This is a genomic window from archaeon (assembly GCA_016432545.1).
Taxonomy (GTDB): domain Archaea; phylum Thermoproteota; class Nitrososphaeria; order Nitrososphaerales; family Gagatemarchaeaceae; genus UBA183.
Map to the genome: position 1 here is coordinate 1412233 of CP066694.1, position 54399 is coordinate 1466631.

Here is a 54399-nt window from a genome sequence, read left to right on the forward strand (position 1 = left end):
GAGAGCCTCGTCCACTACATGGTCGGCGTCTTCGCCTTCACGGGCTCCGGGAAGAGCAACCTGACCGCGATGGTGGTCAGGAAGGCCCTCCGCGTCATGCCCGACCTCAAGGTGGTGATCTTCGACGTCTCCGCAGAGTACGGAGTCCACATCCTCGACGTCCTGAACGAAGTCCCAAGCAAGGTGATCTTCACCGACCCCTTCAAGGGGACGAAGGACCTACCCCTCGAGTACCTCAAGAGGCACGCGAGCCCGGAGTCCTTCACCGGGAAGGAGGCCGTTCTCGTCAAGAAGATCTCAGAGCTCTTCCGCGACGGCAAGGTCGAGTTCGTCCAGAGCAGCCTCGCCGGTGAAGAGGAAGTCGCCAGGTTCAGCACCTACGAAGGCCTCATCGAAGTGCTCTCGAATACTCTCAACGATAAATACGGGACGGTACAGCAGAAGATTCTCGTACCTCAGGTCGTCGAGACCATCAAGCAGTTCCTGAGGAAGAACGAACTCGAAGTCGAGACGAGGTTCGACTCCAGGACGAGGGACCTGATCGCCAAGATCCAGCCGCTCCTCGCGGACCTCGACAACCGCTCGTCGCTCAAGAAGACCTTCGACAGCCTCGGGACCGTCGTGGACGCTATGCCGGAGGCGGAAGAGGAGCCGGAGGGCTACACCTGGAACAAACTAGTGGACGATGTCCTCTCGGTGGAGAAGGGTTCACCCAGGGTCTTCGTCATCAACCTCCCCGAAGCGGAGGACGCGCGCCTCGAGACTGCGAACGTCATCACCCAGGTCTTCAGGAGGAGGAAGAGGAGCTTCACCCTGTCCCCGAGGGTCCTCTTCATCGTGGACGAGGCCCAGGAGTTCATCCCTCAGAACGCGCGGAAGGAGGACGGGACAGACCAGTCCAGCAGGGCCTTGGAGAGGCTATTGAGGCACGGGAGGAAGTACCACCTGAACTGCTGGATCAGCACTCAAAGGGTCGCCCACCTCAACACCAACGCCCTCCAGCAGCTGCACAGCTACTTCGTTTCGACGATGCCCAGGCCCTACGACAGGCAGCTGATCTCCGACACCTTCGCCATCGACGACGCCTTCATGGACAGGACGCTTGCCTTCCAGAACGGGGACTGGCTCCTTACCAGTTTCAAAGCGACGGCCACCCAGAACATCCCCGTCTTCTTCCACGCCCAGAACAACGAAGACGTGCTCGACGAGTACCTCGGCGAAAAGAAGGAACCTCAGTAGACGACAGCCAGGACTAAGGCCGCGACGATGAGGGCTCCGCCGGCAAAGTCTCTCGGGGAGGGCGACTCCTTCCCCATCACCTTGGAGAGGGCCTGGGTCAGCGCAGGAGAGAGGCTTGTCAGGATCACGGTCAGGGCTACTCCAAGTGCCGCGATCGAGTAGACGAAGATCAACGAGCCCACCACCAGGTCGCTGATGATTATCAGGCCCATCAAGCCAATTTCACGGGGAACAAGGCCCCTCGGCCACTTGCGGGCCCTCCCAGTCGCAATCACTGCGAGAGCCAGCGCGGCAGCGGCTGCCGCGTTCCTGCTGAAAGCCACCACGACCGGGTCCCCGCCCGATGTGGTCGCAACGCGCACCAGGTCCTGTCCGGCCGTCCATGCGAGCGCTGCCCCCAGGGCGAAGGCGATGCCCTTGGCCCTCGGCTTGCCCTCCCCTCCCCTCGAGAGGAAAAAGACGCCCACTATCACCATGCCCGCTGCCAAGAAGTTGGAACCAGGGACTGCCTCCCCGACGAGGCCTGCGGTGAGCTGGACCAGGAGGACGTACGTGTAGACGACGGGAGCCGCGACCGAGGCCCCCGTCTCCCGAATCGAGAGCAGGAAGAGGCTGTCCCCGCAGCCCAGAGTGATTACCCCCCCGAGGAGAGCCGGGAGAAGGCCCGGTCCGAACCCGACCAGAAGTGCGGGTACGAACAGAACGGCGGCTGCGGTCGAGGTTCGGACGAGGTTCAGGTTAAGGAAGCCGAACTTCTCGAGGAAGGTCCGATAATAGATCGGGCTGAAGGCCCAGATGACCGCAGCCACAAGCGCGTAGACAGGGCTGAACAAGCGACTCGGGCCTTCTCTATTCAGGGCGCAAGGTTCCAGACCTCACACGGCGGCAGTCCTATCGCGCTCCTTTGCGCTGGTGCTCGGTCCTCATGCAACTGTCCATCACATAGTCTATCCCGGCTACTGAGAGGATTCCCTTTGCTTCTTCGTTCTCGAGCCCGAGCTGGCCCCAGAATACGAGGGGCTTACCGGCCCTGGCTTTCATCGCGACGACCTGCCTCGCAACCTCGGGGAACTCCTCTGACGGCCTGAAGACGTCCACAACTTCTACGGTTCGCGCGACTTCTTCGGGGATGTCCTTGAGCGAAGGGTACACCCTGACCCCGTGGATGGCGTCCGCGGTCGGATTGATGGGAATGACCGTGAAACCGTGGGCCAGAAGGTATTCCGGAACGGTGTAGGCGTCCTTCTCCGGGTTCTTGGAGGCTCCGACCACGGCGACGACGCGGGGCTTTCCGATTATCTCCTGAGGGTCCACCGTGGACTTCACTGTTCAGGAGCGGGAGACCCACGTTATTATCGCTTGCAAGTACCTTCGGAAGAGCCCGGGCCATCCGTGGCGAAACGCTCTATAACCTCCGCCCCGGCGAGCACAGCGAGATGTTCCCGCATCTTGCCACCAACGTCCCGCCCGCGACTGCCGACGTCCTCTCCTGGACGATGCTAGTGGTAGTAGCAGTCTTCCTCCTGTCTGGACCCTCGATCGTCTACTACTACTGGAAGCGGCTCAAGAAGGAAGGCGCCAGATCCCAACCCGCCCAAGCCTAGCACTCCTCATCCGGCAAAGCCCTTATCTCGACACTTCCTCACAAGAGCAGCCTTGGCCCGGGAGGACAGGGAGAGGGTCGACTTCGGCCTTAGGGGCAAGACCCTCAAGGTCTACCTATACCTCCTAAGGTACGGAAAGGCGGTCGGGGTCCGCGAGATCCAGAAGGAGCTCGGCTTCTCCAGCCCGTCCGTCGCCTTCCACCACCTCAGCAAGCTCCTAGAGCTGGGGGTAGTCGAGAAGGACCAGTACGACAGGTACGTCCTCGCCCGGAAGGTGGACTCGGGCATCCTCCACTCCTTCGTAAGCATCGCAGGGCTGACCCTTCCCAGGCTCGGGTTCTACGCCGCCTTCTTTACCACCATCGCCGTGGCCTACTTCATCCTCAACAAGGCCTCTCTTGACCTCTATGCCCTGGTAGGCACAGTAGGAGGCGCCGGCGTCTTCTGGTACGAAGCCTGGAGAGTCTGGCGCAGGAAGCCGTTCTGAAAGCTAGAACTATCTACGCGCGCCCTAGAGATGAATGCCATGGAAGGAAAGAGGTTCGGGGCAGGACTTGTCGGGGGGCTCTTACTGGGTGCCCTGGTCGTCTATTCCGCCTCCTTTGGACCCACGGCGCCCGCATTCAGCGCCCTCAATCAGCAGGTGGCGGACAAGGGGAGCCAGTCCTACACCACCACCTCGGAGACCTCCACCACCTACTCCAACGGCACCTCTGGGAGCGTCCCAGTTTCCAGCGGGACCACGACTACAACGACAGCCTCCCAAGCGAACCCGGGCGGCACCTTCGGGCCTGTTTCCGGTGCAGTCCCTGCGCTGGCCTCGAGGGTCGACAACATCCCCAAGCAGTCGCCTCTCACTGACGCTCTTGTGCTTCTGCCTCTCCTCCTGGCAGTCACTATCGGGGCCGTGCTATACAGGGCATCGAAGTCTAATGACGAGCCTGAAGAGACCGAAGCGAAATAGGAACCTACTTCGGGACCACGAACTCTCTGCTGTTGGGCTCCTTGCCTGCCCACCTCTCCGACCAAGTCGCAAGGTCGCAGAGGATGTTGTAGACTTCGTGCCCCTTGACAGTGAGTGAGTACTCGACTTTGGGCGGGGTCTCCGGGTGGACCTTCCGCTGGACTACTCCGAACTTCTCCAGCTGAGAGAGCCTCTCCGCGAGCGAAGTGGCGCTGATCCCCTGTATCCTTCTCTTCAGCTCGTTGAACCTTGCAGGCTCCCCGAGCCCCAGTGCGTGAACCGTCGGCAAGGTCCATGTCCTCGTGATCTCGTTCCACGTTGCGTGGACCACCTTGCAAGAGTCAAGTGTCTGCTGGTCAATCTGGACTGACTTGCTCAGGTCTGGTTCACCTACTTAGTAGGGTATTACTACCAGTATTATAAAGATGCCTCGCAGGCGGATTGACATGTATTCCAGAAGGGAGAACGCCTCTCCTCGGCCTTCGCAGTTCTCCGAAGAGGAGGCCGATTTCCTTGCAGAGAATTTCATCGGCAGGCTCGCGACCGCCTCAAGCTCCGGGCAGCCGCACGTCGTCCCGGTGACCTACACCTTCGACGGGGAGTCGATCCACTTCGGGGGATGGGACCTTGCGTCGACCCTGAAGTACAGGAACTTGGCGTCGAACCCGGCCGTCGCCTTCGTCGTCGACGAAGTCACATCGGTCAAGCCCTGGAGGGTAAAGGGCGTCGAGGTGCGGGGCGTGGCCCAGGCCTACGTCGCCGAAGGAGGCCGGACGATGGTGAAGATAAGTCCAAAAGCAGTCAGGAGTTGGGGAGTCTATCGAAGATGACGACCCCCGAAGGATTCGAGGACCGCGTTACGAAGGCAGTGGAGAAGGTGGGAGAGAGCATAGTGGTCGTGAGCGGCGTTCACCTCGAGCGGAGATTCTACGGCGTCGTTCCCACTGAGGGGCAGGGCTCGGGCATAGTCATCGACGGAAAGGGCCTCATCGTCACGAACAACCATGTCATAGCGGGCGCGAGCCAGGTCCACGTCGGGCTCAAGGACGGGCGCTCCTTCGTCGGCCAGGTGGTCGGGTCCGACGAGGCCACAGACGTCGCAGTGATCAGGCTGGAGAGTGAGGACCTGCCCGCTGCCGAGCTGGCCGACTCCGAGTCCCTCAAAGTTGGGCAGTTCGTCCTCGCGATCGGAAACGCGCTCGCTCTCCCGGGTGGGCCCACCGTCTCCCTGGGCGTCCTAAGCGCAAAGGGCCGCCCGTTGCCAGGCTCGGACTTCATCTTCGAAGGGCTCCTCCAGACCGACGCGGCCGTCAACCCGGGGAACAGCGGAGGGCCTCTTGCGGACTTGGACGGCAGGGTCATCGGGATGACCACGATGATGATCCCCTTCGCGCAGGGCATGGGCTTCGCCATTCCGATCAACACGGTGAAGAAGGTGGCGCAGGAGATAATGGAGAAAGGGCGCGTAACGAGGAGGTGGATCGGCATCTCCGGGGTCGACCTCACCCCACCGATTGCGAGGAGGTACGGCATCAGGGACGACACAGGCTTCCTCGTCGCTGACGTCACGCCGGGCGGGCCGGCGAGCCTGGCGGGGGTAAGGTCGGGAGACGTAATCACGGGCGCGGGGGGCTCAGAAGTGAACCACACGAAGGACCTTCTGTTCGCCCTTTCCAAGGTCCCTGACGGAGGCGCAATCAACCTGCAGGTCTTCAGGGCAGGGACGGCAGGAAGTCTGACGGTCCGACCCGTCGAGGGCCAGAAGATCAGACGCCCAGACGACCGACAGGCCTACCGATAGGCGCCAAGAATTAAGTAATCAACTCGCCCGGCCCGGACTGTGCGCCCCAGTACTCAGGCCGCGGTGCTCTGCGGGGGGCGGGGCGAGAGACTGAGGCCCCTGACCGACTACTTCCAGAAGGTGATGATCCCGATAGGCCCGAAGAAGCTCCCCCTCCTGACCTACATCATCCGCCTGATCTCGCACCACGGAATCGACCGCGTGGCCCTGCTGACGGGCTATCGCTCGCATGACATCCGGGACTACTTCGGCGGCGGCTCCCAGTACAAGGTCCGCCTGACCTATTCAGAAGACCGCAAAGGCGAGAAGGGCAGCCTGAACGCTCTTGCCAACGCGCTCAAGGGAGGCGCGATAACCGGATGCGACGAGCTCCTTGTCTACTACGGGGACGTCCTCACTGACCTCGACATCGGCGCCCTCCTCAAGACTCACAGGACGAAAGCCGCGGACGCGACACTGGTGCTCGCAAGGGGGTACAGCCTCCCCGTCGGGACCGCCGACGTCGGCAAGGGAGGCGTCGTCTCCGCAGTCAGGGAGAAGCCGAAGCTAGACCTCAGCGTGACGATGGGCTCGATGGTACTGGGCCGCAAGGCGATGACGATCGCGAGGAAAGTTGCAGGGAATGACAGGACGGACCTGATGACCCACTTCATGCCCGCACTGCTCGAAAGGGACTGCAAGGTCGCGGCCTACTACACTAAGCGGGAGTGGTACGATGTCGGAACCGTATCAAATTTCGAGAAACTCAACGCCGAACTCGGGCGCCACCCTCTGAGCTACTTGGTCTGACCAGCGACCCTTTCCTCGATATCCCTCTCCTTCGCACGGGCTCCACCAATCTCCTTCCTCATCCTCGACGAGAACCTGTAGTCGCGAAGCCCCACGTAAAGCCAGAGGAGCGCCAGCACGAGAACGAAGACCTCCGTGACCCGCAGGACCGGGTTGGTCAGGTCTACCAACACCGCCGTGGTCCCTTCTATCGGAGCCAGCAGCTGCGAACTGTAGGCAAGGGCGAGGAGTATCGACACCGCGATGGTCAGCGCGGAGAGGGTCCGCATCCTGTTCGCCCCACTTTCGATGTGGGCGACGAGCTCCTGGTGGGCCTCGAGTATGGCTGCTTCTCTGACCTTCTCCGCTTCCATGCCTTCAATGACTCAGCCGCAGATAAAAGACGTGCTGACCTAAGGTCAGTTACAGCGGCAGCCGACGCCAGACCTCCAGCCAGGCGCCGTAAACCTTGTACCCTTCTTCTGTTATGGACAGGACCTCCTGTCCCTCGACTAGTCGGGACCTGATGAGGCCCCTCTCTAGCAGGGGCTTCGTGAAAGTCGCGAGCCTCCCGTAGTTGAGGTTGCACGCCTGAGCCAGCCTCGTCGGTCCGCGTTCCCCCTCGTGCAGGGTCGCGAGCAGTTCCATGTAGATCAGAATCGGCTCGCGCCTCCTCATCCGCTTCAGGTGTGACGAAGTTCGAGATATAAGATGAGCCGAAGTTCAGCGTGCGCTAGGTGCCGGACATCGGAGGGGTCCATCCCCACCTCGGTCCCCTCATCCGCCCCTTGCCCGAAAGCAGCGCGACCCCGACGACTATCAGGACGATTCCGATCAGGAGCGCGATGGCCTCCAAGACGAAGATGATGATGCTGATCAGGACGCTCACCAGGAGTATGATGATCGCAGCTCCGACCACCACCATCGCCGCCCCCAGGATCCGCCCTTTCATGCCACCATGACTTCGGGTTTGATATTTATCCTTGAGAGGATGGCGTCCTCACAAGGCGCGCCCCTCTAATACCCGCGAGTCTCTGCTCAGGGGCGACAGATGCTCTCCATCAAGAACTGCGGGATAATGCTCGAGCCGCAGATGGGCATGACGATGCTGGAAGTCGTCTCGACAGCGAGGCTCGTCGAGAGGCTGGGCTTCGGCTACCTTTTCAGGTCCGACCACCTTCTACCCACTGACAACCGCAGAGGGGTCGACTCCCCTGAATGCTGGACGAGCCTGGGGGCCCTCGCGGCCTCGACGACCGACCTTCGCTTCGGCCCGATGGTGACTCCCATTGGCTTCAGGAACCCCGCCCTGCTTGCGAGAATGGCATGCACCCTCCACTCCTTCTCCGGCGGGAGGCTCCAACTCGCGGTCGGGGCCGGCTGGTACGAATCTGAGTACAGGGCGCACGGCTACCCGTTCCCGCCGTTCAAGGAGAGGATGAGCCAGTTCGACGAGGCCTTTTCGGTCATATCCTCGCTTGTGCGCGAAGGGAGGGCCGACTTCGACGGTTCCTATTTCTCAGCCCACACCGACTGCCTCCCGCGGCCAGACGGCAAGGTGAACGTCATCATCGGGGGCAGGTCCAAACCCCTTGCAGCCATGGCGGCCCGGAGGGCGGACGAGTGGAACGTGTTCCTATCTCCCCCTGAGACATATTCGCTGCTCAAGGCGACCTTCGACTCGGCCCTCGACGGCAGAAGTGTCGTAGTGTCCGAAACTGGTCCGTTCATGTTGGGAAGGGACCCTGGTCAGCTCGAGTCGTTCGCGAGGATGCAGGCATCCTGGCTGAAGTCCGAGGCATCCCCTCAGGAGACCCTCAGCCGGCTGAAAGCAAGGGATGCCCCGGTCGGAAGCCCTGAGGAATTCCTGGAAAAGGTCGGGAGGAAGGTCGACGCGGGAATCGAGCGGTTCTACTTCCAACTGCTCGCGCCGGAGAACACCGCCATGCTCGAACTGCTCGCGGAGACTCTCAAGGGAGGCGTCTAGGGAGTGGGGGAGCGGAAGAGGCCGCCCGCCAAAGCCAGGTACATCGGGAGGAGACCCTCCGACCGCGGCATGAAGATTGGAGTCATAGGGGCGCCTGTCGACCTCGGGCAGGAGAGGAGAGGAGTGGACATGGGCCCCAGCGTAATCCGCATCGCAAGGCTCCAAGAGCGCCTCGAGGACCTCGGGCACAAGGTGGAGGACTTTGGCAACATCCCTGCGGCAGACATGTCGATCGCGAGGCTGGGGGACAAGAAGGCGAGGTACCTGGACGACGTCGTCAGGGAGTGCAAGCTCATCGCCGTCAAGGTGGCCGAAAGCCTCAGGCAGGGATACTTCCCGCTCGTCCTGGGGGGCGACCAGAGCACCTCCATCGGGACCGCTGCGGGGCTCGCTTCCCAGGGGACGAAGAGGGGGGTGATCTGGCTCGACGCCCACGGCGACTTCAACACTCCTGCCACGACCCCCAGCGGGAACATACACGGGATGGCACTCGCGGCCGTCCTCGGATACGGGCACCCGAAGCTCGCCAGGCTGGGAGGCGTCTTCCCCAAGGCTCTCGAAGCGAACACCGTACTCATCGGTGGCCGCAGCTTCGACCCCGAAGAGGCGAAGGCGATCTCCGCGTCCAAGATGACAGTCTTCACGATGCGCGAGATCGACGAGCTGGGGATGAAGCGAGTGATCGAGGAGGCGATCAAGGTCGCGGGGAGAGGTGTAGACCAGGTGCACGTCAGCTTCGACGTCGACGCCATCGATCCACGAGAGGCACCAGGGACCGGAACGCCGGTGCGGGGTGGCCTGACCTACAGAGAGGCTCACCTCGCGATGGAGATGCTCTACGACTGGGGGAAGGTCACTTCAGCCGAGTTCGTGGAGGTCAATCCGGTCCTCGACACGTCGAACCACACCGCAGAGGTCGCCGTAGAGCTGATCCTCTCACTATTCGGAAAGAAGATCATAGCGTAGCGGACTGACCCCAGGTCCGGACCGAAGGTGCGCAACCGCCTTAATTCCTCGCTCCTCCCTCTGCGGCATGTCATCTCCTCCGGGCCTCTGGCTCGGCCACTCCCCTTCAGGTGGCCGCGCCGGCCTAGAGTGTCCTCCGGGCACTAGGCTCGCCCTCCTCGGCCCTCGCTCCGGAGACATGGCCGGGCTCCTCGCCATGGCGGCCAAGGAGGCCGGGAAGGAAGTAGTCGTTCTCGACCTCGGAGGCTCCCTCGCCAACACGATGTCGGGGTATTTCGACACCTACGACTACCGGACCTTCCTCTACGACTCCGTGCGCCTGGCCGAGCCCGGCCCTTGGCACGCCCAGCTCATAGCCGCAGCGTACGCAGCGGCACTGGACCTCTCAGTCGAGGAGGAGGCGATAATAGAATCGACTCTTCAAGCGGTCGCTTCGCAGGGCGACCTGGCAAGTCCGGTCTCCATCTACGACATCATGGGCAAGGTAGAGGGGTTCAGGGGCTTTTATGTCGACAAGCTCAAGGGGCGCATAGGGTCCCTTCGCCTCTTCGATGCCGTTGACGACAGGGTCATCGGAAGCCTCCTGCACTCCTCGGCCCTCATTGACTTTCAGAGGGCCCCCTACCCGCTCGCCGCAGAGCTGGGCGCTGCCCTCTTCCTCGCGAAGCTCCTCGCTGTTTCCAGGGAGGAAGGCGGACGTGGCCTCCTGATCCTGGTCACCGAGGCCCATCGGCTCTTCCGAGCCAATCCTCGCCCCTCCGTCAGGCAGAGGCTCATGCTGGAGCTCCTCTCAAGCGGCGTAGGCCTAGCTGTATCGAGCGAACTCCCCCTAACGCTTGACAGGCAGCTCTTGGACGCTTGCTACATTCGCGTACACTCGAGCGAGTCCTGGCACTCGAAGTCGGCGACCGCTACTGTCCTCGTGGGCTCAGTCGTCATCGAAGACCTCAGGTCTAGGAAGGCGAGCGTCTTCTATCCGAGGCGCCTGGTCACCAAGACTTCCGAGTACGTGTCAGGCCGGGCCTCGAGGAGCGCGGACACCGGACTCACCCAGACGGTGTTGGAAGAGGTGGGCAGGTACCCCCTCTCCACCAGGGACTCTGTCGTACAGTTCCTTGCGCCCGAGTTCCTGCCCGCGGACGTAGGTTCCGAAATCGACCGCCTCGAGGCCCGCGGATGCCTGCTCCTTGAGCCCAAGGAGTCGGGCTCTGGCCCGAAGGTCTTTGCCTTCACCCTGACGGAGAAGGGGAATGGACTCCTAGAGGAGCTGAGGAAATAATGGAGAAGATTCCCACTCTCTGCAAGGCTGTCGACGACCTCCTCGAGGGAGGCCTGCCGACCGGGACCATCACCCAAGTCTTCGGAGAGAAGGCTTTGGGCAAGAGCATCTTTTCCTACCAGGTCGCTTGCTCCACTGTCGGCTCGGGCCGCAGCGCGGTCATCCTCGACACCGAGAAGTCATACTTGAGCTACCTCCTGCCATATCGCAAGGAGGGAATGGCCAAGCGCTTCGGGAAGGAGCTGGGAACCTTCGACCTGAAGCTGGAGAGAGTCGCGAAGCAGACTGGGAAGAGAAAAGGCGCTTCGAGAGGCGAGCTGATCACCGCAGTCTCATCCGCCCTCGACCGCATGGGCATCGCCTATTCCGACTCCCACCTCGGCTCCATAGCCGACATCCTGTCGCCATCCTTCGCGGTCGATGTCCCCAATCAAGGCCCGGCTGTCTTCCTCCTCCAGACACCTGAGGTTGTAGACCTGCTGAACCTGCACGGCGTCGACGCGGTCAAGGAGGTGTCACCGGGCGGCAGGGTCGAGCTCAGGCTGAGGCAGACCCCAACGTACGAGTCGGTCCTGCACTCCCTCATCCAGCAGACGGGGGCCAAGCTGCTGGTCTACGACTCGATCTCCGCTCCCTTCAAGTCCTCCTTCCCCAGCACGCAGGACCTTCCAGCGAGGAGCGCGGGCATGGCCATGCTCCTCTCGCACGCCCAGCGTCTCTGCGTCGAGTTTGACATTGCCGTCCTCGTGGTAAGCCACGTCTCCATAGACCCGATCAAGGCATGGAACAGGAGGCCCTACGGCGGGGTAATACTGGGGCACGAAGCGAAGTTCTCTCTCGAGCTCACGAAGAGCGGGGCGAAGAGGAACGGGGAGGCTGAGTCGGAGAACGAGGACGAAAAGACCGAGCACGGTCGTGCCTTCTGGGTGGCCCGCCACCCTGCGATGCAGGAGTACTCGAAGTTCGGCTATGCGAACATAGACGAGGAAGGGTTTCACTGATGGGGTGGGGGAAGAGGGCCCTTCTCCTTGTCCTGGGGCTAGCGTCCTTCGGGTTCGGCCTCTGGCCCGTCGGCGCGATTTGCTTCCTTCTTGGGTTCCTGCCGGCGGTCAATCGGGGGAGCAACCCGACAGGTCGTGGACGAGCGGTCGTCCCTTTGTCGAGAGGGACGCTAGGAATCGCATTCGGTCTCCTTGGTCTCGCGTCGCTCGCCTCCGGAGGGGCCTTCTCGGTCCTGGTCTTCTTCTCCCTTGCCGCTCTTTTGCTCCTGGGGCCTCTCCTCGGCCTCGGACGGGGGCTTTGGAACTACGCCGAGGTTCCAGGGTCCATCCTGTGCCGGTCCGCCTGGTGCCCCTTGCTCTGGTGCGCGCTCGCCGAGCTCAAGCCCGCCACCGACCCTCTCGCAAGGTCTCTCTCGAGCTTTCGAGGAGTGATGATCTTCCTCCCTGGGCGCTCCTTCGCGGTCGCGAGGGTGCCCGCGCTCGGTCGGAGGTCCGCCGAACAGAAGGCCCTCGCTTCCTTGAGGAACACCGCGGCGTCGCTCAGGGGAAGGGCCTTCCTCCTCCCTCTTGACTCGGGGCAGTTGAAGAATGACTTCTCGCGGCCCCTCGAGAGGTTGGTCGGCGCGAAGTCGCCTCTGGCCCAACGCGGGGACATGATCGTCTTGGACGCTGAGCGGGGCCTCATCGTAAAGACGGGAGAGTTCGGAGCCACCGACCGGGAGGTCCGCGGCTTGGTGATCCCAACCGCGCAATCAAAGAGCGCCGCGGGCCACCTGACCTGGGAGGTCCTGGAAGTACTGGCCAAGAGGGGGATGTTGGCAGGCCCTGACGAGGCGTCCGGGTTCCTGGAGTCGTTCAGTGCGGCCAAGGGCGAGCCCTTCGGAGAGCGCCTGGGCTCGCTTTCTGTGAAAGGCCCGTCGCTCCGCCTCGAGAGCCTCGGAGGGGCGAAGGTGGAGCTCAGCCGTCCACAGGCGAGGGCCCTTGCGGCAATCTACGGTTAGGTCAGTCCAGTCTCAGTTTCTCGGCCCACTCGGCGAGCGCCACCATGAGCTTTGCCAGCTGCTTCCTCATCGTCTCGTCCGTGAGCTTCATGTCCTTGTCGAACGCCTGAGACGCCCTCGAGACATAGACCTGGGGTTGATTGACCGGGTGCATGTTGAGGTCGACCATGATGTGCCTCAGATGAAGCTGGCCTCTTGCTCCGCCCCTCGGCCCTGACGAGGCGCTGACCATGGCCGCCGGCTTCCCTTCCCACGAGTTGTCCCCGTCGGGCCTGTTCCCCCACTCGATCGCGTTCTTGAGAAGGGCCGGACCGAGTAGTTGAACTCCGGGGTAGCGAAGAGGACCGCGTCCGAGTCGCGGATCTTCTGCTTGAATGCCACGACGTTCTCGGGCATGTCCTTCTCCAGGTCGGAATTGTAGATCGGGAATCCGGTGATGTCGAGCACTTCCAGCGACACTCCCTCCGGCAGGAACTCCTTCGCTGCGGCCAGTAGGGCGGTGTTGTAGGACCCTTTCCTCGAGCTCCCAGACATCCCGACGACCTTGATGGTCCGCCCCTGCACCGACAACTTCTCGCCGCGACGAGGGCCTGCTTATGAAACAATCTGAGCCTGCTTTGAACCCCGATAGGTGTAAATACGGAGAATCGTGCGCCGGCCAGAAGTTGAACAGCACTGGGTCTAACGCACCCCAATTCTCCCGAAGGTCCCTGATACTCATCGTGGCAGGCCTGCTGACCGGGCTCCTGCTCGGCGCCCTCGACCAGACGATCGTGGCGACTGCCGCGCCGAGGATAATCGTGGACCTGAACGGGCTCACCCTGTATGCGTGGGTCTTCAGCGCCTATATCCTCACCCAGACGGTCTCGATGCCCATCTTCGGGAAGCTCTCGGACCTCTACGGCCGCAGGAAGTTCCTGATGCTTGGTCTTCTGATCTTCATGGGAGGGTCCGCGCTCTCGGGAGCCGCCCAGGACATCAACCAGCTGATCATCTTCAGGGCTATACAGGGAATCGGGAGCGGGGCCTTCTTCCCAATCGCGATCGCCGTGGCGGGCGCCGTCTTCCCCCCGGCGCAGAGGGGCCGGATTCAGGGAGTCTTCGCCAGCGTCTTCGGAATGTCGGCCGTCCTCGGGCCTACGGCCGGGTCTTACATCGTGCAGACCCTCAGCTGGAGATGGATCTTCTACGTCAACCTGCCCCTCGGCGTGCTCTCGATCGCATTCCTTGCCCTTGCCCTCAAGGAGTCAAGGGACTCGACCGCCAAGCCGGTGGTCGACTGGCTGGGGGTCACCAGCCTGACGGCGTGGATTACCTTCTTCATGCTGGGATTCCTGAGCGGCGGAACCAGCTTCGGGTGGTACTCGTGGCAAGAAGTCGCGCTCTTCGGGTCGGCGATATTCTTCTTCGCGCTCTTCATGATAGTCGAGCGGAGGGCGCTGGAGCCCATCGTACCCCTGGGCCTCTTCAAGATCCGTACCATCTCGGCGGCTACCTCCGTCGCATTCCTGACGGGGGTCTCGATGTACGCCGTCATCAGCTACGTCCCTCTCTTCGTCCAGGCCGGCCTAGGAGGCACGATCGACGACGGGCGCAACGTCCTCTACGCGTTCATGATCCCCCTCGTCATAGGCGCCGTCTTCGCAGGACAGCTGAGCACGCGCTCCGCGGGATACCGACAGGTACTCTCGGTGGGCCTCGTGGTCCTCTGCGCGGGACTCTTCCTCCTCACTTCGATCAACTCCTCATCGAGCTTCACTCAGGTGATGGAGGACGGGGCAGTGATGGGACTGGGCCTCGGCACGACCTTTCCGGTCGTAATACTCGCTGTGCAGTACTCCGTCCCCCGCAGGCAGATCGGGATAGCCTCCTCGCTGGCCCAGTTCACGAGGAACCTCGGGGGCACCATCGGCCTCTCCATCCTCGGGGCCCTCCAGGCCAACGCCTTCGGGGCGCGGCTTACGACAGTCATCCAGCAGATACCTTCCCAGTACCAACACCAGGCCGCCGCCTTCTTCGGCGACCCAAACGCGGTGGGAAGGGTCCTGGCTTCGTCCACAGAGCTCCAAAAGGCGGAGACCGCCTTCCCGCAGGTGCCCTGGGCGACCATAGTCCCTGAGCTGAGGTCCGCCTTCGCCCTCTCGGTCACCCCGATCTTCTGGGTGAGCCTCGGCTTCGCGGTGGTCGCGGTCGTCGCAGGGGTCCTGGTGAAAGGGTCGTTCAGAGAGCAGGTCGCAGCGCGGGACGCAATAATGGCCGGCGAAGCAAGGCCAGAGATGAAGCCGCCTCCAATCCCGATAACCGAGCAGTCACCCGGGGCCCAGAAACAGGCCCAACGGCCCACTTGAGACGGAAACCTTCTTAACCCAAAAGCCGACGGGTCGAAACGAAAGCTGAAGCATTCATGCCGAAGTTCAAGACGACCGCAGAGGCACTCAAAATAGTCCACAACAAGGAGCAGATCCGCAACCTCGGGATCATAGCCCACGTGGACCACGGCAAGACTACGACCTCGGACTCGCTGCTCGCCGCCTGCGGGATGCTCTCCCCCTCCGTGGCTGGCCAGGCCCTGGCACTGGACTACATGGAGCTCGAGCAGCAGCGACAGATGACTATCAAGGCCGCCAATGTCACGCTCTACTACGAGCAGGAGGGGAAGGCGTACGTCATCAACCTGATCGACACGCCCGGCCACATCGACTTCACGGGCAAGGTCACGAGGAGCCTCAGGGCCGTCGACGGGGCCATAGTGGTGATCGACGCGGTCGAAGGGATCATGACGCAGACGGACACAGTCCTGAGGCAGGCACTCGAGGAGCGCGTCCGCCCGGTCGTGTACATCAACAAGATTGACCGCCTGATCAAGGAGCTCAGGCTCTCCCCCGAGAAGATGCAAGAGTGGCTCTTCAACATCATCAAAGAGTTCAACCGCCTCATCGAGACTTACGCTGAGCCGGAGTACAAGCAGAAGTGGAAGGTCTCCATACAGGACGGCCAGGTAGCGTTCGGGTCCTCGAAGGACAGGTGGGGCATCAACTCCGACATCGCGAAGGCAGCGGGGATGGGCTTCAAGGACATCATCAATGCCTACTCGGAGATGTCCCCCGAGACCCTCGGCAAGAAGCTGCCGCTCCACGAGGCACTCCTGGGAATGGTAGTCAAGCACCACCCGCCGCCACACGTCGCCCAAGCGTACAGGATCCCCAAGATCTGGGCCCAGGGCGACCTCAACAGCGAAGTCGGCAAGGCCCTAATCGCGTGCGACGACAACGGCCCCACTGTGATGATGGTCACCAACGTCGTGGTCGACCCGGCAGCAGGGCTGGTCGCGACCGGGCGCCTCTTTTCGGGAATCGTATCGAACGGGGACACCGTGTACCTCCTCAACTCGAAGCGCGAAGGCAAGATCCAGTCCGTCCAGTTATTCATGGGATTCCAGCGCGAGATCGTGGACTCCCTGCCTGCAGGGAACATCCCGGCATTGCTCGGCCTCGACATCAGGTCGGGCGAGACTATAGCGAACCAGAAAGGCGTCGCGACCTTCGAGTCGATCCACTACGTGAGCGAGCCGGTTGTCACCGTGGCCGTGGAGGCGAAGTACCCGCGCGACCTCCCCAAGCTCGTCGAGGTGATGCGCAGGCTCAACATCGAGGACCCGAACCTCGTGGTCACGATCAACCAGGAGTCGGGCGAGACCCTGATGTCTGGGATGGGAGTCTTGCACCTCGAGATAGCGACGACCATGATCCAGCAGGCCGGCCTCGAGATAATCACCTCTCCCCCGATCATCAACTACAGGGAGACGATCAGGTCCCGCGCGGGCCCGATCATGTCTCGCTCTCCCAACAGGCACAACAAGATCTTCGTGGAGGTGGAGCCCCTCGAGCCGCAGGTGATCGAATTGATCAGGAACGGGTCGATCAGCGAGAACGTCGAGAAGAAGACAGTAATCAAGGTCCTGAGAGACCAAGGATGGGACCCCGACCAGGCCCGGAACTTCCAGGCGGTGGACGAGCGAGGTAACCTCATGACCGAGGTGACCAAGGGTGTGCAGTTCCTCCAGGAGTCGATGGACTCGATCAGGGCGGGCTTCGATGACATCATGAAGAACGGGCCGCTTGCATACGAGTTCACAAGGGGGGTCAAGGTCGTCCTGACCAACTTCGTCCCCCACGAGGACGCTGCCCACCGCACGTACGCGCAGCTGATGCCCGCCTCCAGGCGTGCGATCCTGGGCAGCATGCTCTCTGCCAACCCCACCCTGCTCGAGCCGATCCTCGGCATCGAGGTCAAGGGGCCCTCCGACCTGATCGGGGCTGTCACCGGCGTGATCAGCTCGAAGAGAGGGAAGCTCGTCAAGATAGACCAGAGGGAGGTAATGACAGTCGTGGAAGGCGAGATCCCGGCCTCCGAGACCTTCGACCTCAGCGAGAAGATGCGCGGTGCGACCGCAGGAAAGGCGGTCTGGAACACCCACTTCAAGACGTGGCAGGCGGTGCCCCAGAACATGCTGTGGGGCTTGGTCACGGAGATCAGGAAGCGCAAGGGGCTCCCTCCGGACCCGCCGAAGGCCGAAGAGTTCATCGACAGGGAGTAGGCCTCCTCCTTGCTCTAGGAGCGAGCGTTGTCCAAGCCTGCGGGGCCCTCAGCCGGAGAGGAAGATGTAGAGTACAAGCGAAACGTCAGGACCATGTCTCTCGTGCTCGCGGCGATCGTGCTGACGATCTTCGCCGCCTTGTTCATCCCTCCCTACCTGAACCCCCAGGATACCGCCCAATCAAGGACTTCCTCGGTCGACTCCCCACTTGGGTTTGAGATGACACTTGCCATCAACTCGACGACTGTCTCCAGGACAGGCGGAGTGACCATCACGGCTTGGATCAACAGCACATCCAACCAGATCCTGAACCTGACGGTTGCGAACACATGGCAGGGGTTTGAAGGACAGCTCGTAAGGCCCACCTGCGCTCAGGGATGGCCCTTTGGCATCGGCGTGATGCGCGGTCACTACACCCTGGAGGACTTCAAAAAGGAGTCGCTGCTCCCCTTTCGAACGCCCAGCCAAACATGCTTTGCATGGGTCGTGCCTGAGTACTTCCTGATCTCCCCCCATGGCTCGCGTGCCATAGCGGTCGGAGCGAACTCAAGCCAGACATGGGGCCTCCAGACGAGCAACCCTTTCTCGCCTGGGTCCGCCGACCAGCCGAGCTTCGTGCCGGGCACCTACACTGTGGTAGCTGAAGACGAATGGGGAGACGTGACCTTCGTCTACTTCACAGTCAGCTGACGGCTGCGACTTTACAAGCGAGCGCCGCTCCTGCGCCCCTGTGAAGGTGCCGCCGGAGCTGGTCCACAGGCTCTTCTACCCTCAGGTCCCTGTGGTCTTCGCAGCCTCCCACCAGGGGAGGGTCTCGGGAATGGCCGTCGTCTCGTACCTAGCCGCAGCCTCAAAGCCCCCCACCGTCATGGTCTCCTGTGCGGAGCGAAGTTACACTCTGCGCCTCGCTTTGAAGTCCCATGCGTTTTCTCTTTCCGTCCTGGACCGGAGTCACCGGGAGTCGGTCGAGGCGCTGGCGGCCCACAGCGGCTCCAAGGTCCGGGACAAGCTCGCTTCCGCGGGGCTCGGGCACTCGCCCGGGAGGAAAGTGAAAGCGCCTGTCATCAAGGAGGCAGCTGCGACCCTCGAGTGCAAGGTTGTCGACTCGATCAATATTGGAGATCATGCGGTGGTGGTTGGGCGGATTGTCTCTTCGAACGCGGGGAATGCCTTCGCCTCTAGTTGGGATTACACGAAGTACAGCCCTCTCTTGTACGCTGGCTGGATGAGTGGCTTGACCTCCTACGACGGACCTTTCTGATCTCTCTGAGAAACGAACTTGGTCGAGAGGCTGCCCGTGTCGTTGTACCTCGCCAAGTTGAGGATCAGGGGCGTGACCCTCTCGACCGTCTGCGCCTCAGAGAGCGGGCCCGCGTAGAGTGGCCTGAGGCCTGGTATGCTTCTGACCAGCTGGGCGGCAGCCTGGAAGGTCTCCATCGAGTCCGCTGCAATGAGAACGTCGAGTTCGGCGGCCCGGGCGCTCTTGAAGAATCCCGCTGTCACGTTGTTGAACGCAGTCGCTACTTTGCTCCTTGGGAGCCTCTTGGCAAGGGCTTCCGCTGCCGAGCCTGACTTGAGTCCATAGACGAGCCTGTCACCTTCCAGCTTGATTGGGTTGACGATCGAGATGACGAGCTTCCCCGAAAGCGGCCCTGCCAGGTGGTCCACGGAGTCGATGGCAGAGAAAGGAATCGCGATTATGGCCACGTCGGCCTCCTTGGCGGCTGTGGTGTAGTCAGTCCCCCTGGCTCCCTTGATTCCTGCCGCTGCTGCGTTGGCCTTCGCAGGGTCCCTCGACCCGATCAGGACCTCATGGCTCTTCGCCAGCTGTGTCCCCAAGCCGATGCCCATCTTACCGGTCCCCCCGATTATCGCGACCTTCACTCTTCCAGCTTCGTCTGGTCGCGAATCGACGCAGGGCTCTTTGTAAACTTCGCGTCAAGGGCCTCCTTGATCTTCTCCGCCCTCTTCCATCCTATGCCCTGCGTCATCGCGAGCTCGCCCGGCGTCAGGCTCATTATCTTCCTGGGCGTCCCGTACTTAGAGAGTAGCCTCTCCGCCAGCCTCCTCCCAACTCCTGGAAGCGAGGACACGAGATAGACCTGCTGCATGTGGAGGCTCTTGCCCTTTGGTGAGAGCTCCGGCGGCATCGTCGCGAGCGGCTTGGCCCTCGCATGCACCAGCAGCTCGGAGATGGCGGCAGCCGTCTCCTTTGGGTTGGCGGTGTACAGAAGCCTGAGCCCGTAGGCGAGGGTGACGTTTGCAATGGCGCCATAGAACGACTTCACGTTCTTGACCAGGCCCTCGACCTCCGTGGAGTCGCCTTCGACGAGGAGGAAGGGCTTCGCGTAGGCCGCCGAGATCCTGGCCGCCTGGGAGAAGATCCGCGAGTCGTAGACCGAGGAGACCAGGTCCCTCACCGACTTTCGCTCCACGGCGATCTCAGGGTTGAGCACGTAATCGGCGACTGGGAGCTGGCTGAAGTAGACCCTTACGTTCAGCTTCGACAGCTCTTCAGGGACGCCGCTCGCCTTCTCCCTCTCGTCCGCCACGACCCTCGCCGGTATCATGCGAGCTCGGCAGGCAGGACAAAATAAAAGGAGTAGGCGGTCAGGATGAAGAGCACCACCGCGGCCAGGGCGACGAACCTGTCCCTCCAGCTCGTCCTGTACTCGACCAGGGAGGTGGGCCTCGCGACGGCCCCGTAGCCCCTTGACTCCATCGCCTCGGCCAGCTCTCCGCTCCTGATCACAGAGTTGACCACGAGGGGGATGAGAATCGGGACCATGTTCCTCGCCCGCCTCAGGATGTTCCCCTTCTCCAGCTCGAGTCCCCTGGACTTCTGCGCGTCCATGATCTGAAGGGTGTCGAGCATCATGACCGGGATGAACCTGACGGCAGTCACGAAGGCGAAGACAACGTCCCTGGGGAGCCTGAACGTCTTCATCACCTGCTCGAGCTCGTCTGGCGATGTCGTGAGGAAGAAGAGGCTCGTCGAGGCAACGATGGCCACGAACCTCAGTGCATAGAGCTCTGAGGTCGCAAAGTTCCTCGAGACGAAGAGGTTGATGAGGAAGATGAAGGCCGAAAAGGTCGCGGTGAGGGCCATCGTCCTCGCAATCCTCCTGAGGATCGACGCGACCACCGAGAGAGCGACCATGAACAGGATCACGAGGCCCAGCTCGTAGAGGTACTTCGCGAGCAGGGTCGTAGTAAAGAGCAGGGCCGAGATGAGCAGCTTCACCCGGGGGTCGAGGCGGTGGTAGACCGAGGTCCCCCTCCTGAACACGAACCCCCCGCTGAGCCACATCATCCTAGCGTCGACCTCCCTCCCATCTTCGAACGTCCAGGGGGTCCACGAAGGGAATTCCCGGCCCGCCCGCGAGTTCCTCGAAGAGCGCAACGAGCTGCGGCTGGACGACCCGGGCTGAATCCAACAGCTCCTTCTGGAGCATCACGGCCTTCGCGGGTCCGTCGGCTACGACCCTCCCTCTCTTCATTACTACGACCCTCGGCTGCATCGGCCAGAGGAACTCGATGTCGTGCGAGACCACGATCACGGTCTTCCCCGCCGAACTGAGCATTCGTATCGTGCCGGCGAGCTTCTCCTTCTGAATCGCGTCCTGTCCGACAGTTGGCTCGTCCAGGATCACGACCTCCGGGTCCCAAGCAAGGATGCAGGCGAGGGTCAGCCGCTTCTTCTCCCCGCCGCTGAGCACAAGGGGAGACACGTTCCTGTACTGCTCGAGACCGAAGAGGCCGAGCCCGCGAGTAATCCTCTTTTCGACCGACCCCTGCGGGAAACCGAAGTTCTGGAGGGCGAAGGCCATCTCCTTCTCTACCGTCTCTGAGAAGAGCTGGTGGTCCGGATTCTGGAAGGCGACCCCGACTTTCCTTGAGAGCTGAGCCGTGCTCTGCTCCCGCGTGTCCCTCCCGTCGACCAGGACCGAGCCTTCTGTCGGCTTCAGGAGACCGGTCACGTGCTTGACCAAGGTGGTCTTGCCTGCCCCGTTCTCCCCCACGATGGCGACGGTCTCGCCCGGGCTTACTGCCAGGCTCACCGAGTCCAGGGCCTTCACCCCGTTCTGATGTATGAACGTCACCCCTCTGAACTCGATCACTTCCGCGCACTCTCCAACGCCCGAGCGAGCTCACGGGCGCCCAGTGGCCTTTCCCCCAGCTGGACGCCGTCGGCCCTCAGCATCCTCTGCACCTCGACGAGAGCGGGGACGGACACCCCGTACTTCTCCGACTCCCCGCCCAAGAGGACTTCGCCCGGGCTCCCTTCCATGACCTTGGCCCCCTCGCTCATCACGACCACCCTGTCTGCGACCCCGACCAGGAGTTCGAGCCTGTGCTCCACGACAAGGAAAGAAGTCCCCACCTCCCTCCTCAGGCTCGCAACGAGCCCCACGAGCTCACCTGCCGTCTTTGGGTCGAGCAGCGACGTCGGCTCGTCGAGGATCACGAGCCTCGGCCTCATGGCGAGGACCCCGGCCAGCGCCACCCTCTGCTTCTGCCCGTCGGAGAGCTCGTAGGGGGCCCTCTGAGCGATGTCCTCTATCCCCAGGAGACCCAGCGCCTCGTCAACCCGCTCTCTCATCTCCGGCCTGCCTACGCCGAGGTTCTCGAGCCCGAAGGCCACGTCCCTCTCGACCGTGAACATGAATATCTGGTTCTCAGGGTTCTGAAAGAGGAAACCGACCGTCTGCGCCAGGTCCTTCATCGAGGCGTCGCGGACCGGGGTCCCCCCGACCCTCACGTCTCCCTTGTACTCCCCCGAGTACATGTGGGGTATCAGGCCGTTGACCGCCCTGAGCAGCGTCGACTTGCCGCAGCCCGAGGGGCCAGCGAGGACGACGATCTCCCCCTCCCGGACCTTGAGGTCGAACCCCGCGACAGCAGCTCTCGGCGCGTCGGCGTACCTGAAGCTCAGACCTTCTATCTCGAGCAATTCCCCCAAGGTGATCTCCCCAACTGCGGCCAGGGCTCAGCCCGGGCGAACGGATGGATACCTTGACTCGACGGCCCTCAGGACGCTGAAGGCGACGGGGACCGTGTAGAGGACGACCGTGAAGTTGAAGATGCCGATGAAAACGAGGAGGCCTGGAACTAGACTCGGGTCCACAGAAAACCCCACTGGGTACGGCTGAGGAAGGGCTGCCCAGTTCACCGCCGTCATCACTCCCGTCCTCAACACGGCTCCGGCGGCAGTCGCGAGCACGACGAGGACCGGCGTCCCCCACCTGGCCCGCTTCGCAAGCCTTACCGCTGCAAGAACGCCCAAGAACATCGAGACTTGGGCAACCAGGTTGTAGATCGGCCCGGTCGGGAGCGCCCCCGGGTTGAGGGCCTCGAGGCCTATCGCGTTCAGGCTCGCTACGCTGACCCCTCCAAGGAAGCCGAGCATCAGCATCGCAGTCAGGACAGGGATCTCCCATACGCCGTACAGTAGGAAGGGCTCGTATGGGGCAGGGACAGTAACCCCGTTCAGGACCACGGCTATAGCCGCGAAGAGGGCGATCAGGGCTAGCTTCTGCGACCCTCGGAGAGTCATCGGAGCCTCGGTGGGAGGTACGTTTATAATATTTTGGTAGCTACAAGCCCAGTTGTTGAATGCCCGCCAGAACTCCGCCGACCTCCCGACACTCGCGGAGTTGGCAAAGCTCGGCGCAGCCCGAGGCGGGGTGGTCGTCTCCTCTGCGGCCCTCGGCAAGGCCATGGGCGTCACGCAGCAGGCAGCGTCAAGGCGCCTCGTCATCCTGGAGGGGTCGGGTCTCATAGTCCGCTCCCACGCTGGGAGGGGACTCAGGGTCGCCCTTACTCCTGCGGGGAGGAGAAAGGTCCTGGAGTTCTATTCCGGGCTCAGGGCCGCCTTCGAAGAGGAAGAGAAGCTCGACTTCACGGGAAAGGTCTTCAGAGGCCTCGGCGAAGGCGGATACTACGTCTCCTTGAAGGGCTACGCCCTGCCCTTCCGAAGAGCTCTCGGTTTCATCCCGTTCCCCGGCACGCTCAACCTCCGTCTAGAAGAAGCGGAACAAATCGCGCAGCGCGCGCGGCTCCCGTTCATGGAAGGGGTGGAGGTCCGTGGCTTCAAGGACGGACGGAGGACCTTCGGGCCAGTCAAGTGCTTCCGGGCGGTCATCGAGGGAAAACATGCCGGCGCGGTCCTTGCCATCGAGCGGACTCACTACGACGACACTGTTCTCGAGGTGATCTCGCCCCTCGACCTCAGGAGGACCCTCGGCTTGAAGGACGGCGACCCGGTGCACGTCTCCGCCCTTCTCCGGTGAGCCCTGCTCCGTCCATCGCAAACTCGACCAGGTCCCCATCCTTGACCCCCAACTTTCCCCTAAGGTAGACGGGCGAGACCAGCTCCGCGACCGTCGCGTTGTAGTGAGTTATCTCGATCCGCAGGAAGGCAGCCCTCTCCCCCAGGAGCGACCCCTCGAAGCACTCCAGGCCGCTGAAGCTCTCCCCCTCGAACGTGAACGGCCTGATCACAACTCCCCCCCTGGCCTCGTTCAGGGCTCTAGAGGACTCGGGACTCTCGAGCTTGACGTTCAGGGTCCCCGGGTAGGGCCTGTATCCAAGGGCCTCCTTGAACCTCTTCTGGTACTCTGGGTGGCCCACGTAGTACCTGCCTTTCCCAATCCCGCTGAAGACCCTGCCCACCACCAGAGCGCCCATCGGGGCGGCGCCCCAGAGCTCCCCCATAAAACCCTCCGATGGGCTTATGTAGAATCGGGGGAGATTGTGACTGATCATGCCCGAACAGGAGATACTCGTGCTGGTGGACGAGAACGACAACGAAATCGGGACCGACACGAGAGAGAACTGCCACAGCGGCTCGGGACGACGGCATAGGGCATACACGGTCCTCCTCTTCCACAGAAGCAAGCTCCTGCTCCAGCAGCGCAGTTCGAAGAAGCTCCTGTGGCCCGGAGCCTGGGACGTCTCCTACACCAGTCACGTCTATCCGGGGGAATCCTACCAGCAGGCCTCCGCAAGGAAGGCGCTCCAGGAGCTTGACGCGAAGGTGGGGGCCCTCGAGGACGTCCACTCCTTCGTCTACTTCGCCCCGCAAGGGAAGAACGCCGAGAACGAGTTCTGCAGGGTCATGGTGGGCGAGTTCGACGGCGGGGTCAGTCCGAACCCGGACGAGATCTCGGCGATAAGGTGGGCCTCCCCGAAGGAGGTCGCAGCCGAAGTCGGGTCGAACCCAAATTCCTTCACGCCCTGGTTCAGGCTCTCGTGGGAAGGTTTCTCGAGGAGTCCCCAGTCGGCAAAGTACGGCCTCTAGCTACTCGATTTCCCTGGCCTCTTCGGACAGAAGACCCGAGACCGCTCCCAACGCCGCAGCCACCGCCTCCTCCTCCCCTACGCTCGTGGCGAAAGACGCGGCAGTGGCGTGCCCGCCCCCATGCCCCCCGATCTTCTTCGTAGCCGCCTCCGCGACCTGAGTTCCGAGCTGGACCCCGGCCCTGTCGAGGAACCTCTGCGTGGACCTCATGCTCACCCTGGTCTCTCCCTCGGCCTCTCCACCGACTATGGCGACGTCCGCCCCGAGGTACACCAACCCCCTCGCGACGTGCGCCTGGAACGAGCCCACGAGGCTCGTCGCAGCGACCCATGGGCCCAGCTTGTAGATCCTGAGCCTCTTGGCGCCTTTGAGCTTGGCAAGGACTTCGCCGTAGTCCGGCTCGCTCCGCAGTTCCCTCCGCGCGTCCCCGATGTCTGCCCCAGCGTCGATGAGCTTGACCACCGTCCTCAGGGCCCCGGGGCCCGCGATGGCAAGATGGGACGAGTCGAACATCACCGCCTCCAGGAGCGCCTGAGCGGTCAGCCTGTCAACTTTGACCCCCAATTCCTCAAAGATCGAGTAGACCACCTCAGCGGCGGAGGTCGCCGACTCGTCCACGACCACATGGTCGTAGGCCTCCCTGTCCCTAAGTGGGTGGTGGTCGACCAGTACCTTCAGCCCCTTGCTCGCCTTCATCTTCTCGAGCCACCCCTTTAGGAGCTCCGTGTCTCCAACGTCGACCGCGACGTAGAGGTCGTAGTCCTCGCCTCCCTCCTCCACGACCCTGTGCTCGAACTTCCTGCTCAGCTTTGTCGTCAGGGTCGTCATCCCTTCGGGAGTCACGATGTCCACATCGCAGCCAGGCGAGATGCTCCTCAGCAGAGCAGATAGCGCGAAAGCTGAGAGGTATGCGTCTGCGTCGGCGTTCCTGTGACAGAGGACTGCGGCCCTCCTGATCGTCTTGGGGTCCACATACGGGAACTGGCCGGACGCTCCGGCTCTCATGACCCAGGTCCTAGGCGTCGCCTGGGGGCTGTGCCTGCGAAGGCCTCACCTTCACAGCCTCGTCAATCTTGGACTGGAGGTCCTTAAGGCTCTCCCTGAAGCGCGTCTCCTGCTTCGCCAGTACCATCTTCCTCGTGTTCGCGAGCTCCTTCTTCTCCGTGAGCTCTTTCACTACCGAGTCCTTCTGGACCTTCACGAGCAGGTTCCCAGCAAACTTGTAAATCGCCTCCGAGTCGACCGCCTTCCCCAGTTCCTCGAGCGCCTTCTCCGTCTCGCCGAGCTCCAGCTCCACCTGTTGCTTCTGGACCATGACCGCCTGGAGGTTCTGCTGGGTCTGGTCGTATCGCGCCAGCTGCTCTCTGAGAAGTGGGGGAAGCTCAGGCTGACTCAATTTTCTGGCCGACGACCCTCTTGGCTACTTAAATCCTTTCGGCGTTTCAATTACGGCCCGGAGCTTTTCGAGGACCTTGTGCGCCCTCTCGGCAACCTCGCCCGGGTCTGACCCTTCGATGCTGATCTCGCACTCGCTCCCAGTCACCCGCGACTCGGGGAAGGACTCCTTCAGCTTGAGTGCGGTGCTTGCATCGGCCGTGAACTTGATCTTCAGGTGCACGGACTCGATGGGATTACCTTGACCTTGCCTGCGCAAGGTCGTAGGCCCCTCCGGCGACGGTATAACCGCAGGACTTGCACTTCCAGATCCCTGAAGACTCCCGCCTCAGCCTCATGCTGGAGCACGACGGGCACTCCCTGGCCGCCTTCAAGGTCCTGAAGATCCTAGCGTACCTCTTCCTGAGCGTCCCCCCGTACTTGGCCCCCAGGCCGCGGATGCTCTCCTTGGCCTTTGGCATTACTTCGTGGCCTCCAAAATCTGTTCCCTGATCTTGCGCCCTATGGCTATCGATATGTCGGCCGCCCTCAGCACTTCCCCCGGCGTGATCGTGCTCGCCTCTCCCTTCTGGCTCGCGCACACGTTCCCGTCGTCGTCGGTCGTAATCGTGATCCTCATGTCCATGAGGCCCTCCTCCTCAGACGTTGGGTCGACCACAAGGGCGTTTCCCATCCTCGCGATCGTGACGGACACCGGAGTCTTCTCGACCGGGACCGGAATCCACTCCTCGGTCGCGACCACCTTGTCCGCCTCTACGTTGTACTTCTTCATCTTCGCAGTCCTCAGCGCGGAGACGACCGCGTAGCTCACCGCGTCGAAGAGGTTCCCGTCCACGTTCATGATGTTCACGTCCACGAAGACGGTTACCACCGTCTTTCCGGGGATGAGGCAAAGCTTGGTGAGGTCCACCATCTCGGACTCCCTGATCCCCCTGTCGACCACCCTCGCGAGCTCGATCGCCTCCTCGCTCGGGGGCCCCGGCTCCGCGAACGGGGACGACATCGGCAGTATCTCGGTGTTGACCACTAGGAGCCCTTTGTCGGGCGTGTCAGGGAACGGAGTTCCGGTGGCAATCTTGACCCCGGCCAGGACCTCCGAGTGCCCCAGGCTGACCTTGGCCGAGCCGTTCGCCTTCGGTATGACGCCCGTCTCGATCTTTATCGGCCTGTGCTCCTCCAGGCCCCTGTCACCCATCCTCTTGCCCTGCGCAATCAGCTCTGCCATCTGGGCGCGCTTTATCGTCTCGACGACGTAGTTCTTCTTCATCGACATCCTAAGCCGCAGCCTCCTCTTCCTGCTCCATCTGCATCCCGCCCGCGCCGAAGTACTTCTTGGCCAAGGCTTCCTTCTGCATCTGGTAGATCTCCTTCCCCTTCTCGATGGCCAGCTCGAAGGCCTTCTGGAAGTTCTCCCTCGTGTAGATCCCGTCCACCTGGAGCAGCGAGACCTCGCCAAGGTTGGGCAGGATAGCGACCGGCATGTCCCCGTTCCCCTCCTTGTCCTCAGTGTCGTCCAGGTCCGCCACCACCTGCTCTCCGATCAGCCCGCACGAGCACCCCACCACGAGGTCGCGCATGTTGATCCCCGCGTCCGCCAGGGCGAGCGACGCCGCGGTGATCCCTGCCACCCTCGACCCTCCGTCAGACTGAAGGACCTCGACCCAGACCTCTATCGCGGTCCTCGGATAGTCCTCGACTATCACCGCGGGCTGGAGCGCCTCGCGTATTACCTTCGAAATCTCGATCTCCCTCCTAGAAGGTGCCGGGTTCTTCCTCTCGTCCACCGAGAATGGCGCCATGTGGTACCTGCTCCTCAGTAGTGCCCTGTCAGAGAGGACCTGGTGCTTCGGGTGCACCTCCTTCGGCCCGTAGACAGCAGCCATGATCTTGTTCTTTCCCCACTCTATGTACGCCGAACCGTCTGCGTTCTTGAGCACGCCGACCTCCAGCTTGATCGGCCTCAACTGGTCCCAGGTCCGGCCGTCGAGCCTCTTGCCGTTCTCGTCGATGAGCTTCTTCTTAGGTTCCATTCTGGCTTCCCCCTATGATCTCTTGCACCCTCGCGACGAGGTCTGAGCCGGCGGCGCCCCGGTCGATGAGCCCGATCGCCTTCACAGCCTTTGTAACCCCTTCCGGCGGCCCGTTGACTATCACGACTCCGTTCTGCCCGACCTGGATGTCGCTCCCCGTGGCTTCCATAATCATGTTGATCATCGCTCCTCTCTTTCCGATTACTCGGGGGACCCTCGTCGGTGATATCTTAACGATTTCTCCCGTCGGGATCTTCCCGTACCCCTCCCCCCTGATGCTCAGCTGCGGGTCCCTCAGCCTCTCGAACGACTCGATCCTCGCCCCTATCATGTCCCCCAGCGCGAACTTCGACGCCAGGTCGTGGGTCGCCGGGGAGAAGTCTCTCCCGAAGACGAACGAAGCCGGAAGGAAGCCGTCGAAGAACGAATTGATGTCGACGACCCAGCCGAACCCGTTCAGGTCTTTCACCTTCCCGATGACCTGGTCCTCAGCCCTCGGGATGTAAGGTCCCGAAGCCGGGCTGAGCCTCAGCCCCTCAGTGCTCACCTCAGCCACGCCGACCCTCAGCGCGATGTACTGCTCGCCCCTCTTCTCGATGAATGGCCCGTACTGATAGTTCCCACTGGCTATTACCTCCCCTGGCGTAACCTGTCTTCTCTCTACCATTCCCAATTCACTTGATTACTGTAACCTGGGCAGCGCCCTTCGTCGTCGAACCGAGCCTGTCCAGCAGGCCGGGCTGTCCGCCAGCGGGTATTTCTACTATTGCTGAAAGTGTCCCGTCTGCCCCCCAATCCTCCTTGAGGATTTCTCCGAAGTTCTTGAGGACCCCTATCGTCTGCCCCGAATACTGCGCCGCGACCCTGACCTGCAGCTTCACCTTCTCCGACTTCATGGGCAGGATGGTCCTGAGCTTCTCGATTACCGACTTCGTCTGCTCGTTGGCGTCCTGGAACGGGTCTATCGCGACCCTCGCCTCTTGCATCGCCTGCTCGATCCTCAGCGGCGGGTGAGGGAGCGAGGTCCTGGGGTCCACGAAGTTCTTTGAGATTGTCGCTATGACCGCCTTCCTTTTCTCCTCCGTGAGCCTCTTCCTCTGTTCCTGGGTCAGGTTCAGCTCTCCACGCTTCAGCACCTCGAGCGCCGCCATTGCGTGGTCGTCCGTCCCGAAGTTCAGCTTCAGCTTCTCGCTCCCCGCCCTCAGTCCCTTCCCGGAGTCGGAGTAAACCTCGTCGACAGCGATGACCTGCGATGGCTCGACATCCCTGCCCTGCTTGAAGCTCAGGGCCGCGTCTGGGTTGACGAGTATCTCGTAGTGCTCCCCTGCGATGGTGAGCTTGACGGTAGTGAACTTCGAGGGCCCCTTGGTCCTTGGCTTGAACTCTCCGCCTCCGTGCCCGAAGCTCAATTTACAGGCAGCGCCGTTCTAGGAGCTCTTGGCTGGGGGCTTGTCGGACTTCGTCTTTGCCATTGAGGCGTTCTTTGCTATCTCTTGCTCGAGGAGGCGGCGCCACTTCTTGGACTGGGCGTCCACGACCGAGACCTTGATGTGCGCGGTTCCGGCCTTGTCCTCGCTCACGAGATAGATGCACTCGATGGCAAGTGTGATGGCAGCGTCCAGCGAAAGGTCCATGCTGTAGTTCTTCTCAAGGTAGTCGTTTACCTGGTCGCTACCCTGACCTATGGCGATCGCGTGGAACCCCGAATACGTCCCCGTCGGGTCGGCCAGATAGACCACAGGCCCGTTGGTCTCATCGACGCCTGCAATCACGAGGGAGACTCCGAAAGGCCTCACGCCGGCATACTGCGTGTACTGCTGATTCATGTCAGCTATCCTCTTGGCGATTGCTTCGATGTCGACCGGCTCGTCGTAGATCAGCCTGTTGCTCTGGGCCATGACTCTCGCGCTGTCCACCTGAATCCTCGCGTCAGGGATGTATCCGGCTCCGACCGCTCCTAAGTGGTCGTCGATCTGGAACATCTTGATGACAGAGTCATCGCTCTGGAGCTTCCTGCCCTTCTCTTCTACGGCAAGCACTATGCCTTGCTTGGTCTTTATCCCGACCGCAAGGCTGCCTCTGCGTACGGTCTCGAGGGCGTATTCGACCTGATACAACCTTCCGTCGGGCGAGAAAATCGTGATGGCCCGGTCGTATCCTGCCGAAGGTGCAAACATTTTCTTTTCCTTGCTCCTTTTGACGCACGAATCCCGTCTGCTTTTAAACCCTTTTGGGGAGTAGGGCCAGTTTCTCAAAGTTCATATCGACAACTTGTCCCGGAGCTCCAATGGTCAGGGTACTCGCAGTCAACAACTATCCGACCGAAGAGCGCTTCCAGCGGCTCGTCGACTGCCTATCAGTGAACGGGGCCGATGTCTCGGCCCTAAGCTGGGAAAGCTGCTCCACAAAGACCTTCTCGAAGTACAGCGGGGTCGCCCTCAGCGGCTCACCTGACATGATGTCGAAGCCATCCGTCCAGGAGAAGTTCAGCGCTGAGATTGAGGCGGTCAGAGATTCGTCGGTGCCGATCCTCGGAGTCTGCTTCGGGCACCAGCTCATGGCCCACGCGTTTGGCTCCGCGGTCGTGGAGGACCGCCAGCACGTCCTCGACTTTGTGAGCACCAACGTGCTGACGCCTGAGGGGCTCTTCTCGAGCATGCCCGCGAAGCTGCTCCTCCTCGAGTCGCGCCACGAGGTTGTAGCTTCACTTCCTGCGGGCTTCCAGCTCCTTGCACGCAGCGAGACCACGGAAGTCGCCGCCATGCAGCACAAGGGAAGGCCTCTCTACGGCGTGCAGTCCCACCCGGAGAGGTACACCAAGGAAAACCCGGACGGTAGGGATGTAGTCGGCAACTTTGTCCGGCTTCTCAGGTGATCTTCGATGCCCGTCCAAAAGGTCGTCTTCCAATCGGATGTAGTCGACAGCCTCCTCTCTTACTCGAGGATGGCCTACCCCAACGAGGGGATCCTGATTCTCCGAGGCAAGTCGAAGAAAGGGGTCGCAGAGGTGAACAGCGTTATGGTCCCCCCTGCGGCGGTCCACGGAGGCACCTTCTCGTCCTTCAACTGGTTCATGCTTCCCATCGACATGTCATACCTCGGCGTCGCGCACTCCCACCCGTCAGGCAACAACACCCCCTCGGACCAGGACCTGCTCCACTCCACTGGGAGGCTGATGGTTATCATGGGATACCCCTACGCGACCGAAAGGGACCTTGGAGTCTACGACCACAACGGGAAGAGGCTACCTTTCGAAGTAAAGCGCGGGTAGTTCTTGATCAACCTTTGCCGTGACGCGCCCCGTTTGCTTTCAATTCTCGCAGTACCCTTCGCAGGACGCCCTTGGTGTACCCATACTTCCGGCTGAGCGTCGTCTCGCCCATTCCTAACTTGAGGTGGTCGTTACGGATCTTCTCCTCAACAGCAGGGTCGACTCTGACTCTGTGTGCATCCCTGGCTCTTTTCGCGTTCGTCAGTTCGTGAAGCCTCAAGCCTTGTCGCCGTGTGTAAGGCATCATAGTCATCCGTCTCTTCCCCTTCCTCCGTCCGGTCGCGATAAGGTCGTTGAAACGAGAAGCTGCTTCATCTCCAGTGATGCGGTCCTCCAAGTAGTCGAGCGCGATCTTCAGGTCTTCGCTCTTCTTAACACAGAGGCTCCCAAGTGCCCGCACGAGCATGATCACGCTTGCGGTCTCTCCCACATCAAGTCGGTACGCCGGTCGCCTGTTGCCCGCCCTGTCTTGATCAAGGCCCACCCTGCCCATCCTTACCCCTTGCCCCATTAGGAAAGACCTGATTGACTCAAGCTGTGGGCCCCAAGTATCTACGAAACGAACGCCCAACCTCAAGACAAATTTCAGAACCTCGACTCTGACGTTTCCATCCCCGTCGAAATACCCCCCGACCTGTTCCCACGACCTGTAACTTGTCAGCTCTTCGGGCACTGAGGCTGGAGCAGAGATTCCTAGTTAACCGCCATTCTGGGGTGCATGAGACGCGAAGGCTTATATTCGAACTGGGATGGGAGATGTCTCATGTCGACCCAATACTCGAAAGGTCAAACATGGGGAGCCCTGAAAAAGGCTTGGAGAGGCTACAAGGTCGCGAAGGTCCAGAAGAACGTAGATGACATGAAGAAGTACGCTGAGCGGATCCGAACTCTCCAAGGCGAGCTGGGCCTCGTCCAGGCGAAGTTTCCCGAGCTAGGTCTTAACTGACCTAACTCGTCACTATTTTATGCCACTGAGCCGGAGTGGTTCGTCACTATCTGGTTTCTGAGGTCCTGCGCCTGCTGGAGCGTAAAGTCGGGCTCGGCCGAGACCAGCACAAGCTTGTTCCCGAGATTGAAGGTCAGGATGTTGAGCTTCTCCCTCTTGATGAAGGTGTACTGACTACGGCCGAAGTACTTGTCCCAGGTCTGGTCAGTGTTGAGCTGGATGGTTATGTTCGCTATCAGCCGCAGGTCCTCGCTCTGGGGCTCCAGGGAGGCGATGCCCTTCTTCATCCCTCCCGCTATCTTCCTGCCAGAGTTGTCGAGGATGCCGGCGAACCTGATCCTCCTGTCGAACTTGAACATCTCAGTGCAAATCTTGTCCCACTGAATCGAGAGCATGCTAAGCGAATGGTCCGGGCTGTAATATAAGCGCGACTGAGCGCGGGGCCCCCCGGGTCCGGGGCCGGTTTCTGGTCGAGAGAAAATGAGGGATTTGTGTATCATGTTTGACCTTGGTTTAGAAGAGCCCCCAACAACCGTATCATCAGTAGCAATGGTCCTTGAACTAGCGACTGTATTGCTTGGCGTTGCCGTGGGCGCTGTGGCAGTGCTCTACGCCGCACCAAAGGGATACCTAGGACACCCGAGAAAGAGGGGATCTGCCTCCTCGCTCGAGTCTTACGCTCCGGCGACGGAGCAGGTGAAAGTACCAGCAACGGAAGTGCCCGCCGTAGCTGAGCCTGCTCCGTCCCCTGCCCCCGCACCAGCCCTCTACGAGTCGGTCCAGCCGGCCCCAACGCCGGTCGCCTACTCATCGCCTTCTTCGACATCCTTCGGGGCTCCATCCATCTCGAGGAAGACGACGAAGAACTACAGGAGGCGGACGGCACCTGTGAGGAGCACTTCAGTATCCAAGGCGTCGCGGACTACCAAGCCTAAGAAGCGCTAAGCTGAACGAAAAGAAGAGCGTGGGTTGCGGCCGGAAACGCCCATAAACCCACACTCTGCCTCTTTTGATGTTGCCCATCGAGCCGCAGGTAGGGCTCCACCTTTCGATTGAGAAGTCGCTGGACCTGGCGTTTGACCGAGCTGAGGAGGTCGGGGCGACGACCTTCCAGATCTTCACCAGGAACCCGCGGACGTGGAAGTTCAAGGAGCTGACGGCAGAGCAGGTAAGTGCTTTCAGGTCGCGCAGGAAGAAGGCAGGGACCAGATCCGTGGTCGCCCACATGCCCTACCTTCCAAACCTCGCCTCGCCCTTCGCGGGGATAATGAAGCCCAGCAGGGCTACTCTGAAGGAGGAGGTCAGCAGATGCGACGAGCTAGGGATCGACTTCCTGGTGACCCACCTGGGCAGCCACCTCGGCGCTGGAACAATGGTGGGGGTCAAGAACGTGGCCGAGGCGATCAACAAGGCGTTGGCTGAGAGCGGTGGGGCGACGACGGTCCTCCTCGAGAACATGGCCGGCCAGAAGAACAGCGTGGGCTCGAGCTTCGACGAACTGAAGCTGATCCTCGACCGCGTCAGGGAGGAGCACAGGGTGGCAGTCTGTCTTGACCTCTGCCACGCTTTCGCCTCTGGGTTCGACCTGACCAGCTCGGCGGCTGTGGAGAACACGATGAGCCTGTTCGACGATGCGGTCGGAGTGGACAAGCTGCGGGTCGTTCACCTCAACGACTCCAAGGGCCCGCTGGGGGGAAACCTTGACCGGCACGAATTCGTGGGCGAGGGCAAGATTGGGAAGAAGGGCATGCGAGCCTTCCTACGCTACAGGGGGATCAGGGAACGCCCCCTCATCATGGAGACGCCCTTCGAGGACGTCGAAGGAATGCGAAGGAGCCTCAGGACGGTGCGGTCGCTCCTCGCCTGACGCAAGTCTCAGGGTAAAATAGACCGTCCGGGGGCGAGGCTGTCGCGGGCCCGTAGCTTAGTTCCACCAAGTGGAGAGGACTCAGGTAGAGCATCGGGCTTTTAACCCGAGGGTCAGCCGACGGCCCCTAGACGGGTTCGATTCCCGTCGGGCCCGCACTCGTTCGGGTTCAGGTCCTTGGCCCCTCTTGCAGAATTTTCAGGTTGCATGCGCTAGTGATAAGCCTGCCTTGCCGTTAAAAGTGCCACTATTCCCTCGTTGCCTGAGTTCGAATCCCTTCCGGCCCACACCCATTTCCGTGCGAATCCCCCATCTGATTTTGCAAGGGGTTCATAGGTCATCATTCTAAGAGTCGATATGTATGCGCCCCCTTCCACTGTGTCAAACTGGTTCTCGGGATTCGACCCCGGCGTGGACAGTTCCAAAGAAACATTCCTCAATGTTGAAATTTTCGAGATGCTAGGGAGCAACTCGCTCGTAATTGTGGATTTAACGGAAGTGCGTCCAAATTGCCTCCTAGAACTTGGGGTGGCCCTTGGCCTCGGCAAGAAGACCATCATCACTGCGATTGAAGGAACGCAGCTGCCGTTCGACGCGGAAGCGCTGCCTTGTCACTTCTGGCGCGTGGGCCAACCGAACAAGGTCAGACGAGAGGCCTTCGAGAAATTCGTGGTGAGAAACATCAATCGCAGAGGTGTCAGCCAAGATTGACGATGAGGACTGCGCCATTGACCTCGATAGCCATACGCGAGAACAGCCCGAATTAGTTGGGCGAATTCTCAGCGCAAGAACATTTCCAGTGAGGGCACCGTTGTCACTGGCGCCCGGTCAAAGACTGACCAGAACCTAACTTGAACTCGCTCTGGATGCGGATTCAATATCGTAACTGGGGTGTCCCGCTTGAGGACTTCATTCTTGACCATTGTCCCGAGCAACATCTCAAGTTCCCCTCACGTGATGCTGGGTCCAAAACAACAACCATATGTGGTCACAGCAACTCCCCATCAAAGATGCGGGTCGGAGCAAAGATTGCATGAGGTGTGGGAACTCGTTCCACCAACCGCTCGGCAAGGTGGTTGCCGTAGTTACCCAAGACCTGCCGCGAAGGGCCGTCTCATAGAGTTAAGTAAATCCTGACCGACTTGTTGACGCGTGATGATAAAGGGACTTCTAGCTTTAGTGGTGCTTCCCACGGGAGGATATATGATATTCGACGGTCTTCATAGGCTAATCACGGGCTCATTTTTCGGTCCTGGGCTTGGACCTTGGGCCACGGTACTCCGGGCGGTCGGAATCGACCCACTGTCAATGGGACTGCCATTCGTCATCTTGGGCGCCCTCTGGATTCTTTTCTTCGTTCTTGTCTTGAATGATTCTAGTTGGGGGTTCTACGGAGGATCGGCACTTGCCGCATTTACCTTGTGGTATTTGCCAATTGGCACTGCCTTTTCGGTCGCCTATCTGATAATCTTGTTCAAGTACCGAACTAACCTCCTGTCTAGTAGGCAGAAAGAACATGGCTAGATTTGGGTTACGGGCCCAATACGTGCGCTCTAGTCCCACCCCCCCGCACCGTGTGAAGTCTCATAGGGATTAGCACGAGAAAGTTCTAGGAAATTTCCACCCATCTTGCTGGGTGGTAGTCCCGGCGACCGCATTTCAGTCATTGTTAAGCCCCGCTTTTCTCAGTCTTTCGACGTACCAAGAAGGAAAGCAATAGGATTTCGCGGTTTCGACCAAGAGGCTCACGTAGTCTGGCTTAGGAGAGGCGTTCTGGCGTAAAGGAGCAACATAGCAGGACGCGGTCACTTCTTGCCCATCTTTCTTTTTCGCATTGATGGATATCGGTTTGTAATCACTGAGCCATCCCCGGGAGTAAAGGAGGTCAATCTCGTCGACTGTCAGTTCCGCCAGGACACCGTACACCACGCCCTTCGTTGAAGGCACCAGGGTCGCGTTCGGAGAGAGAACGACATCGAATCCTTCGAGAGTAGCAACCTCCATCGCCCCCACTTCTCTGCTTAGCCCTTGGTCCCGAAGGACTTTCGGAGACATGAAAGAACCGTAGAAGAAAACGATGGCCTTGCTTATGTCCATCGGGAGATTTGAGCCAGTCAAGGATTATTACCGTTATAGATGTCTTTCGAAGGCAGATTAACCAGACGACCGGCGCATCCACGTATGGCGTGAGCGTTGGTGACAAGCAGCCATGATCGAATCCTTTCAGCTCTACATGTAGAGTCCAAGTCCCGGAGACCGCACATTTCTAACACTACATCCAGCTTTCTCACTGGCGAAAAAGGTCGCCCCCAAGATACCTGAGACCAGAGTCCACGATGACGGTCGCTATTCTGTGTCCGGGGCCCAGTTTCCTGGCTACCTGAAGTGCAGCAAAGACATTGGCTCCAGACGAGATTCCTGCGAAGACTCCTTCAGACTTCGCGAGTTCTCGAGCTGTGCTGTAGGCATCCTCATCTGTAACGGAGATAATCTCATCAACGAGGTCCATTCTCATCACCTTCGGGATGAATCCTGGCCCTATTCCTTCAATTCGGTGACCCCCGACGGGTCCACCCGACAGATGGCGAGACGATGCAGGTTCTACTGCCACACATTTCACCGCACCCATGCGGTCTTTGAATACCTCGGCATTTCCTGAAAAACAACCGCCAGTTCCCGCACACATCACGAACGCGTCGAAACCGCCGACTTGTCTCAGTATCTCATCCGCCATCTTATGGTATCCGGCCTTGTTGTCTGGATTGTTGAACTGGTCCGTCCAGAAAGTGTTAGGCTCCTCGGAGAGTTCCCTCGCCCTCTCTATCATGGTCTTGAACAACTCAGGCGTGGCCTTTCGACTTTCGCTAGGAACAACCTCGACTGCTGCTCCTAGGGCCCGCATGGTCGCGAGCTTTTCTTCGGCGAATGCGTCTGAAGAAACAAAATGCGCGCGATAACCCTTGGCTGCGCAAATCATTGCCAACGAACTGCCAGTGCTACCCCCAGTGTATTCGACAACTTTGCCCCCGGATTTCAACTGCCCTCTCTTTTCTGCTCCTTCAACCATAGATAGCGCCATTCGGTCTTTCATGCTACCAGTGGGATTGGCGGCCTCCCACTTTGCCCAGATTTCTGCGCCATTCGACGCAGGCATCTTTTGCAGGCGAAACAGAGGAGTATTGCCGATGGATCGAAGCACGCCTGCATCCACATCACTCGAGGGAGCCGGTGTCGCATCCATCAAGCTGCGGCCCTGCGGGGGATCCTGTTTCATGTATTTGCCCCTGGGCTATCCCTCATTGGCTGGTGAAAAGCCACACCGCCAATGATCAGAAGGATGCCGACGAGTTGTCCCGGAGTGGGGAGTTGCCGAAGTACGACCGCACCAATGATAGTCGCCATGGCAGGAAGGATGGACAATAGAAGGGCAAAGGTGGCCCTTGGCAACCTCGACATCGCAAATTGATCCAGGACGTATGAGAGTACTGAAGAACAGATTCCCACTCCTATGCCAGCTGCAAGCAGAACCGGTTGAAGGAAAGAAGAGGCACCGCTGATTCCGACGGGAGTCATGAAGACGAGCGCGAACATCATGGAGAGTCCAACTCTGTTAATACCCGTGGATGAGCCTTGCTGAGCGAATCTGTGGCCCAAGGCTATGTAGCAGCCGAATAGAGCGCAATTAGCGAGGGCGAACGCGAGTGCCAACGGTTCCTGCGAGAGCTGAATCTCTGACAATGAGAATGCACCCAGGCTTGCTGCAGACAACGCAACAAGGTTCCTGAGGCTGCGGACCCCGGCTGCGGCCATCGCGACCGGTGCCAGAAATTCAATCGCACCTACGGTGGCGAGGGGAATCCTCGAGATTGCGAGGTAGAAGAAGGAGTTCATGGCCGCGAAGGTGGCCCCGAGTCCGACGCATCCAGAGATTTCACCAATTCTTAATGGGTGGAGAACCGTTCGCCACGGCTTCCTCCAAATTGCAAAAGTCGCGGCGGCGGTCGCGATCCTAAGCCATGCCACCCCCAGGACAGGCAGATAACCGAAGAGGATGACCGCAAATGAGGGACCGAGGTAGTGAAAGACCGAGCTTGTGACAAATATCAAGTGCGTCGGAACCTTCGCGTGACCCTTCGACAGCTTCGCTCTTCCCATGGCTCTTTGATTGGCCGTTCGTCGCACAGCGCGGTAAAACGGAGGGAAGTAATAAATAATACCAGCATTCCGAATCTGGCATAGGATATATGCCTTCAAAAAAGAGGCCGAAAGCCTCCCTTGCCTCCGATTCGGTGAACGAGGAGCCCGAATTGGATGATTTGGACCTACGGATATTGGATACCCTTGGACGCAATCCCCGTATTTCCATGTCTGAACTCGCGAAGAACGTGCGGATGTCCAGGCCCGCCGTCGTCGAACGCGTCCGGAGGATGGAAAGCAAAGGGGTAATCAGCGGTTGGAGAGTCGACTTCAATCCCGCAAAATTAGGGCTTCCGCTTACATGCTACATCAGGATTAGACCTCTCCAGGGCCATCTTTCTACGATTGCGAATCTGGTGCGCGAACTTCCGCAAGTCGTGGAGTGCCATCGCATTACGGGTGAGGATTGTTTTCTAGTCAAAGCGAATGTGTCGTCAGTCGGTGCCTTGGAATTGATCATAGATCGTTTCCTTCCGTACGGACAGACCACCACTTCGATCGTCCAATCTTCGCCGGTTCCGGTTCGACTGCCGCCACTACCAGAACTTGAGGTGTCATCCAAGCAAAAACGGTCGTAGAATTTTCCGCCCAGTATGCCGGGTAAGTCCCGGCGACCTCACTGCAAACTGGTTCAAGACCAGGCGAGCGCGCGCGAGGTACGACCAAGGTCTATTCGTTTTGAAGGTCCAATTCGAAGAAGCGGGTTCCTTCAATCGGGTTGTACCTGTATGGAGCCGTTTCCCTGAAACCAAGAGATGTGTAAAGCATGATAGCTTCATTCATGGTCCTCAGCGTGTCAAGGCGCATCACTTCGTATCGCAAGCGACTTGCTTCAGCGATTACGCTTTCTGCAAGCCTCCTTCCAAGAGAACGACCTCTGAATTTTGGTCTCACGTAGAGCCGCTTCAGCTCGCAAACCTTTCCATCTGCTCCAAGTTTCCTCAGAGCGACGCAGCCCGCAGGTTCTCCATCAAGCAGTGCAATCAGCAGAACGCCATTAGGTGGGGAGTAATCCCCCGGAAGGGAATTGAGTTCTTCCTCGAAGTTCTGAAATGAGAGATCGATCCCTAGCGACTTCCCGTATTCTGAAAAAAGGTCTCGAGCGGTTCTAATCTGACCTTTTGTCTCGGCGTGCACTATTCTGAACATCGCTAATACACCCCCATATGCATCGGAGAAAGCTTGGAGATATCTTCTCCGTTCAGAGCGACGTTGCGAAACGGGTCGCTGTGGCGCCGCCACGGAAGGTGGTGACGTGTCCGTGTCCGTTCAAGACCGAACCATGCTGGTGGTTTGTACCCATTTTAGGTACAAACCCCGGCCGGGGCATTGTACCTACGGGTTCACTTCCTCTCCTGGCGGAGCCCACGGGAATGGAGGCTGTCAAGGCGAAAAGGGATTACCGGGATAAGCTATGTGGAGCGTTCCCCAAAAATCTAGACTCGAAAGGCTGAAGGCAAGGCAGTCAGTAAGTTCATTTCGTCAAGCTGTAGAAGATCCTGCAGACAGGGTCTTCAGCACGCTTCAGATCAATATTCGAGAACTTATGCCCCTGCTCTTCGAGGTAAGTGGACAACCCCGGTATCTCGATACCCTGTAGCCTCCAAATGGCTGCGAACATCCTAGATGCCCATGGCAGGAACTGCCCAGTTACCTCTAGCCATGTGTCGAGGTCTCTCCTATCCCAGCCGGGGCGATGACGGTGAGCAACCCGAGTCACATGGACGTATCTCGACAACTTGGCGTACAGTTGCCTAACGACATGGTCCTGATCCTTCGAGTATCCCTCGTTCTTCAGTTTCGCTTTGACCACCTCTCGCATCAGCTCAAAGGTAGGCACACGCTCAACGACAAGTTTAGTGGCTTCTCTCGAACACTTGATTGTCTTGCACCCAATCTCCTGAGGATGAACTGGTACTCCAATGGGGGAAGAAAGTCCCTGCCTGTCGAGCTCCTTCGACAGGCGCATGAAATGCTCGTTGCAGTAGCGACTCGCGAAAGCCTCTAGGTAGAAGTGAGTGAAGTCCACTAAGCAATCTGAAACGCTTCTTCCTTCCGTTTTTACCTGACCAACGACTTCCCTGAATGAAAGTGGCCGGATGCCAGAGTAGTATTGCCATAGGTCTGTTGTATACAGCTCGGTGAATGGGCTCCACGACTTTCTTCCTTGCATAAGGTAACTGGTGGACAGGAAGGCTGCTTCGATTGATAGTTCAAGAGAGCGTCGCAGATGGGAAATCCCCTGTGGGACAGCCCGAAGTCTAGCGAGTAGACAGGCCACAAGAAGCTCGTAGGTGGCCTCTTCAGGAAGGTCCCAGGCCACAAAGGCAGCCTCGGGAGGATTCTTTGGGAATACGACGTCTGTAAAGTACTCACCTTGGTGGACGACAATGAAAAGTAGAAAGTGAACCCCGTCGAATGTCTTGACAGCCCGACGGGCAGCTGGGAGCCTGCCCTCGATCTTGAATGTCAATTTGAGAATCTCACTGAGGGAATTTGACCGGTGGATATGATCCCATAACCTAGGCTCATTTTTTGTCTTCTTTGCGGCCTTGTTTGGCCGCGGGTGCTTGTCAATCAATTTCCTCTCGGACTGTGAGTAGTGGTAGTTCCGTTTCAATTCAAAAATTCCCCTTGACTCGTTTTCTCGGATTACCTGATATTGAATGAACGGGTATTCCACTAGCCCTTTTTCCAATCCTGGATGGGAACCCTCAGACGTCTGAGTCTCTTGTAACCTCCCTGTAGGTTGAAGATGTTGGCACTGGGGTCCTTCCTGTAGATGTATCTCAACAGACCCTCGAGCTCCCTTATCATGTCCTCGGGTATGTTATCCCAGATTTCGAAAACCGAAAAGTAATCCCAGGCGTCGCCCTTTCTACTACTTCGAGCATGAGCATTGAGTCGGCCGTGAATGTCCGAGTCTGACATCCCGACGTAAATAACATGAAAAGAGTCTCCGTGTCCCTTCTTCATCAGAACGTAGATTCCCCTGGCTCTCGGAAGAATGCTCCTTTTCTCTTTTGGGATGAACTCAGCACATCGCCTTATGAGGAATAGAATCTCATCGGTCAATGGGGCACGTCCCTCAACGTCAGGCCAGAGAAATGGGTGGTCTTACACCTTATTGCACAACTTGTGCCTGTAGTCGCGTTACCTAGTGCCTTTCTTGGCTTCCAGTTCATGACTAGGATGGTCATTCTCGACTACCAGTGTTTGGCAGGTCAGAAACAATGGCTGGAGAAGGGGAACTGGGAATCGTGACTACTACCTGCCAATGCTTGACTGTGGGCAGCGACGACTAGCGTCTAGAACTGGCTTTGTTGACGAGTTCGACCCAGTTCGTCTGTTCTAGGGCTAGAGGCATGACTCTCCACACATCCGCATTGACATAGAAAGAGATGACCTTATGTCGCTCTAAGCTCGACCTCACTAACGTCTCGAGGAACTCCAGAACCATCGAGTAGCCTCGCACTCTGTTGCCCATGCGGCTCAGCTCCCTGACGGTCGCGAACTCTTCAGGGGCGTTTGCAAGTTTTGTCGCGAGTCGGATGAACCTGGTCAGGTTCTGACAGCGAGCCAAGATCTCTCCGAAGCTCTGTATCTGTCCGCCACGCTCCTCCCTCGCGTAGAATAGGTCATACTCTTTCCTGAAGTAGGAGTTAGGGTCCTGGTCCAGCTTGACGGCCGCCCGCTTGACCATTTCTTCTAGGGCGTAAGCGTCCCGGATCTTCTTCTCTTCGAACGGCCTCTTCTCTTGGCATTCCACTTCGAATTCGTCCGGCCCGGTCTCCTTTGCGACGAAGGCCGGAAGCCTCACGCGCATCCGGAAGTATGCCATCTCGTTTTCCCTGTCAGTCTGCTTGAACTTCTCTGGGATCTCGGAAATCCTGTCCATGGTCTTGGCGAACCCCCTGACCTCGTCCTCGCCGAAGGCGTCGAATACGGCCTCGAGGTCCTTGCCATCATACCACATTTTCCCGTTGGGGCTGACTACGGGGACAAACCGGACCCCATTCTCGCTGACCGATGCCTCGAGGAAGGTCGAGCTGACGACGTCCTCCCCGATTTCTTTGAGCCAGAGCTCGCGGAAGTGCTGGTACACGTTGTCCCCGCTCTCCAGGTACGTGTAGTTGACTCGGCGGATTATGTCGTCGAGGTCGCCGAAGACAATTCCGAGGAACGCCTCCTTCACATCGTCGACCTTGTACGGGTACATTGCTATCACTCCGGGAAGGTCGGCTTCCCAATCGGCTTCCTTCGTCCTGGACTCAGGCTTGTTCTTGGACCACGCTTCTATCTGGGCCTCCAGATGGTCCAGCCGCATCTTCGCTGCTCGCTGACCGGCAACAAGTGGAGCAACCCTTTCCCGGAGGTAGCTCAGAATTCTTGGCCTCACGACGTCGGTCACTATATCCGAAAATGAGGAGCCGAGCTCAAGCTTGAGCCTGTAGAGCGCAAGATACTCACCTGTCCCGATGCGCACACTCTTCCTGACCATGTCTTCCGTAGGCGACTGAACGGTCGACGCAAGGGCGAGGAGTCGGTCCGCTGTCTTCTGATCTCCCCTGTCCAGTGCGGTTTCTATGTGCTTCTTGAGCTCCACCCGCGACATTACTTTGAGGCCTGTCGGAGCTGATTCGGAGCCCAGATCCGAACCTGAGAGGACGAAGCTGTCGCTCAGCCAGGCTTGGAAGGAGGCTTCAGTCTTTTGATCTGCAGTATGATTCTGAGCCCCTTGGTTCTTCTCCGGGTCTCGCTCCTTGGCAGGGGTAGACATCCTCCTGCCTAGTCTAATTGCCGGGGCTTAAGTGTGTAACGTAAACTGTAACATAAGAAGCACTTATAAATAACACAACCATGGTAGGGGGCACCATGACGGCCCAATCGCGTCGTGCAGGGGGTGATTGAGCAAGATGGGGCACATTGATGGAGATCCTGACAAGACCCAGGAGGAGTACGATCTAGACAATCATGCGGACCAGGAGAACCCCAATAACGATGAGTACGACAAGTAGTGAGTTGAGGGCAGTCTAGGCCCCCAGCTCTCCCCCATTTTTTCTTTCATTTCTTTCCAACCCCTCAACCTCCTGTTCGAACCATGGAGGAATGAACCCGTGCACGTAGGAGATGAAGCTTGGTAGCTAGAAGGCATCTACTGTCGTTTGGCTTGATGGTCTTAAGGACTCGGCGTAGTCCCGTAGTCGTCTGATTGTCTTCTCTTGGGCCAATAGCAGGGCCATGAAGAAGGGGTCGGTAGCGAGATTCTTTCCCGATGCGTCGACGGCCTCGCCGAACTGTTCTTTGACCTCTTGATCATGGCGTTCCACAGGTCCAAGTCTTCTTTGCGTAGCGCCCAAGGGAATCCCTTCCACGACTCTATTTCTTCGTCTAGCATGCCTTTCGTCGAATTCGGAAGTTCGCTCGCCATCCGATCTCTACCTCGCAGTCCTTCGAGATAGTTCTGACGGAATCAAGGCCGAACTCCTCAGCGTCTGACCGCGTTGATCACTTGAGGGAGCGCCCCCGCAAAGGCAGTATGCGGGCAATAGTCCGTGTTGTCCAGGGCGCAGTAGAGCTTGAGCTTTCCATCGTCAGCCCTCTTGGCCCTCACCTCCACAACCCTATCCTTCTTGTTGTCCCTGATTATCACCTCGTTGGCCTCCAGGGCGACTAGCTCAAGGAGCGGGACGTAGTTCGAGAACCTCTCATCAACGTAGAGCATGTTCAGCAGAATCTCGCTGACGTAGCCCGCTGCGCTCTTCTTCTCCCTCTTCGCCTTCTTTTTGACCTGGTCGTAAAGTTGCGTGGTCACGGTAATTGTTTTGAACCCTCTGTCTGGCATAGGCTACGGTAAAACTACGGAAGTCTTAAATGTTTACTCGAGTCCAGACGCAAATAATGGTCATGGAGATTTCTTACGCGTTAAAAGCACCTTTCGTTTTCCCAGACGTGGCAGAAGGAGAACCCCTAGAATTGTGTGAGGAGTGCGGCTCCCCACTAGTGGAAGAGTCATGCTCGGGTTGTGGACCCGGCTACATGGACGGGGCCAGCCCTGTGGGCGCCGCCCCCCTTGACAGGCGCGAGCTCTCAAGAGTGCTGGGGAGGAGTGTCGGCACCAGGGCGCACGGATCCTATGCCCTCTCAATCCAGCAGGAAGGGAGGATGGCCCCACTGAGGAAGGGGATCAACGCCCTCGTGGAACAGTTCAACGCATCCTCTGAGGTGAAGGTTGCAGTCAAGCAGAAGGCGGAGCGGACGGCGGTGAAACTGATGGACGAGCTGGGGCCCACGAAGGCTGCAATCGCTTCTGTCGCAGACGAGTTCCTGAGGCTGGGCAGAAACGTCACCGAGGTCAGCCTCTGCATCTCAAGAGTCCACCCTCGAATCGGCCAGCTGAAGGACTTGATAGTCGAAGCCTACCCAATCTCTCCGGGAGATATCGGCGTCCTTGTCAACGGCAGAGCAAGGGGCTTCAAATTTCACCCGAACGGACTCTACACCAATCTGAGGGTTCCCCTGTTCGTTTCGGACGGCGGGGCCCTTCTTGAGCTGAGCAACGCCCGGCTCACACGGAACGGGTACGACCAGAAGAGGGCAGCGGCACTCGGTCAGTCGAGACTGCTGATCACGGCCGACGAGAGGAACTTCGAGCTCTTCAAGGTCCTCGAGGAAGCAAGGCTCCGCGGGGGTCCAGTCGCCAATCGTGCGGACCTGACTGGGGCGCTCAGGAAGTATTCGATTTCAAAGCTGCCACTGACCGAACACCTGCTCCGGGAGGCGGGGCTGCTGCAGAGGGTGAGCGCTGAGTATGCGGAGAGGTACGCTGCGAAGGCGATAGACGGGCGCGGCCGCTCTCCGAAGAAATTGGCAGAGGAGGCAGTGGTGGAGGCGTGCGAGTCGGTCGTGCCCGTGGAGCTGAGCGACCTGACGGTCCAGAAGCACCACCTTAGGCCTTCAGCGATGCGGTCGCTGGTCGTGAAGGGCGAGCTGGATCACTGGCAGGGGTAATCAGACGAAATGCCCTCTCAATTGGTAGCGATACCCCTAGACCATGCACAGCCCCACCCACGACTCGCGTTCCGCTTCAAGTACGACGTCTCATCCTTGGCTGACTCGATCAGGGCTGCGGCGGACGACGCCGTCCCGAACGGGCAGCTTAACCCGGGCAGGGTGATCAGAAGAAAGGACGAGGACGGTTACTACGTGTACATCGGAGTCAGACGCTTCCTCGCCCTGAAACAGCTGAGCCAGAAGACGAAGGACAGGAGGTTCGATTTCTACAACGCCTACGTGGACGAGGGTCTCACAGAGATGCAGATGTTCGTCAGGGCGAGGGCGGAGAACGAAGACGGAAAAGGGGAACGGCAGGGGCTGTCGGTCCTGGAGCAAGCGTCAGGGCTCCTCAAGGTCAGGGGTCCGACAACGGACGAAGAGCTGGACAGCAGCCTGAAGCGCCTCCTCAGCGTGGCCGAGAAACTTGGGGAGGAGAGGCTCAAGAAGCTCTACGACGTGGAGAGGGCCTCGCGATCCAAGTACTCCCTGACACAGCTGGAGCACCTGTGCGAGGTCGAGGGAGAGAAGGAGTTCTACACGACCGCGGCCTCCACAGCCGAGTTCGGTATCGAAGACGCGGATGCCGCCGAAAAGAGCAGGAAAGCCGCATACAGCCTGAATTGGTTCCCCAAACTCTTCCCGAACATCAAGCCAGAGGAAGCGGCACAGGTGCCGAAGAGGGCCGTTGCAGAAAAGCACGAGCAACCCATGGAAGTCCATGAGGAAGCGGTGCTCGTCGCGTCATGTCCCCGCTGTGGCGGGGGAAACATGTTTCAAGTCAAGGGAGAAATCGACGTCACCCAACTCCCGCCCAACCCTGAAGGCGCAAAGGAGACGAAGGTGGCCGAGACGCTCTCCAGGGTGGCGTGTAATTGCTCTCATTGTGGGAAAGAATTCTTCCTTCTCGTCAGGCCTTTGGAAGGAAGGGCCTGGGCCGTCTCATCGCACTTCTCTGCGACGTTCATGGAGCCGGAGGGGAAAATGCAATCGGTAGACCTCCGTTTTGACCATGAGACAAACTCATGGCAGAAGGTGGTCGAAGGGAAGGTGGCCGGTCCCTTGCAGTTACCACTTCCGCGAATGAAGCGGTGATGGTGTGCCAAAGGTCAAGAGAGAGGCCCTGGCAGCGATCATCTCCGCTGAAATGCTCACGCAAGGGGTGTACTTTGATTCGCAGAGCATCTACGCCCTTCCAGTCGACGATAGCCTTGTGGCCAGGACCTTCCGTGCCCTCCTCGACGCTAGGGTAATCGCGCGGTCAACCAGCAGGGCGAAGTACCTCTTCACCGACTCGTTCCTTGAAGAGATGAGAAGACAGATCGCGTCCGGCATGCCCAGAGGAATCTTCGTTCACTATCCGGACCTTACCGTTTTTGACATGTGCGGCATCAAAGAATGGACCGAGTCGGAACTCCAGACTTACGTAAGGCGGCTCAAGGAACGCTGGGCGCTCAGGACGGGGATTCCCTGATGGCGGAGCAGAATCTGAAGCGGCTACGCTCAACTGTTGAGCCTATCTTGCTGCGAGAGTTAGGCTCAACCCTCGACCCTAACCCGTTCGATTCGTTTTAAGCCGCCCGCTCCTGGGTCTTCATGCTAAGCTCGGCGATGCAGAAGATCGAGTCTGCCATCATAGCGGTCGTGCTCGGCCTCGCGATTCCTTTCATCATCACATACCTGGTCTCCGGGGGACAGACATCATCGTTCCTCCTCCCGTGTAACAACCTCGCCTCGGGGGTCTGCAGCGTGGGCACACTCGACGGCAACACGATAACCCTTCCCGACATCCTGGTCAGCACGGCGAACCTGGTCATCACGCTCCTCGCTGGCATCCTAATCATATTCGCGTCCATCTTCGGAATATGGGGTGCGATAGAGTATCTGGGTGCGCGCGGCGGATCGGGCAGGGGCGGGGTCTAGGTCTCCTTCAAGGAATTACGGTCCGTGCTGGTAACCCGGGTTGAAGTCCCGGCGACCGCACAGTAATCTTGGCTTCTGAATATCCTGCTTTGAGCACAATTTATTGTGCTGAAATCCCACCACCCGCACTTCATGCTGAGTTCAAAGCGACGGTACCTAGAAACCGATGCCGATTTTACTCAAGTAATCCATTCCTTCCTTCCATGAGAAACTTGTGTTATTACCGATTTTTTCTGCTTCCAACGCGTCAAACTTCTTGCCTCTTGAAAGGTAGTTGGCAATAAGGAAATAGATGGTTCGTTTTGCCGATTTCGGTGTCTGATCACTGAAGAAGAGGTTCTTTGAGAAATCAATTATCCGCGGCAATACCATTGCGTTGAACGTCTTCGCATTGTGTGGGTCGTATCCATATGCTTCCATCGAATTATACCACGCCGAAAGTAGGAATGCTCTTGTCTTGACATCATACGAATTGCTGTTTAGCCAATTCACTACCTTCCGTTCTTGATCGCCACTCAACAATTCAAGTAAGATTCCCGCTTCTACGTATTCTGCGATTAGTTTCGACAACTGATTCATTTCATCAACTCGTTGTTCGGACATAGTGGTAAGCAGGCGTTCCATCTCCAAAACTCTCGATTTCTTGTGCTCTTCAATGACGTTGAGGTACTGTGGTTTTGTCCACTCTCGGTAATGTTTCGCTCCGAAAAGTCCACGCAATTTTCCGACCTTCTTAGCTGACTAGTCCGAACTCCCTTTGTGCACCTAAAGCATCATGAAATCTCTCTCCGAGTCTAGTCATATGAAGAGAGTACTTACGAACAAACTGCCGAATTATCTCTTCGCCTTGTTGCTCTGTCAGCTTGAGTTGATAGTATGCGCAAAAATCGGGGTTCTTGAAGAGATATTCGTAATGATTGTCTCCTACCGTTTGTTGTACCCTCTCTTGATATTCACTCGGGGCAGCGTAAGGACCGGTCTTCACCTCGAAGAATTTCCAGACACTTGGGCGGTGTCTGATGACGAGAAAGTCCGCGCCGTTGTCGATCTTGATTATCCTAGAAGAGGGAAAGAGCGATCTGAGCCAAAAGTAAGCCAAAGCCTCACCTGCGTCACCTTGACCTCTTTTCGTCCAGACTGACGTAATTTTATGCTGTGACTGCGCATGCTTTAAGGCTAACAAGAGAATGAGAACCGTCTCCTGGCATTCTTGAGCAACGCCTACCTGACGTTCAATACTTTAGCCACAGCATGCTAAGTCCTAATCCCGCCCCCACATTCAATCATGCTCAACGCGTTCTCGACCCCAGGCCCAGAGTCCAGAGAATTTCCGCCCAGCATGATGGGTTCAAATCCCGGCGACCGCACGCTAAGATACGACCGCTTCCGGCACTACATGTAGAGTTGTAGTCCCGGCGACCCCCCTCCATGACGAGTCCGGTTCTGCCTCTTTTAACAGTGTGAGAGTCTGATAATCGGTGCGACACTAGGTGGAATTGAGAGCCGGGATACGCGAGGCTGCTTCCTCATATCGCAAGATGTCCCGATACTTCTTCTATTGCCTCGTCATCATCGGGCTCATTGGAACTGTTACCGGCGCATTCGCCCAGAGCCTGAACCAGCCGCTTCCGCTAACCGTCACCCTTTCCAACGTCAAGGTGAACTCCTATGACATCTATGGGGCCTCCTTCATTGCTGTAGGAGCGACGGTCACCGTGCAGGGGGCGTGGAATGGCGGCCCCCTTCACTTCGGGGGATGGGTGTACGTGGTCGGACACATCACTGGCCCCTTGGGCGGCGCACAGACAACCGTAAACGACACGATTGACAGCGGCGGCTTCAACCCGTCATCCCTCAACTATCCATCGTCCGTGAGTTCCAACCTCAGCTATGTCGGACAGGGTCTCAATCAGCCCTCGCAGATGGACTACTACACACTGGTAATCAACGCGTACAACCAAAACAACACAGTCGTTGGCACATCGGGCTCGCACCTAGGGGTCAGCAACGGGAATCTGTACATCCTCGTGGTCGAGCTTCCGCTCTTCCAAGTTCCCCAGCTCGGGATTACGGCCAGTAACCCGACGTTCACGAGCCTCTTCGCGACGTTTGACCAGCTTCCCTTGGGCGGCTACTACATGCTCCTCGCCGAAGTCGCGGTCATCTTCCTGATTGGTGCCGGGATGATCAACTTCATCCTGTATCTCATGGGAGGAGGTGGGGGGAACGGGAAGGGGGACACCAAGAGGACGCTCGCAGGGCTCGACGGGCTATTCGTGACGCTGCTGATGATCTTCCTCCTCCCCTTCGCCTACAACGCCATAGCAGGATTCGCCAACATCCTCAACCAGCAGATCATCGCCGGGCCGAACAGCTCGTACACAACATACAACGTCAACATCGCGACCGTGAGCTCCAACCTGGCGTTCGGAGGGGACTTTTTCACAGATATCATCGGCTGGATCGCAAGCATCATAGTTTGGGTGATGGAATGGATGCTCGGGACCGCGCGCCTCTTCCTGATAGGATCGGTGATAGTCGCCATGCCGATAGTTCTTGTACTAAGGGACATCAGGTTCACGGCCAGGTTCGCAGGAACGATCGAGGACACGTTCTTCGGGATCATCTTTGCGTCTGTGATTAGCGCTCTCTTTCTTGGACTCGCGGCGAACATCCTCAATAACTACGGCGGCTCGATCTTCAGCGCCGCGGGGGTCGAGAAGAACTGGGTCGCCCTCGCCGCGCTCCTAGGGGCGATACTCGCTCCGACCGTCTTCGCCCCGCTGACCGGCGTCTTCTTTCAGACTATGAGCCAGGTCGGGATGGCGTCCGCGGGAACGGCGATAGCGATTGGAGCAGGAGCGGCAGGGCCGGCGACGGCGGGAATGTCAGGCGGGATCTCGGCTGCAGGTCAGGCGGTTTCTGGCCTGCCCTCGGGGGCAGGGTTCTCACAGAAGGCAGGGGCGGCTCTTGGAGGGTTCGGAGGGGCCTTCGGCCGAGCTGTCCCGCACATGGCTCAGAACATGGCGCTCATGGGGACGGTCGGGACGCTGGGTGGCATGGGGGCGAGCAGGTCGGCGGCGTCAATCAACAGGGCGATCGACATCAAGATGCCTGCGCAGACCTCGCAAAGCATAGTGACCTACAGAGGAGGGATGCTTGCGACCGAACTGAAATTGCCTTTCGAAATGAGAGGGATTGTTGGGAGAGCTCTTGGGGTCGGAGTGCCCCATGAAGAAGTCAGAATGCTCGACTCACAATATCACGAGAATATGTCAATGTTTGAAAGTGCACTCAGAGCGAAAATCGATAGACTTAGGGTTCGATAGTCAGGTCACGTCTGATTCCACGAAGTCCGGCAGGGGTCAAGAACTGGCGAGAACAGGTTTCCTCTCGCCCGGACGGTACTTCCAATGTGATTTCAAGTAGCTCTTGAACTTCTCCGTCAAGAATGGGCCATCTGTCAGCTTGAATCTGATAAGGATCCGTTCCCAGTCATCGGGCCAAACCTCGTAAGCAGAGTACCCTATGTCTTCGGTCTCCGCCTTTGGACCTACTAGCCCTCGCAGGAAATAGATGTGAAGGACTCTGACTACATCTAACTGCAACTCAAGCTGATGTTTCTCCAGGCCCCAGAACGATATCGGATTATCGTCGGTTAGTGGGTCGAAACCGTACTTGGTGCCCATCAAATTAACCAACTTCCGAGAAGTTCTCTCGCATCGCGCTTCTTCATCGGGTGTCAATCTCAGACTTCTGTTCTTTGGGTCTCCCTGCACCTTGGCGAGCCTTTCCTCAAGTTCCTTCTTTGTCTCACGGTACAACCTCTCGAAGATTTCGTTGAGAGCGGTGGAGGTTGTTGGGCTCAGGGTTCTACTAGGAGCGAGGTCCGAAGCCCTGTCAGGAACGAGCAACGACGCGACAGCCGTCATTGGCTCTACTTTGACTGACCTGATTTCATTCCCGTCTGAGTACGCAATTACCATCATCTCACCTTGAGGCTTTATCATCCTAATCGCGTTCTTCTCGAACCCGCCGATCTTGCCTCCTTTCTCGAACAAGACCGATTGACTAGTGATGTGAAGGATTGACTCTTCCCCGTCAACTTTCACCTTCCTGCTGCCTTGCCCTCCCCTTACCTCAGTTTCAGCCATCTGATTTCGCGTTTCCTGAATCATCTCGGTGATTCGGCATATAACTGCCCCTTTGCCAAGCGGTCAGAGCAGTCTGCCAAGCATTGGCGATTTCAGTCGAGCCCTCCCACCCGGAAAGGGTCAGGAGCCAAGAATAGCTTAATATTCACCAGAGCCCTCGACTGCCGTAGATGGCTTCCAAACTCACCGAACTCCACAGGGAAGTGAAGGGTCTCCGAAGAGACATCGAAGAGATAAGGGAGATGCTGATGCCTGAAGTCTCTCCAAGCGCACAGGATAGGAAGGCTGTGGCGAGAGGCAGGAAAGAATACGCGCAAGGCGACGTGGAGGAGTGGGGCGATGTCAGGAAGCGAGTCGCGGACTAGTTGTATCATGTTGTCCTGACCAAGCGAGCGGGCAAGGGTCTGGAAAAGGCGCCCGAACATATCAGAAGGAAGAGCGTCGAGGCGCTGGACGCACTGCAACAATCATTCGCACCAGTCAAACTCTTCGACGTAAAGAGGATGAAAGGGATGGAGGGGGTGTTCAGGATCAGGGTAGGTGACTGGAGGATAATCTATGAGTTTCACAAGAAGGACGGCGTGATAGTGGTCTTGGAAATAGGCCCAAGGGGCAGAGTCTACTAACAACGCCACGGTTTTCAGACCTATGCATGGCACGACCGGACCTGCTTCAGTCTGTTAAATTCAGGTGCTCTCGTTTCTTATGTGGTCAGGATTCTCTGGTTCAAAGAGGCCAACCGCTGGTCGAGGAGGGGGATCCCGCTAAGGCTGGTCTGGGTCAGTCCGAGGCAGCTGGTGATCCTGTTCTTCTCATTCTTGGTTGGGATGGCCTTCTCGGTCCCGCTTTCGACAGCAACGCTCAAGCTGATTCCGGTCGGCTCCTTTCTCCTCGTCGGTTCCGCCTTGGCGTTCTGGCGGGTGAAAATGCTGACACCTGAGCAGCTCATCTTGGTGAGGCTGCAGGGGCTAACGACGATTGCTCCCAAGGTAGCAGCGGAGAAAGAACAGCACCTAGAGAAGGCCCCTGACAGCAAGGAAGAGCCAGGGAAGGAAAGGGCGTTCAGGATTGAAGCTGACACTGACGAGTACTTCACGCCTCTGTCAATAAGCGGTAGATGGAAAAGGACCAAGCAGCCCAGGAAGGTCTCTCTGTTTGTCGATGGGGCGCCGAGACCCGGGACCGACGCGCTTGCCACGCCCATCAGCGAGGCAGAGAGCGCCTATACGATGATTTTCGTACCCACCGCAGCCGACCTAGGTCTTCACGACCTCGAAGTGAGGATTGAGGGCGAGGAGAAGCCGATCCACAGGGTGAAAGTCGAAGTCAAGGTGAAGGGGAAGAGATCCCTGGAGATGAAGAAGGTCTCTTGAGCGCCCCTTTTGCCTACGAGGTGGGCCCGATCAACTACTTCAACCTCAACGAAGGCGAGCGTGGCGCCGTTCTGTCTGGTTTCGCGGCAGCCCTCCAGCAGCTCAGCTCCCCCGTGACCTTCCACGTCAAGCTGGACAGGATGAGCGTCGTGGTCGGGAACGAGCTCTACCAGGTGAAATACCGGCGATACTTCATTGAGGGTGAGCACCCCCTCGAGGGGTTCCTCGCGGCCATGGGTCTGCAGGACAAGTGCGTCAGGGTGATGGAGATCCCAGAGTACCAAGTCACAAACAATCTCAAGAGGTATGCTGTAATAGAGAACGGAGACCTCGCGAAGGCCTACAGCATCACGGGCATCTCTTCAGAACTCGACCCCGCCTTTCTTGCGGTGGACAGGGGGGAAGGGAGCATAATCGACATGACCGACGAGGTGAGGATAAGTATAGAGCCACTCCCCAGAGACGAGTCCAAGACGGTCATCAGGCTCCACGCAGACACGCTGCAGGCCAAGCTTAGTATCGTCCAGATTGCGGGGGGAACAGACAGGGAGCTGACGCAGGAGACGGCCATGGCTGAGGAAGCAGCCAGGGGGGTGATTTCGGGGTCGCAGAAACTCTTCAGAGTGTCGTGCGTCTTGGTACTGAGAGACAAAGACCACTCATCGCTGAAGAAAAAGGCGGAATCCTTCTGGGATGTGGTGATGGGCGTGGTCACTGAGCTCGACTCGCCGAGCGGGATTCAGCACCTCCTGGTATCAGGAAAAGGGCCCGGGTTTCTTCATGGGGCGAACCTGCTGATGCCTACGGACAGCGTCCCGGCTTTCTTCCCGTTTGCCGGGTTGGACATAATCGAGAACAACGGCGTCTTCCTCGGGACGAACCTCCAGACCAAGGGGCCAATCATATACGATGTTTATCGAAGAAGCAACCCGCACATCCTCGTGGTCGGGGCAACAGGCTACGGGAAGTCAATACTCCTCAAGAGCTGGGTTTCCAGGATGGCAATCACATACCCTGACCTGGCCTTCATGGTCTTCGACAGCGTGAAAGAAAGCGAGTACGGCAAGGGCCCCGACGGCACCTATGATCATAGCTTCGCCGGACTCACAGGCGCGAAGGTCATCAGGTTCAACCCAAGAGAGCCGATGGGCCTCGACCCGCTCCTTCTCTTCAACAGGAAGCAAGCCTCGTCCCTCCTTGCAAGGATGGCACACATCAGCGACGGCGAAAGGAACCTGAGGGCCGAGCTAGCAATGGTGGTCCAGTCCGAAGGCACTGCAACGATGCAGGACGTGTACAGCGCGAAAGTCTCCGACCAGCTGAAACTCAGGCTCGAAGCCAACCTGAAGCCGCTGAACTTCATGTTCGAGGGGGAGCCCCAGAAGCCGTACACGAGGACGATTTTCGTACTCGACGACCTCCCTGACGATGAGGAGGTGAGGGGGTCCGCGGTGATCCTGAGCAGCGCCCTGGCGATGGCGGCACTGAAATCCCTCCCGATTCCGCAGAAGAAGGTCCTGCTCATCGACGAGGCCTGGGCCTTCCTTGCCACAGACGATAGGGGCAGATTGTACTTCTCTGAGGCGATGGACATAGTCGCTGAGCCAGGACAGGGAGACACTACAACATCGCATTGGTGCTTGCGACGCAGTACGGGAAGGACCTGATGAGCGGGCAGGG

At 59.1% G+C, this 54399-nt stretch carries 70 protein-coding genes, 1 tRNA gene and 1 pseudogene (2 of these 72 cut by a window edge); 36 read left to right on the top strand and 36 right to left on the bottom strand.

Translation table 11 applies throughout. The features are described from left to right. A protein-coding gene (locus tag HY247_07900; protein QQG48644.1) for an ATP-binding protein crosses the window boundary here: on the top strand, positions 1-1239 show its 3' portion. The gene continues 579 nt to the left of window position 1, outside the view; only the last 1239 of its 1818 coding nucleotides appear in the window; the start codon falls outside the window, past its left edge; its stop codon occupies positions 1237-1239. Here the strand turns inward: HY247_07900 and HY247_07905 are convergent. Next, positions 1233-2072, bottom strand: a complete 840-nt coding sequence (locus HY247_07905) for a DMT family transporter (protein QQG48645.1) — start codon at positions 2070-2072, stop codon at positions 1233-1235. The genes HY247_07900 and HY247_07905 overlap by 7 nt on opposite strands. A gap of 58 nt (positions 2073-2130) precedes the next feature. Next, the gene (locus tag HY247_07910) at positions 2131-2565 is read right to left on the bottom strand and encodes a CoA-binding protein (GenBank protein ID QQG48646.1); all 435 of its coding nucleotides are present in this window, start codon (positions 2563-2565) and stop codon (positions 2131-2133) included. A gap of 110 nt (positions 2566-2675) precedes the next feature. Here HY247_07910 and HY247_07915 point away from each other — a divergent pair, with 110 nt between their 5' ends. Genes HY247_07915 through HY247_07925 form a run of 3 tightly spaced genes read left to right on the top strand, consistent with a single transcriptional unit; the run spans position 2676 to position 3807 of the window. Further along, on the top strand, positions 2676-2843 hold the full coding sequence (locus tag HY247_07915; protein QQG48647.1) for a hypothetical protein: 168 nt from the start codon (positions 2676-2678) through the stop codon (positions 2841-2843). Between the two features lie 52 nt (positions 2844-2895). Next, positions 2896-3330: a helix-turn-helix transcriptional regulator gene (locus HY247_07920; protein QQG48648.1), complete on the top strand. Its 435-nt coding sequence runs from the start codon at positions 2896-2898 to the stop codon at positions 3328-3330. A gap of 39 nt (positions 3331-3369) precedes the next feature. Next, positions 3370-3807 carry a hypothetical protein gene (locus HY247_07925; GenBank protein QQG48649.1) on the top strand — a complete coding sequence of 146 codons (438 nt, stop codon included), beginning with the start codon at positions 3370-3372 and terminating at the stop codon, positions 3805-3807. A gap of 4 nt (positions 3808-3811) precedes the next feature. Here HY247_07925 and HY247_07930 read toward each other — a convergent pair whose 3' ends face one another. Then, positions 3812-4096 (bottom strand): helix-turn-helix transcriptional regulator, encoded by a 285-nt coding sequence (locus HY247_07930; GenBank protein QQG48650.1) that lies wholly within the window; start codon positions 4094-4096, stop codon positions 3812-3814. Between the two features lie 157 nt (positions 4097-4253). Here HY247_07930 and HY247_07935 point away from each other — a divergent pair, with 157 nt between their 5' ends. The 3 genes from HY247_07935 to HY247_07945 are packed head-to-tail and all read left to right on the top strand — an operon-like array spanning position 4254 to position 6397. After that, a complete protein-coding gene (locus tag HY247_07935; protein QQG48651.1) occupies positions 4254-4637 on the top strand; it encodes a PPOX class F420-dependent oxidoreductase in 384 nt (127 codons plus the stop codon). Then, the gene (locus HY247_07940; protein QQG48652.1) at positions 4634-5608 is read left to right on the top strand and encodes a trypsin-like peptidase domain-containing protein; all 975 of its coding nucleotides are present in this window, start codon (positions 4634-4636) and stop codon (positions 5606-5608) included. The genes HY247_07935 and HY247_07940 overlap by 4 nt, the downstream gene beginning before the upstream one ends. A 39-nt stretch (positions 5609-5647) precedes the next feature. After that, positions 5648-6397 carry a nucleotidyltransferase family protein gene (locus HY247_07945; protein QQG48653.1) on the top strand — a complete coding sequence of 250 codons (750 nt, stop codon included), beginning with the start codon at positions 5648-5650 and terminating at the stop codon, positions 6395-6397. On the opposite strand, the gene HY247_07950 is transcribed toward HY247_07945, so the two are convergent. From HY247_07950 to HY247_07960, 3 genes are read right to left on the bottom strand one after another with little or no spacing between them, the layout of a single operon-like run. Beyond that, complete coding sequence (locus HY247_07950) at positions 6385-6750, bottom strand: hypothetical protein (protein QQG48654.1); 366 nt, start codon at positions 6748-6750, stop codon at positions 6385-6387. The two genes, HY247_07945 and HY247_07950, sit on opposite strands and share 13 nt — an antisense overlap. Before the next feature lie 49 nt (positions 6751-6799). Beyond that, complete coding sequence (locus tag HY247_07955; GenBank protein QQG48655.1) at positions 6800-7054, bottom strand: transcriptional regulator; 255 nt, start codon at positions 7052-7054, stop codon at positions 6800-6802. Between the two features lie 55 nt (positions 7055-7109). Next, on the bottom strand, positions 7110-7328 hold the full coding sequence (locus HY247_07960) for a hypothetical protein (GenBank protein QQG48656.1): 219 nt from the start codon (positions 7326-7328) through the stop codon (positions 7110-7112). Positions 7329-7427: 99 nt separating this feature from the next. Here HY247_07960 and HY247_07965 point away from each other — a divergent pair, with 99 nt between their 5' ends. The 5 genes from HY247_07965 to HY247_07985 all read left to right on the top strand — a co-directional run bounded on the left by HY247_07965 (position 7428) and on the right by HY247_07985 (position 12610). Next, entirely contained in the window at positions 7428-8363 is a 936-nt protein-coding gene (locus HY247_07965) for an LLM class flavin-dependent oxidoreductase (GenBank protein QQG48657.1), read from the top strand. 69 nt (positions 8364-8432) lie between these two features. Further along, positions 8433-9329: an arginase gene (rocF, locus tag HY247_07970; GenBank protein QQG49596.1), complete on the top strand. Its 897-nt coding sequence runs from the start codon at positions 8433-8435 to the stop codon at positions 9327-9329. Between the two features lie 67 nt (positions 9330-9396). Beyond that, complete coding sequence (locus HY247_07975) at positions 9397-10608, top strand: hypothetical protein (protein QQG48658.1); 1212 nt, start codon at positions 9397-9399, stop codon at positions 10606-10608. Continuing rightward, the gene (locus tag HY247_07980; protein QQG48659.1) at positions 10608-11609 is read left to right on the top strand and encodes a hypothetical protein; all 1002 of its coding nucleotides are present in this window, start codon (positions 10608-10610) and stop codon (positions 11607-11609) included. Before HY247_07975 ends, HY247_07980 begins: the two co-directional genes overlap by 1 nt. Further along, positions 11609-12610: a hypothetical protein gene (locus HY247_07985; protein QQG48660.1), complete on the top strand. Its 1002-nt coding sequence runs from the start codon at positions 11609-11611 to the stop codon at positions 12608-12610. Before HY247_07980 ends, HY247_07985 begins: the two co-directional genes overlap by 1 nt. A 1-nt stretch (position 12611) precedes the next feature. Here the strand turns inward: HY247_07985 and HY247_07990 are convergent. After that, positions 12612-13144 (bottom strand): annotated as a pseudogene (locus tag HY247_07990) (NAD(P)H-dependent oxidoreductase). 131 nt (positions 13145-13275) lie between these two features. On the opposite strand from HY247_07990, the gene HY247_07995 reads away from it, so the two are divergent. Genes HY247_07995 through HY247_08010 form a run of 4 tightly spaced genes read left to right on the top strand, consistent with a single transcriptional unit; the run spans position 13276 to position 18468 of the window. After that, the gene (locus HY247_07995) at positions 13276-14958 is read left to right on the top strand and encodes an MFS transporter (GenBank protein ID QQG48661.1); all 1683 of its coding nucleotides are present in this window, start codon (positions 13276-13278) and stop codon (positions 14956-14958) included. A 56-nt stretch (positions 14959-15014) separates the two neighbouring features. Continuing rightward, entirely contained in the window at positions 15015-17207 is a 2193-nt protein-coding gene (locus tag HY247_08000; GenBank protein ID QQG48662.1) for an elongation factor EF-2, read from the top strand. A gap of 27 nt (positions 17208-17234) precedes the next feature. Further along, on the top strand, positions 17235-17897 hold the full coding sequence (locus HY247_08005; protein ID QQG48663.1) for a hypothetical protein: 663 nt from the start codon (positions 17235-17237) through the stop codon (positions 17895-17897). Positions 17898-17937: 40 nt separating this feature from the next. Next, positions 17938-18468, top strand: coding sequence for a flavin reductase family protein (locus tag HY247_08010; GenBank protein ID QQG48664.1), 531 nt, complete (start codon positions 17938-17940; stop codon positions 18466-18468). On the opposite strand, the gene npdG is transcribed toward HY247_08010, so the two are convergent. Genes npdG through HY247_08040 form a run of 6 tightly spaced genes read right to left on the bottom strand, consistent with a single transcriptional unit; the run spans position 18450 to position 22764 of the window. Continuing rightward, positions 18450-19091: an NADPH-dependent F420 reductase gene (gene npdG, locus HY247_08015; GenBank protein QQG48665.1), complete on the bottom strand. Its 642-nt coding sequence runs from the start codon at positions 19089-19091 to the stop codon at positions 18450-18452. The genes HY247_08010 and npdG overlap by 19 nt on opposite strands. Beyond that, the gene (locus HY247_08020; protein QQG48666.1) at positions 19088-19777 is read right to left on the bottom strand and encodes a heavy metal resistance protein CzcA; all 690 of its coding nucleotides are present in this window, start codon (positions 19775-19777) and stop codon (positions 19088-19090) included. The genes npdG and HY247_08020 overlap by 4 nt, the downstream gene beginning before the upstream one ends. Continuing rightward, complete coding sequence (locus HY247_08025; GenBank protein QQG48667.1) at positions 19774-20520, bottom strand: energy-coupling factor transporter transmembrane protein EcfT; 747 nt, start codon at positions 20518-20520, stop codon at positions 19774-19776. The genes HY247_08020 and HY247_08025 overlap by 4 nt, the downstream gene beginning before the upstream one ends. Before the next feature lies 1 nt (position 20521). Next, the gene (locus HY247_08030; GenBank protein QQG48668.1) at positions 20522-21328 is read right to left on the bottom strand and encodes an ABC transporter ATP-binding protein; all 807 of its coding nucleotides are present in this window, start codon (positions 21326-21328) and stop codon (positions 20522-20524) included. After that, positions 21325-22161, bottom strand: a complete 837-nt coding sequence (locus tag HY247_08035; protein QQG48669.1) for an ABC transporter ATP-binding protein — start codon at positions 22159-22161, stop codon at positions 21325-21327. The genes HY247_08030 and HY247_08035 overlap by 4 nt, the downstream gene beginning before the upstream one ends. 36 nt (positions 22162-22197) lie before the next feature. Beyond that, the gene (locus HY247_08040; protein ID QQG48670.1) at positions 22198-22764 is read right to left on the bottom strand and encodes a hypothetical protein; all 567 of its coding nucleotides are present in this window, start codon (positions 22762-22764) and stop codon (positions 22198-22200) included. Between the two features lie 55 nt (positions 22765-22819). Between HY247_08040 and HY247_08045 the strand changes: the two genes are divergently transcribed. Next, positions 22820-23500 carry a DUF120 domain-containing protein gene (locus HY247_08045; protein ID QQG48671.1) on the top strand — a complete coding sequence of 227 codons (681 nt, stop codon included), beginning with the start codon at positions 22820-22822 and terminating at the stop codon, positions 23498-23500. Here the strand turns inward: HY247_08045 and HY247_08050 are convergent. After that, on the bottom strand, positions 23439-23897 hold the full coding sequence (locus HY247_08050) for a CTP-dependent riboflavin kinase (protein ID QQG48672.1): 459 nt from the start codon (positions 23895-23897) through the stop codon (positions 23439-23441). The genes HY247_08045 and HY247_08050 overlap by 62 nt on opposite strands. Before the next feature lie 76 nt (positions 23898-23973). Here HY247_08050 and HY247_08055 point away from each other — a divergent pair, with 76 nt between their 5' ends. Next, entirely contained in the window at positions 23974-24510 is a 537-nt protein-coding gene (locus tag HY247_08055; protein QQG48673.1) for an NUDIX domain-containing protein, read from the top strand. Here HY247_08055 and HY247_08060 read toward each other — a convergent pair whose 3' ends face one another. Genes HY247_08060 through HY247_08100 form a run of 9 tightly spaced genes read right to left on the bottom strand, consistent with a single transcriptional unit; the run spans position 24511 to position 30112 of the window. Further along, positions 24511-25515: a DHH family phosphoesterase gene (locus HY247_08060; GenBank protein QQG48674.1), complete on the bottom strand. Its 1005-nt coding sequence runs from the start codon at positions 25513-25515 to the stop codon at positions 24511-24513. Positions 25516-25525: 10 nt separating this feature from the next. Continuing rightward, entirely contained in the window at positions 25526-25906 is a 381-nt protein-coding gene (locus HY247_08065) for a prefoldin subunit beta (protein QQG48675.1), read from the bottom strand. 24 nt (positions 25907-25930) lie between these two features. Continuing rightward, on the bottom strand, positions 25931-26164 hold the full coding sequence (locus HY247_08070) for a hypothetical protein (GenBank protein QQG48676.1): 234 nt from the start codon (positions 26162-26164) through the stop codon (positions 25931-25933). After that, positions 26142-26366, bottom strand: a complete 225-nt coding sequence (locus HY247_08075; protein ID QQG48677.1) for a 50S ribosomal protein L37 — start codon at positions 26364-26366, stop codon at positions 26142-26144. The genes HY247_08070 and HY247_08075 overlap by 23 nt, the downstream gene beginning before the upstream one ends. Then, positions 26366-27172 carry an exosome complex protein Rrp42 gene (locus HY247_08080; protein ID QQG49597.1) on the bottom strand — a complete coding sequence of 269 codons (807 nt, stop codon included), beginning with the start codon at positions 27170-27172 and terminating at the stop codon, positions 26366-26368. Before HY247_08080 ends, HY247_08075 begins: the two co-directional genes overlap by 1 nt. Before the next feature lie 7 nt (positions 27173-27179). Further along, a complete protein-coding gene (locus HY247_08085; GenBank protein QQG48678.1) occupies positions 27180-27935 on the bottom strand; it encodes an exosome complex exonuclease Rrp41 in 756 nt (251 codons plus the stop codon). Further along, positions 27925-28602 carry a KH domain-containing protein gene (locus HY247_08090; GenBank protein ID QQG48679.1) on the bottom strand — a complete coding sequence of 226 codons (678 nt, stop codon included), beginning with the start codon at positions 28600-28602 and terminating at the stop codon, positions 27925-27927. The genes HY247_08085 and HY247_08090 overlap by 11 nt, the downstream gene beginning before the upstream one ends. Positions 28603-28609: 7 nt before the next feature. Then, positions 28610-29344 (bottom strand): ribosome assembly factor SBDS, encoded by a 735-nt coding sequence (locus HY247_08095; GenBank protein QQG48680.1) that lies wholly within the window; start codon positions 29342-29344, stop codon positions 28610-28612. Between the two features lie 18 nt (positions 29345-29362). Then, positions 29363-30112: an archaeal proteasome endopeptidase complex subunit alpha gene (locus HY247_08100; GenBank protein ID QQG48681.1), complete on the bottom strand. Its 750-nt coding sequence runs from the start codon at positions 30110-30112 to the stop codon at positions 29363-29365. Between the two features lie 110 nt (positions 30113-30222). On the opposite strand from HY247_08100, the gene HY247_08105 reads away from it, so the two are divergent. Together HY247_08105 and HY247_08110 are read left to right on the top strand one after the other, a co-directional pair. Beyond that, positions 30223-30810, top strand: a complete 588-nt coding sequence (locus HY247_08105; GenBank protein ID QQG48682.1) for a gamma-glutamyl-gamma-aminobutyrate hydrolase family protein — start codon at positions 30223-30225, stop codon at positions 30808-30810. 6 nt (positions 30811-30816) lie between these two features. Then, positions 30817-31206, top strand: a complete 390-nt coding sequence (locus tag HY247_08110) for a Mov34/MPN/PAD-1 family protein (protein QQG48683.1) — start codon at positions 30817-30819, stop codon at positions 31204-31206. A 7-nt stretch (positions 31207-31213) separates the two neighbouring features. Here HY247_08110 and HY247_08115 read toward each other — a convergent pair whose 3' ends face one another. Beyond that, on the bottom strand, positions 31214-31879 hold the full coding sequence (locus tag HY247_08115) for a hypothetical protein (protein QQG48684.1): 666 nt from the start codon (positions 31877-31879) through the stop codon (positions 31214-31216). A 90-nt stretch (positions 31880-31969) separates the two neighbouring features. Here HY247_08115 and HY247_08120 point away from each other — a divergent pair, with 90 nt between their 5' ends. Beyond that, the gene (locus HY247_08120; GenBank protein QQG48685.1) at positions 31970-32152 is read left to right on the top strand and encodes a hypothetical protein; all 183 of its coding nucleotides are present in this window, start codon (positions 31970-31972) and stop codon (positions 32150-32152) included. 17 nt (positions 32153-32169) lie between these two features. Here HY247_08120 and HY247_08125 read toward each other — a convergent pair whose 3' ends face one another. Beyond that, entirely contained in the window at positions 32170-32547 is a 378-nt protein-coding gene (locus tag HY247_08125; GenBank protein ID QQG48686.1) for a hypothetical protein, read from the bottom strand. Between the two features lie 193 nt (positions 32548-32740). Between HY247_08125 and HY247_08130 the strand changes: the two genes are divergently transcribed. From HY247_08130 to HY247_08140, 3 genes are all read left to right on the top strand, one after another. Beyond that, positions 32741-33097 (top strand): hypothetical protein, encoded by a 357-nt coding sequence (locus tag HY247_08130; protein ID QQG48687.1) that lies wholly within the window; start codon positions 32741-32743, stop codon positions 33095-33097. 67 nt (positions 33098-33164) lie between these two features. Next, positions 33165-34019 carry a deoxyribonuclease IV gene (locus HY247_08135; protein QQG48688.1) on the top strand — a complete coding sequence of 285 codons (855 nt, stop codon included), beginning with the start codon at positions 33165-33167 and terminating at the stop codon, positions 34017-34019. A 46-nt stretch (positions 34020-34065) separates the two neighbouring features. Then, positions 34066-34175, top strand: a tRNA-Lys gene (locus HY247_08140). Positions 34176-34231: 56 nt separating this feature from the next. Here HY247_08140 and HY247_08145 read toward each other — a convergent pair. Beyond that, positions 34232-34489: a hypothetical protein gene (locus tag HY247_08145; GenBank protein QQG48689.1), complete on the bottom strand. Its 258-nt coding sequence runs from the start codon at positions 34487-34489 to the stop codon at positions 34232-34234. 682 nt (positions 34490-35171) lie between these two features. Here HY247_08145 and HY247_08150 point away from each other — a divergent pair. Beyond that, positions 35172-35543 carry a hypothetical protein gene (locus HY247_08150; GenBank protein QQG48690.1) on the top strand — a complete coding sequence of 124 codons (372 nt, stop codon included), beginning with the start codon at positions 35172-35174 and terminating at the stop codon, positions 35541-35543. A gap of 135 nt (positions 35544-35678) precedes the next feature. Here the strand turns inward: HY247_08150 and HY247_08155 are convergent, their stop codons facing one another. From HY247_08155 to HY247_08165, 3 genes are all read right to left on the bottom strand, one after another. Next, positions 35679-36116 (bottom strand): gamma-glutamylcyclotransferase, encoded by a 438-nt coding sequence (locus HY247_08155; protein QQG48691.1) that lies wholly within the window; start codon positions 36114-36116, stop codon positions 35679-35681. A gap of 190 nt (positions 36117-36306) precedes the next feature. Further along, the gene (locus tag HY247_08160) at positions 36307-37260 is read right to left on the bottom strand and encodes a cysteine synthase family protein (protein QQG49598.1); all 954 of its coding nucleotides are present in this window, start codon (positions 37258-37260) and stop codon (positions 36307-36309) included. Positions 37261-37289: 29 nt separating this feature from the next. Further along, complete coding sequence (locus HY247_08165) at positions 37290-38174, bottom strand: EamA family transporter (GenBank protein QQG48692.1); 885 nt, start codon at positions 38172-38174, stop codon at positions 37290-37292. 89 nt (positions 38175-38263) lie between these two features. Between HY247_08165 and HY247_08170 the strand changes: the two genes are divergently transcribed. After that, a complete protein-coding gene (locus HY247_08170; GenBank protein QQG48693.1) occupies positions 38264-38794 on the top strand; it encodes an Lrp/AsnC family transcriptional regulator in 531 nt (176 codons plus the stop codon). 91 nt (positions 38795-38885) lie between these two features. Here HY247_08170 and HY247_08175 read toward each other — a convergent pair whose 3' ends face one another. From HY247_08175 to HY247_08195, 5 genes are all read right to left on the bottom strand, one after another. After that, positions 38886-39365, bottom strand: coding sequence for a GNAT family N-acetyltransferase (locus HY247_08175; protein ID QQG48694.1), 480 nt, complete (start codon positions 39363-39365; stop codon positions 38886-38888). 325 nt (positions 39366-39690) lie between these two features. Next, complete coding sequence (locus HY247_08180) at positions 39691-40797, bottom strand: hypothetical protein (protein ID QQG48695.1); 1107 nt, start codon at positions 40795-40797, stop codon at positions 39691-39693. Positions 40798-40898: 101 nt separating this feature from the next. Continuing rightward, on the bottom strand, positions 40899-41291 hold the full coding sequence (locus tag HY247_08185) for a GIY-YIG nuclease family protein (protein ID QQG48696.1): 393 nt from the start codon (positions 41289-41291) through the stop codon (positions 40899-40901). Between the two features lie 226 nt (positions 41292-41517). Continuing rightward, positions 41518-42831 (bottom strand): hypothetical protein, encoded by a 1314-nt coding sequence (locus tag HY247_08190; protein ID QQG48697.1) that lies wholly within the window; start codon positions 42829-42831, stop codon positions 41518-41520. 873 nt (positions 42832-43704) lie between these two features. Further along, positions 43705-44061: a hypothetical protein gene (locus tag HY247_08195; protein QQG48698.1), complete on the bottom strand. Its 357-nt coding sequence runs from the start codon at positions 44059-44061 to the stop codon at positions 43705-43707. Between the two features lie 194 nt (positions 44062-44255). Between HY247_08195 and HY247_08200 the strand changes: the two genes are divergently transcribed. From HY247_08200 to HY247_08215, 4 genes are all read left to right on the top strand, one after another. Next, positions 44256-45227 carry a hypothetical protein gene (locus HY247_08200; GenBank protein QQG48699.1) on the top strand — a complete coding sequence of 324 codons (972 nt, stop codon included), beginning with the start codon at positions 44256-44258 and terminating at the stop codon, positions 45225-45227. Positions 45228-45236: 9 nt separating this feature from the next. Beyond that, the gene (locus HY247_08205; GenBank protein QQG48700.1) at positions 45237-46364 is read left to right on the top strand and encodes a hypothetical protein; all 1128 of its coding nucleotides are present in this window, start codon (positions 45237-45239) and stop codon (positions 46362-46364) included. A gap of 4 nt (positions 46365-46368) precedes the next feature. Further along, positions 46369-46743 (top strand): hypothetical protein, encoded by a 375-nt coding sequence (locus HY247_08210; protein QQG48701.1) that lies wholly within the window; start codon positions 46369-46371, stop codon positions 46741-46743. Between the two features lie 122 nt (positions 46744-46865). Then, positions 46866-47192 (top strand): hypothetical protein, encoded by a 327-nt coding sequence (locus HY247_08215; GenBank protein ID QQG48702.1) that lies wholly within the window; start codon positions 46866-46868, stop codon positions 47190-47192. Between the two features lie 156 nt (positions 47193-47348). On the opposite strand, the gene HY247_08220 is transcribed toward HY247_08215, so the two are convergent. Continuing rightward, positions 47349-47912, bottom strand: coding sequence for a hypothetical protein (locus HY247_08220; protein QQG48703.1), 564 nt, complete (start codon positions 47910-47912; stop codon positions 47349-47351). A 776-nt stretch (positions 47913-48688) separates the two neighbouring features. Between HY247_08220 and HY247_08225 the strand changes: the two genes are divergently transcribed. After that, positions 48689-50521, top strand: a complete 1833-nt coding sequence (locus tag HY247_08225) for a hypothetical protein (GenBank protein QQG48704.1) — start codon at positions 48689-48691, stop codon at positions 50519-50521. Between the two features lie 36 nt (positions 50522-50557). On the opposite strand, the gene HY247_08230 is transcribed toward HY247_08225, so the two are convergent. Then, positions 50558-51370, bottom strand: coding sequence for a hypothetical protein (locus HY247_08230; protein ID QQG48705.1), 813 nt, complete (start codon positions 51368-51370; stop codon positions 50558-50560). Between the two features lie 146 nt (positions 51371-51516). Here HY247_08230 and HY247_08235 point away from each other — a divergent pair, with 146 nt between their 5' ends. The 5 genes from HY247_08235 to HY247_08255 form a co-directional block, all read left to right on the top strand. Next, entirely contained in the window at positions 51517-51711 is a 195-nt protein-coding gene (locus tag HY247_08235; GenBank protein QQG48706.1) for a hypothetical protein, read from the top strand. Further along, positions 51712-51972 (top strand): type II toxin-antitoxin system RelE/ParE family toxin, encoded by a 261-nt coding sequence (locus HY247_08240; GenBank protein QQG48707.1) that lies wholly within the window; start codon positions 51712-51714, stop codon positions 51970-51972. It abuts the gene before it with no gap. Positions 51973-52053: 81 nt separating this feature from the next. Further along, a complete protein-coding gene (locus tag HY247_08245; GenBank protein ID QQG48708.1) occupies positions 52054-52719 on the top strand; it encodes a hypothetical protein in 666 nt (221 codons plus the stop codon). After that, positions 52716-54386 carry a hypothetical protein gene (locus HY247_08250; GenBank protein ID QQG48709.1) on the top strand — a complete coding sequence of 557 codons (1671 nt, stop codon included), beginning with the start codon at positions 52716-52718 and terminating at the stop codon, positions 54384-54386. Before HY247_08245 ends, HY247_08250 begins: the two co-directional genes overlap by 4 nt. Next, on the top strand, positions 54386-54399 hold the 5' end (the start) of the coding sequence (locus HY247_08255) for a hypothetical protein (protein ID QQG48710.1). 265 nt of this gene lie beyond the right edge of the window; only the first 14 of its 279 coding nucleotides appear in the window; the start codon lies at positions 54386-54388; its stop codon lies off the right edge, out of view. The genes HY247_08250 and HY247_08255 overlap by 1 nt, the downstream gene beginning before the upstream one ends.

What these genes read in the sequence shown, in the direction of transcription:
- HY247_07960 (QQG48656.1), bottom strand. Translation starts at nt 7,328, where the DNA reads ATGAAAGGGCGGATCCTGGGGGCGGCGATGGTGGTGGTCGGAGCTGCG.
- HY247_08230 (QQG48705.1), bottom strand. Translation starts at nt 51,370, where the DNA reads ATGATTCAGGAAACGCGAAATCAGATGGCTGAAACTGAGGTAAGGGGA.
- HY247_07925 (QQG48649.1), top strand. Translation starts at nt 3,370, where the DNA reads ATGGAAGGAAAGAGGTTCGGGGCAGGACTTGTCGGGGGGCTCTTACTG.
- HY247_08055 (QQG48673.1), top strand. Translation starts at nt 23,974, where the DNA reads ATGCCCGAACAGGAGATACTCGTGCTGGTGGACGAGAACGACAACGAA.
- HY247_08195 (QQG48698.1), bottom strand. Translation starts at nt 44,061, where the DNA reads ATGCCAGACAGAGGGTTCAAAACAATTACCGTGACCACGCAACTTTAC.
- HY247_08020 (QQG48666.1), bottom strand. Translation starts at nt 19,777, where the DNA reads ATGATACCGGCGAGGGTCGTGGCGGACGAGAGGGAGAAGGCGAGCGGC.
- HY247_08165 (QQG48692.1), bottom strand. Translation starts at nt 38,174, where the DNA reads ATGGGAAGAGCGAAGCTGTCGAAGGGTCACGCGAAGGTTCCGACGCAC.
- HY247_08190 (QQG48697.1), bottom strand. Translation starts at nt 42,831, where the DNA reads ATGTCGCGGGTGGAGCTCAAGAAGCACATAGAAACCGCACTGGACAGG.
- HY247_08170 (QQG48693.1), top strand. Translation starts at nt 38,264, where the DNA reads ATGCCTTCAAAAAAGAGGCCGAAAGCCTCCCTTGCCTCCGATTCGGTG.
- HY247_08000 (QQG48662.1), top strand. Translation starts at nt 15,015, where the DNA reads ATGCCGAAGTTCAAGACGACCGCAGAGGCACTCAAAATAGTCCACAAC.
- HY247_08125 (QQG48686.1), bottom strand. Translation starts at nt 32,547, where the DNA reads ATGCTCTCGATTCAGTGGGACAAGATTTGCACTGAGATGTTCAAGTTC.
- HY247_08060 (QQG48674.1), bottom strand. Translation starts at nt 25,515, where the DNA reads ATGAGAGCCGGAGCGTCCGGCCAGTTCCCGTATGTGGACCCCAAGACG.
- HY247_08025 (QQG48667.1), bottom strand. Translation starts at nt 20,520, where the DNA reads ATGATGTGGCTCAGCGGGGGGTTCGTGTTCAGGAGGGGGACCTCGGTC.
- HY247_08175 (QQG48694.1), bottom strand. Translation starts at nt 39,365, where the DNA reads ATGTTCAGAATAGTGCACGCCGAGACAAAAGGTCAGATTAGAACCGCT.
- HY247_08235 (QQG48706.1), top strand. Translation starts at nt 51,517, where the DNA reads ATGGCTTCCAAACTCACCGAACTCCACAGGGAAGTGAAGGGTCTCCGA.
- HY247_08200 (QQG48699.1), top strand. Translation starts at nt 44,256, where the DNA reads ATGGACGGGGCCAGCCCTGTGGGCGCCGCCCCCCTTGACAGGCGCGAG.
- HY247_08085 (QQG48678.1), bottom strand. Translation starts at nt 27,935, where the DNA reads ATGGAACCTAAGAAGAAGCTCATCGACGAGAACGGCAAGAGGCTCGAC.
- rocF (QQG49596.1), top strand. Translation starts at nt 8,433, where the DNA reads ATGAAGATTGGAGTCATAGGGGCGCCTGTCGACCTCGGGCAGGAGAGG.
- HY247_07915 (QQG48647.1), top strand. Translation starts at nt 2,676, where the DNA reads ATGTTCCCGCATCTTGCCACCAACGTCCCGCCCGCGACTGCCGACGTC.
- HY247_08155 (QQG48691.1), bottom strand. Translation starts at nt 36,116, where the DNA reads ATGGACATAAGCAAGGCCATCGTTTTCTTCTACGGTTCTTTCATGTCT.
- HY247_07975 (QQG48658.1), top strand. Translation starts at nt 9,397, where the DNA reads ATGTCATCTCCTCCGGGCCTCTGGCTCGGCCACTCCCCTTCAGGTGGC.
- HY247_07950 (QQG48654.1), bottom strand. Translation starts at nt 6,750, where the DNA reads ATGGAAGCGGAGAAGGTCAGAGAAGCAGCCATACTCGAGGCCCACCAG.
- HY247_08040 (QQG48670.1), bottom strand. Translation starts at nt 22,764, where the DNA reads ATGACTCTCCGAGGGTCGCAGAAGCTAGCCCTGATCGCCCTCTTCGCG.
- HY247_08090 (QQG48679.1), bottom strand. Translation starts at nt 28,602, where the DNA reads ATGGTAGAGAGAAGACAGGTTACGCCAGGGGAGGTAATAGCCAGTGGG.
- HY247_08215 (QQG48702.1), top strand. Translation starts at nt 46,866, where the DNA reads ATGCTAAGCTCGGCGATGCAGAAGATCGAGTCTGCCATCATAGCGGTC.
- HY247_07935 (QQG48651.1), top strand. Translation starts at nt 4,254, where the DNA reads ATGTATTCCAGAAGGGAGAACGCCTCTCCTCGGCCTTCGCAGTTCTCC.
- HY247_08120 (QQG48685.1), top strand. Translation starts at nt 31,970, where the DNA reads ATGTCGACCCAATACTCGAAAGGTCAAACATGGGGAGCCCTGAAAAAG.
- HY247_08100 (QQG48681.1), bottom strand. Translation starts at nt 30,112, where the DNA reads ATGTTTGCACCTTCGGCAGGATACGACCGGGCCATCACGATTTTCTCG.
- HY247_07985 (QQG48660.1), top strand. Translation starts at nt 11,609, where the DNA reads ATGGGGTGGGGGAAGAGGGCCCTTCTCCTTGTCCTGGGGCTAGCGTCC.
- HY247_07965 (QQG48657.1), top strand. Translation starts at nt 7,428, where the DNA reads ATGCTCTCCATCAAGAACTGCGGGATAATGCTCGAGCCGCAGATGGGC.
- HY247_07955 (QQG48655.1), bottom strand. Translation starts at nt 7,054, where the DNA reads ATGAGGAGGCGCGAGCCGATTCTGATCTACATGGAACTGCTCGCGACC.
- HY247_08075 (QQG48677.1), bottom strand. Translation starts at nt 26,366, where the DNA reads ATGCCAAAGGCCAAGGAGAGCATCCGCGGCCTGGGGGCCAAGTACGGG.
- HY247_08050 (QQG48672.1), bottom strand. Translation starts at nt 23,897, where the DNA reads ATGGGCGCTCTGGTGGTGGGCAGGGTCTTCAGCGGGATTGGGAAAGGC.
- HY247_08135 (QQG48688.1), top strand. Translation starts at nt 33,165, where the DNA reads ATGTTGCCCATCGAGCCGCAGGTAGGGCTCCACCTTTCGATTGAGAAG.
- HY247_08205 (QQG48700.1), top strand. Translation starts at nt 45,237, where the DNA reads ATGCCCTCTCAATTGGTAGCGATACCCCTAGACCATGCACAGCCCCAC.
- HY247_08080 (QQG49597.1), bottom strand. Translation starts at nt 27,172, where the DNA reads ATGAAGAAGAACTACGTCGTCGAGACGATAAAGCGCGCCCAGATGGCA.
- HY247_07980 (QQG48659.1), top strand. Translation starts at nt 10,608, where the DNA reads ATGGAGAAGATTCCCACTCTCTGCAAGGCTGTCGACGACCTCCTCGAG.
- HY247_08105 (QQG48682.1), top strand. Translation starts at nt 30,223, where the DNA reads ATGGTCAGGGTACTCGCAGTCAACAACTATCCGACCGAAGAGCGCTTC.
- HY247_07940 (QQG48652.1), top strand. Translation starts at nt 4,634, where the DNA reads ATGACGACCCCCGAAGGATTCGAGGACCGCGTTACGAAGGCAGTGGAG.
- HY247_08160 (QQG49598.1), bottom strand. Translation starts at nt 37,260, where the DNA reads ATGGATGCGACACCGGCTCCCTCGAGTGATGTGGATGCAGGCGTGCTT.
- HY247_08110 (QQG48683.1), top strand. Translation starts at nt 30,817, where the DNA reads ATGCCCGTCCAAAAGGTCGTCTTCCAATCGGATGTAGTCGACAGCCTC.